The organism is Bifidobacterium avesanii, from assembly GCF_009299475.1.
Lineage (GTDB): Bacteria > Actinomycetota > Actinomycetes > Actinomycetales > Bifidobacteriaceae > Bifidobacterium > Bifidobacterium avesanii.
This window is the reverse complement of sequence record NZ_WBSN01000010.1, coordinates 1-56,826: the sequence shown is the minus strand read 5'-3', so window position 1 is coordinate 56,826 and position 56,826 is coordinate 1. Positions and strand designations below refer to the sequence as shown.

51 protein-coding genes, 1 tRNA gene and 1 riboswitch (1 of these 53 only partly in view) are annotated in these 56,826 nt (G+C 66.8%); of the genes, 19 read left to right on the top strand and 33 right to left on the bottom strand.

What is annotated here, in order from left to right:
* Window positions 1–566: the 3' portion of a sugar O-acetyltransferase gene (locus DSM100685_RS06605; RefSeq protein WP_152350563.1), read on the top strand. The gene continues 112 nt to the left of window position 1, outside the view; the window shows 566 of its 678 coding nt (coding positions 113–678); its start codon lies beyond the left edge, outside the window; its stop codon occupies window positions 564–566.
* 236 nt (window positions 567–802) lie between these two features.
* On the opposite strand, the gene prmC is transcribed toward DSM100685_RS06605, so the two are convergent.
* The 4 genes from prmC to DSM100685_RS10745 form a co-directional block, all read right to left on the bottom strand.
* Window positions 803–1,732 carry a peptide chain release factor N(5)-glutamine methyltransferase gene (gene prmC / locus DSM100685_RS06600; RefSeq protein WP_152350562.1) on the bottom strand — a complete coding sequence of 310 codons (930 nt, stop codon included), beginning with the start codon at window positions 1,730–1,732 and terminating at the stop codon, window positions 803–805.
* A 14-nt stretch (window positions 1,733–1,746) separates the two neighbouring features.
* The gene (gene prfA / locus DSM100685_RS06595) at window positions 1,747–2,835 is read right to left on the bottom strand and encodes a peptide chain release factor 1 (RefSeq protein WP_152350561.1); all 1,089 of its coding nucleotides are present in this window, start codon (window positions 2,833–2,835) and stop codon (window positions 1,747–1,749) included.
* Between the two features lie 164 nt (window positions 2,836–2,999).
* Window positions 3,000–3,212, bottom strand: a complete 213-nt coding sequence (gene rpmE, locus DSM100685_RS06590; protein ID WP_152350560.1) for a 50S ribosomal protein L31 — start codon at window positions 3,210–3,212, stop codon at window positions 3,000–3,002.
* A gap of 140 nt (window positions 3,213–3,352) precedes the next feature.
* On the bottom strand, window positions 3,353–4,195 hold the full coding sequence (locus tag DSM100685_RS10745; RefSeq protein WP_163201001.1) for a hypothetical protein: 843 nt from the start codon (window positions 4,193–4,195) through the stop codon (window positions 3,353–3,355).
* A 297-nt stretch (window positions 4,196–4,492) separates the two neighbouring features.
* Here DSM100685_RS10745 and DSM100685_RS06580 point away from each other — a divergent pair.
* Window positions 4,493–4,566 (top strand) — tRNA-Ile (locus DSM100685_RS06580).
* A gap of 103 nt (window positions 4,567–4,669) precedes the next feature.
* Here the strand turns inward: DSM100685_RS06580 and DSM100685_RS06575 are convergent.
* Window positions 4,670–5,299 carry an ECF transporter S component gene (locus tag DSM100685_RS06575; RefSeq protein ID WP_152350559.1) on the bottom strand — a complete coding sequence of 210 codons (630 nt, stop codon included), beginning with the start codon at window positions 5,297–5,299 and terminating at the stop codon, window positions 4,670–4,672.
* Window positions 5,300–5,522: 223 nt separating this feature from the next.
* On the opposite strand from DSM100685_RS06575, the gene hdhA reads away from it, so the two are divergent.
* Window positions 5,523–6,344 carry a 7alpha-hydroxysteroid dehydrogenase gene (hdhA, locus tag DSM100685_RS06570; protein WP_152350558.1) on the top strand — a complete coding sequence of 274 codons (822 nt, stop codon included), beginning with the start codon at window positions 5,523–5,525 and terminating at the stop codon, window positions 6,342–6,344.
* Window positions 6,345–6,434: 90 nt separating this feature from the next.
* Here hdhA and DSM100685_RS06565 read toward each other — a convergent pair whose 3' ends face one another.
* From DSM100685_RS06565 to DSM100685_RS06555, 3 genes are all read right to left on the bottom strand, one after another.
* Window positions 6,435–7,739 (bottom strand): class I SAM-dependent methyltransferase, encoded by a 1,305-nt coding sequence (locus DSM100685_RS06565; RefSeq protein ID WP_152350557.1) that lies wholly within the window; start codon window positions 7,737–7,739, stop codon window positions 6,435–6,437.
* A gap of 165 nt (window positions 7,740–7,904) precedes the next feature.
* A complete protein-coding gene (locus DSM100685_RS06560; RefSeq protein WP_239512682.1) occupies window positions 7,905–8,954 on the bottom strand; it encodes a 4-hydroxy-3-methylbut-2-enyl diphosphate reductase in 1,050 nt (349 codons plus the stop codon).
* Between the two features lie 120 nt (window positions 8,955–9,074).
* The gene (locus DSM100685_RS06555; protein WP_152350556.1) at window positions 9,075–9,374 is read right to left on the bottom strand and encodes a hypothetical protein; all 300 of its coding nucleotides are present in this window, start codon (window positions 9,372–9,374) and stop codon (window positions 9,075–9,077) included.
* Window positions 9,375–9,584: 210 nt separating this feature from the next.
* Between DSM100685_RS06555 and DSM100685_RS06550 the strand changes: the two genes are divergently transcribed.
* Both DSM100685_RS06550 and DSM100685_RS11205 read left to right on the top strand, forming a co-directional pair.
* Window positions 9,585–10,532, top strand: coding sequence for an aldose 1-epimerase family protein (locus DSM100685_RS06550; protein WP_152350555.1), 948 nt, complete (start codon window positions 9,585–9,587; stop codon window positions 10,530–10,532).
* A gap of 67 nt (window positions 10,533–10,599) precedes the next feature.
* Entirely contained in the window at window positions 10,600–10,674 is a 75-nt protein-coding gene (locus DSM100685_RS11205) for a 50S ribosomal protein bL37 (RefSeq protein ID WP_003817083.1), read from the top strand.
* Between the two features lie 91 nt (window positions 10,675–10,765).
* Here the strand turns inward: DSM100685_RS11205 and DSM100685_RS06545 are convergent, their stop codons facing one another.
* The gene (locus tag DSM100685_RS06545; protein ID WP_239512681.1) at window positions 10,766–11,098 is read right to left on the bottom strand and encodes a hypothetical protein; all 333 of its coding nucleotides are present in this window, start codon (window positions 11,096–11,098) and stop codon (window positions 10,766–10,768) included.
* Window positions 11,095–11,751, bottom strand: a complete 657-nt coding sequence (locus tag DSM100685_RS06540) for a sigma-70 family RNA polymerase sigma factor (RefSeq protein ID WP_152350588.1) — start codon at window positions 11,749–11,751, stop codon at window positions 11,095–11,097. The genes DSM100685_RS06545 and DSM100685_RS06540 overlap by 4 nt, the downstream gene beginning before the upstream one ends.
* Window positions 11,752–11,800: 49 nt before the next feature.
* Between DSM100685_RS06540 and DSM100685_RS06535 the strand changes: the two genes are divergently transcribed.
* The 3 genes from DSM100685_RS06535 (at window position 11,801) to DSM100685_RS06525 (ending at window position 15,267) form a co-directional block, all read left to right on the top strand.
* The gene (locus tag DSM100685_RS06535; protein ID WP_152350554.1) at window positions 11,801–12,565 is read left to right on the top strand and encodes an exonuclease domain-containing protein; all 765 of its coding nucleotides are present in this window, start codon (window positions 11,801–11,803) and stop codon (window positions 12,563–12,565) included.
* A gap of 115 nt (window positions 12,566–12,680) precedes the next feature.
* Window positions 12,681–14,249: a UDP-N-acetylmuramoyl-L-alanyl-D-glutamate--2,6-diaminopimelate ligase gene (locus DSM100685_RS06530; RefSeq protein WP_152350553.1), complete on the top strand. Its 1,569-nt coding sequence runs from the start codon at window positions 12,681–12,683 to the stop codon at window positions 14,247–14,249.
* 22 nt (window positions 14,250–14,271) lie between these two features.
* On the top strand, window positions 14,272–15,267 hold the full coding sequence (locus DSM100685_RS06525; RefSeq protein ID WP_152350552.1) for a lipid II:glycine glycyltransferase FemX: 996 nt from the start codon (window positions 14,272–14,274) through the stop codon (window positions 15,265–15,267).
* 309 nt (window positions 15,268–15,576) lie between these two features.
* Here the strand turns inward: DSM100685_RS06525 and DSM100685_RS06520 are convergent, their stop codons facing one another.
* Window positions 15,577–16,797: a DegT/DnrJ/EryC1/StrS family aminotransferase gene (locus DSM100685_RS06520; RefSeq protein ID WP_152350551.1), complete on the bottom strand. Its 1,221-nt coding sequence runs from the start codon at window positions 16,795–16,797 to the stop codon at window positions 15,577–15,579.
* A gap of 193 nt (window positions 16,798–16,990) precedes the next feature.
* Here DSM100685_RS06520 and DSM100685_RS06515 point away from each other — a divergent pair, with 193 nt between their 5' ends.
* Window positions 16,991–18,241 (top strand): carboxylate--amine ligase, encoded by a 1,251-nt coding sequence (locus DSM100685_RS06515; protein WP_152350550.1) that lies wholly within the window; start codon window positions 16,991–16,993, stop codon window positions 18,239–18,241.
* A gap of 420 nt (window positions 18,242–18,661) precedes the next feature.
* Here the strand turns inward: DSM100685_RS06515 and DSM100685_RS06510 are convergent, their stop codons facing one another.
* From DSM100685_RS06510 to DSM100685_RS06465, 10 genes are all read right to left on the bottom strand, one after another.
* On the bottom strand, window positions 18,662–22,582 hold the full coding sequence (locus DSM100685_RS06510) for an AAA family ATPase (RefSeq protein ID WP_152350549.1): 3,921 nt from the start codon (window positions 22,580–22,582) through the stop codon (window positions 18,662–18,664).
* 19 nt (window positions 22,583–22,601) lie between these two features.
* Complete coding sequence (locus DSM100685_RS06505; RefSeq protein WP_152350548.1) at window positions 22,602–24,119, bottom strand: bifunctional folylpolyglutamate synthase/dihydrofolate synthase; 1,518 nt, start codon at window positions 24,117–24,119, stop codon at window positions 22,602–22,604.
* Between the two features lie 56 nt (window positions 24,120–24,175).
* A complete protein-coding gene (locus DSM100685_RS06500; protein WP_152350547.1) occupies window positions 24,176–25,105 on the bottom strand; it encodes an RluA family pseudouridine synthase in 930 nt (309 codons plus the stop codon).
* Window positions 25,102–25,668: a signal peptidase II gene (locus DSM100685_RS06495; RefSeq protein ID WP_152350546.1), complete on the bottom strand. Its 567-nt coding sequence runs from the start codon at window positions 25,666–25,668 to the stop codon at window positions 25,102–25,104. The genes DSM100685_RS06500 and DSM100685_RS06495 overlap by 4 nt, the downstream gene beginning before the upstream one ends.
* Before the next feature lie 3 nt (window positions 25,669–25,671).
* Window positions 25,672–26,982 carry a DivIVA domain-containing protein gene (locus tag DSM100685_RS06490; protein ID WP_152350545.1) on the bottom strand — a complete coding sequence of 437 codons (1,311 nt, stop codon included), beginning with the start codon at window positions 26,980–26,982 and terminating at the stop codon, window positions 25,672–25,674.
* Between the two features lie 106 nt (window positions 26,983–27,088).
* Window positions 27,089–27,370, bottom strand: coding sequence for a YggT family protein (locus DSM100685_RS06485; RefSeq protein ID WP_152350544.1), 282 nt, complete (start codon window positions 27,368–27,370; stop codon window positions 27,089–27,091).
* Window positions 27,371–27,472: 102 nt separating this feature from the next.
* Window positions 27,473–27,943: a cell division protein SepF gene (locus DSM100685_RS06480; protein ID WP_152350543.1), complete on the bottom strand. Its 471-nt coding sequence runs from the start codon at window positions 27,941–27,943 to the stop codon at window positions 27,473–27,475.
* A gap of 29 nt (window positions 27,944–27,972) precedes the next feature.
* Window positions 27,973–29,193, bottom strand: coding sequence for a cell division protein FtsZ (gene ftsZ / locus DSM100685_RS06475; RefSeq protein ID WP_152350542.1), 1,221 nt, complete (start codon window positions 29,191–29,193; stop codon window positions 27,973–27,975).
* 171 nt (window positions 29,194–29,364) lie between these two features.
* The gene (dusB, locus tag DSM100685_RS06470) at window positions 29,365–30,636 is read right to left on the bottom strand and encodes a tRNA dihydrouridine synthase DusB (protein ID WP_152350541.1); all 1,272 of its coding nucleotides are present in this window, start codon (window positions 30,634–30,636) and stop codon (window positions 29,365–29,367) included.
* A gap of 194 nt (window positions 30,637–30,830) precedes the next feature.
* Window positions 30,831–32,306 carry a glycine--tRNA ligase gene (locus DSM100685_RS06465; RefSeq protein ID WP_152350540.1) on the bottom strand — a complete coding sequence of 492 codons (1,476 nt, stop codon included), beginning with the start codon at window positions 32,304–32,306 and terminating at the stop codon, window positions 30,831–30,833.
* Window positions 32,307–32,793: 487 nt separating this feature from the next.
* On the opposite strand from DSM100685_RS06465, the gene DSM100685_RS06460 reads away from it, so the two are divergent.
* Window positions 32,794–33,396, top strand: a complete 603-nt coding sequence (locus tag DSM100685_RS06460) for a uracil-DNA glycosylase family protein (RefSeq protein ID WP_152350539.1) — start codon at window positions 32,794–32,796, stop codon at window positions 33,394–33,396.
* A 279-nt stretch (window positions 33,397–33,675) separates the two neighbouring features.
* Here DSM100685_RS06460 and DSM100685_RS06455 read toward each other — a convergent pair whose 3' ends face one another.
* From DSM100685_RS06455 to DSM100685_RS06445, 3 genes are all read right to left on the bottom strand, one after another.
* Window positions 33,676–34,509 carry an alpha/beta hydrolase gene (locus DSM100685_RS06455; protein WP_163200999.1) on the bottom strand — a complete coding sequence of 278 codons (834 nt, stop codon included), beginning with the start codon at window positions 34,507–34,509 and terminating at the stop codon, window positions 33,676–33,678.
* 161 nt (window positions 34,510–34,670) lie between these two features.
* The gene (locus DSM100685_RS06450) at window positions 34,671–35,711 is read right to left on the bottom strand and encodes a glycoside hydrolase family 43 protein (protein WP_152350537.1); all 1,041 of its coding nucleotides are present in this window, start codon (window positions 35,709–35,711) and stop codon (window positions 34,671–34,673) included.
* Window positions 35,712–35,825: 114 nt separating this feature from the next.
* A complete protein-coding gene (locus tag DSM100685_RS06445; protein WP_152350536.1) occupies window positions 35,826–37,139 on the bottom strand; it encodes an ABC transporter substrate-binding protein in 1,314 nt (437 codons plus the stop codon).
* Window positions 37,140–37,419: 280 nt separating this feature from the next.
* Here DSM100685_RS06445 and DSM100685_RS06440 point away from each other — a divergent pair, with 280 nt between their 5' ends.
* The 3 genes from DSM100685_RS06440 to thiC all read left to right on the top strand — a co-directional run bounded on the left by DSM100685_RS06440 (window position 37,420) and on the right by thiC (window position 42,347).
* On the top strand, window positions 37,420–38,436 hold the full coding sequence (locus tag DSM100685_RS06440; protein WP_163200997.1) for a LacI family DNA-binding transcriptional regulator: 1,017 nt from the start codon (window positions 37,420–37,422) through the stop codon (window positions 38,434–38,436).
* Window positions 38,437–38,496: 60 nt separating this feature from the next.
* A riboswitch (TPP riboswitch) is annotated at window positions 38,497–38,606 on the top strand.
* Window positions 38,607–38,635: 29 nt separating this feature from the next.
* The gene (locus tag DSM100685_RS06435) at window positions 38,636–39,583 is read left to right on the top strand and encodes a hydroxyethylthiazole kinase (RefSeq protein ID WP_420837379.1); all 948 of its coding nucleotides are present in this window, start codon (window positions 38,636–38,638) and stop codon (window positions 39,581–39,583) included.
* Between the two features lie 151 nt (window positions 39,584–39,734).
* Window positions 39,735–42,347 carry a phosphomethylpyrimidine synthase ThiC gene (gene thiC, locus DSM100685_RS06430; protein WP_204314317.1) on the top strand — a complete coding sequence of 871 codons (2,613 nt, stop codon included), beginning with the start codon at window positions 39,735–39,737 and terminating at the stop codon, window positions 42,345–42,347.
* Between the two features lie 189 nt (window positions 42,348–42,536).
* On the opposite strand, the gene DSM100685_RS06425 is transcribed toward thiC, so the two are convergent.
* The 3 genes from DSM100685_RS06425 to DSM100685_RS06415 all read right to left on the bottom strand — a co-directional run bounded on the left by DSM100685_RS06425 (window position 42,537) and on the right by DSM100685_RS06415 (window position 45,332).
* Entirely contained in the window at window positions 42,537–42,986 is a 450-nt protein-coding gene (locus DSM100685_RS06425) for a hypothetical protein (protein ID WP_152350532.1), read from the bottom strand.
* A 434-nt stretch (window positions 42,987–43,420) separates the two neighbouring features.
* Window positions 43,421–44,680 (bottom strand): sensor histidine kinase, encoded by a 1,260-nt coding sequence (locus DSM100685_RS06420; protein WP_152350531.1) that lies wholly within the window; start codon window positions 44,678–44,680, stop codon window positions 43,421–43,423.
* A gap of 4 nt (window positions 44,681–44,684) precedes the next feature.
* A complete protein-coding gene (locus DSM100685_RS06415; RefSeq protein ID WP_163200995.1) occupies window positions 44,685–45,332 on the bottom strand; it encodes a response regulator transcription factor in 648 nt (215 codons plus the stop codon).
* Between the two features lie 351 nt (window positions 45,333–45,683).
* Between DSM100685_RS06415 and thiD the strand changes: the two genes are divergently transcribed.
* The 3 genes from thiD (at window position 45,684) to DSM100685_RS06400 (ending at window position 48,078) form a co-directional block, all read left to right on the top strand.
* Window positions 45,684–46,499, top strand: a complete 816-nt coding sequence (gene thiD, locus DSM100685_RS06410) for a bifunctional hydroxymethylpyrimidine kinase/phosphomethylpyrimidine kinase (RefSeq protein WP_152350529.1) — start codon at window positions 45,684–45,686, stop codon at window positions 46,497–46,499.
* A gap of 75 nt (window positions 46,500–46,574) precedes the next feature.
* The gene (locus DSM100685_RS06405; RefSeq protein ID WP_152350528.1) at window positions 46,575–46,961 is read left to right on the top strand and encodes a thiamine-binding protein; all 387 of its coding nucleotides are present in this window, start codon (window positions 46,575–46,577) and stop codon (window positions 46,959–46,961) included.
* A 73-nt stretch (window positions 46,962–47,034) separates the two neighbouring features.
* Window positions 47,035–48,078, top strand: a complete 1,044-nt coding sequence (locus DSM100685_RS06400) for a LacI family DNA-binding transcriptional regulator (protein WP_152350527.1) — start codon at window positions 47,035–47,037, stop codon at window positions 48,076–48,078.
* 135 nt (window positions 48,079–48,213) lie between these two features.
* Here the strand turns inward: DSM100685_RS06400 and DSM100685_RS06395 are convergent, their stop codons facing one another.
* From DSM100685_RS06395 to DSM100685_RS06375, 5 genes are read right to left on the bottom strand one after another with little or no spacing between them, the layout of a single operon-like run.
* Complete coding sequence (locus DSM100685_RS06395) at window positions 48,214–49,509, bottom strand: O-acetylhomoserine aminocarboxypropyltransferase/cysteine synthase family protein (protein WP_152350526.1); 1,296 nt, start codon at window positions 49,507–49,509, stop codon at window positions 48,214–48,216.
* A gap of 19 nt (window positions 49,510–49,528) precedes the next feature.
* Window positions 49,529–50,248 (bottom strand): GNAT family N-acetyltransferase, encoded by a 720-nt coding sequence (locus DSM100685_RS06390; protein ID WP_152350525.1) that lies wholly within the window; start codon window positions 50,246–50,248, stop codon window positions 49,529–49,531.
* A 60-nt stretch (window positions 50,249–50,308) separates the two neighbouring features.
* A complete protein-coding gene (locus DSM100685_RS06385; protein WP_152350524.1) occupies window positions 50,309–51,046 on the bottom strand; it encodes an amino acid ABC transporter ATP-binding protein in 738 nt (245 codons plus the stop codon).
* On the bottom strand, window positions 51,009–51,845 hold the full coding sequence (locus DSM100685_RS06380) for an amino acid ABC transporter permease (RefSeq protein WP_152350523.1): 837 nt from the start codon (window positions 51,843–51,845) through the stop codon (window positions 51,009–51,011). The genes DSM100685_RS06385 and DSM100685_RS06380 overlap by 38 nt, the downstream gene beginning before the upstream one ends.
* 51 nt (window positions 51,846–51,896) lie before the next feature.
* Window positions 51,897–52,799, bottom strand: coding sequence for a transporter substrate-binding domain-containing protein (locus DSM100685_RS06375; protein ID WP_163200993.1), 903 nt, complete (start codon window positions 52,797–52,799; stop codon window positions 51,897–51,899).
* A gap of 451 nt (window positions 52,800–53,250) precedes the next feature.
* Here DSM100685_RS06375 and DSM100685_RS06370 point away from each other — a divergent pair, with 451 nt between their 5' ends.
* The 3 genes from DSM100685_RS06370 (at window position 53,251) to DSM100685_RS06360 (ending at window position 55,671) form a co-directional block, all read left to right on the top strand.
* Window positions 53,251–54,210, top strand: a complete 960-nt coding sequence (locus DSM100685_RS06370) for a DUF1684 domain-containing protein (protein ID WP_152350521.1) — start codon at window positions 53,251–53,253, stop codon at window positions 54,208–54,210.
* A gap of 60 nt (window positions 54,211–54,270) precedes the next feature.
* Window positions 54,271–55,221, top strand: coding sequence for a DUF1684 domain-containing protein (locus tag DSM100685_RS06365; protein WP_152350520.1), 951 nt, complete (start codon window positions 54,271–54,273; stop codon window positions 55,219–55,221).
* Window positions 55,222–55,416: 195 nt separating this feature from the next.
* Window positions 55,417–55,671, top strand: coding sequence for a helix-turn-helix transcriptional regulator (locus DSM100685_RS06360; RefSeq protein WP_152350519.1), 255 nt, complete (start codon window positions 55,417–55,419; stop codon window positions 55,669–55,671).
* A 488-nt stretch (window positions 55,672–56,159) separates the two neighbouring features.
* Here DSM100685_RS06360 and DSM100685_RS06355 read toward each other — a convergent pair whose 3' ends face one another.
* A complete protein-coding gene (locus DSM100685_RS06355) occupies window positions 56,160–56,339 on the bottom strand; it encodes a hypothetical protein (RefSeq protein ID WP_152350518.1) in 180 nt (59 codons plus the stop codon).
* Between the last annotated feature and the right edge of the window lie 487 nt (window positions 56,340–56,826).

Here is a 56,826-nt window from a genome sequence, read left to right as displayed (position 1 = left end):
CCGAACTCGTGACCCTGCGGGAGCGGGCCGGAGACCTGTGCGCGCGATTCAACGCGCTGTCCCGCACCGACCACGCCGGCCGCATGGCCGTGCTGGACGAGCTGCTGCCCGGCCACGGCGAGGATCTGGACGTGATGGGACCGGTGTTCTTCGACTACGGGTGCCACACCACGATCGGCGACCGCGTGTTCGCGAACTTCAACTTCACCGTGCTCGACTGCGCGCCCGTCACCATCGGCGACGACGTGCTCTTCGGGCCGAACGTGTCTTTGCTGCCGCCCATGCACCCGCTGCGCTGGCAGGACCGCAACGTGCGCCGCCGCGCCGACGGGTCCGCCTACGACTACGAGTACGGCCGTCCGATCGTCATCGGCTCGAACTGCTGGTTCGGCGGCAACGTGACCGTGCTCGGCGGCGTGACGATCGGCGAGGGCTGCGTGATCGGCGCCGGGGCCGTGGTCACGCACGACATTCCGCCGCACACCGTGGCCGTGGGCAACCCCGCCCACGTGCTGCGCGGGATCACCGACGCCGACGCCTCCGCGCTGCAGGAGTACGCGCGGTAACGCGTCAAACGGCGCATGGACGTCTGCGCCCTGTCCGCAACCGGCATCCCGCTTTCGGACAGGGCGCGGGCACTCCCCGTCCAGTCACAGGCAAACCCTTGGAATAAAGCCGTTTCTCAGGAGCTTGGACTGGGAGCGGGCGCTCCCGGTCCGATTACCCGCGCCCGGTCCGGGCATGTGCGCTGGGTCGCGGCGCCAAGCCGGCCGGAAGGCGGGTTCGTCCGCGAATCCGCCGGCTAGGCTTTCTCTGCCACCAAGTAGCGCGGCCGGCCGGTGTAGTCGAGCTTCGTGACGGCATGCGCGAACCCGGCCGCCTGCGCGTAGGCGGCGAGCCGGTCGCCCTGCGAGACGTCGTGCTCCATGACGAACAGGCCGCCGCTCCGGAGCAGCGCGAACGCGCGCCGGACGATCCGCTCGGGGATGAGCAGCCCGTCCGCGGAACCGCCGTAGAGCGCCAGCGCCGGGTCGTGGTCGCGCACCTCGGGCTGGTCCGGCACCTCGGACTCCGGCACGTAGGGCGGGTTGGACAGCACCAGATCGACCGTGCCGTCGAGCGGGGCGAGCGTGGACCGGCTGGTGGCGTCGCCGAGTTCGAGATGGTAGTTGTAGCCCACCTGCGGGTTCATGCGCGCCGCATGTTCGAGGTTGCGGCGGGTCCATGCCGCGGTGCGCTCGGACAGTTCCACGGCCCAGACCTCGGCGCCGGGCACCTCGCTCGCCACCGCGAGACCGATCGCGCCGGAACCCGCGCACAAATCCACCACGCGCGGCGAGTAGAGACGCCCCTGCCGGTTGATCCAGTCGATGCCCTCCTGCACCACCAGCTCGGTCTCCGGCCTCGGGATGAACACGCCGGGGCCGACTTCGAGGTCGAGGTAGCGGAAGGGCGCGTGCCCGGTGATGTGCTGCAGCGGCTCGCGGTTCGCGCGGCGGGAGACCATCGCGTCGAATTCCGGCGGCACTGAGACCGCGTCCCCCATGAGCATGGCCTTGTCCACGTCCCGCAGTTCAAGTCCGAGCGCGTGGGCGAGCAGCAGCTTGGCGTCGTGCACCGGGGTGTCCACGCCGGCGTCCGCAAGACGGGCGGCGGCGGCGCGGATCACGTCGGGGACGGGAACCGCCGCCTCGGGCGCATCATCGGGCGCGCCGGTCGCGGGTCGGTTCACTTCGGCCCGCCCGCTCACTGCTGGTTGGCGAGGCGGTCGGCCTCGTCGGCCTGGATGTCCGAGTCGATGACGGCCTGCAGGTCGCCGTCGAGCACGGCGTCGAGGTTGTACGCCTTGTAGTTGGTGCGGTGGTCGACGATGCGGTTCTCCGGGAAGTTGTACGTGCGGATGCGCTCGGAGCGGTCGAGCGAACGGACCTGCGAGTGGCGCATGTCCGCGGCCTCGGCGGCCTCCTGCTCGTGCTTCATGGCGAGCAGGCGGGACTTGAGCACGCGCAGGGCGGCGGCGCGGTTCTGGATCTGCGACTTCTCGTCCTGCATGTTCACGGTGATGCCGGTGGGGATGTGCGTCATGCGCACGGCGGAGTACGTGGTGTTCACGGACTGGCCGCCGGGTCCGGAGCTCATGAAGATGTCGATCTTGAGGTCCTTCGGATCGATTTCGATCTCGTCGTCGTCCTCGTCGGCCTCGGGGAACACGATCACGCCGGCCGCGGACGTCTGGATGCGGCCCTGCGACTCGGTGACGGGGATGCGCTGCACGCGGTGCACGCCGCCCTCGTACTTGAGCGACGCCCACACGCCGTCCTCCGGCGCGGGCGTGCCCTTGGCGCGGATGGCCATCTGCACGTCCTTGATGCCGCCGAGCTCGGTGGTGTTCTCCGACTGCACGGTGACGGTCCAGCCGCGCTTCTCGGCGTAACGGGTGTACATGCGCATGAGGTCGCCGGCGAACAGCGCGGCCTCCTCGCCGCCGGTGCCGGCCTTGATCTCCATGATCGTGTCGCGCGCGTCGTCCGGGTCGCGCGGGATGAGCGCGGTCCTGAGCTTTTCGGTCACGGCCGGCAGCTCGGCTTCGAGCCGCTTGGCCTCCTCGGCGAACTCCGGGTCCTCGCCGGCCATCTCGCGGGCGGCCTCGAGGTCGTCGCGCACGGTCAGGTACGACTGGTACGCGCCCACGATCGCGCCCAGCTCGGCGTGGCGGCGGCCCAGCTTGCGCAGCTTGTCCGGATTGGACACGATCTCCGGGTCGGCCATCTGCTGCTCGATGGACCGGTACTCCTCCAGCGCGGTCCGTGCCGCGGGGAACTGTTCGTCTGCCATGTGCGCCTTGGTTTCCTTACACGCGTTTGAAATGAGCCATGAATGTGAGCCATGGGGTTTGCGATGAGCCATGGACCGGACCGCGCGATTGGACCGCGCGATCCGCCTTTGGATATGAAAACGCCAGCCGGCGCAGGGTATGCGGGGGCTGGCGCTGAAGTATGCTACTTGGTCTTCTTGCCGTAGCGCTTCTCGAAACGAGCCACGCGACCACCGGTGTCGAGGATCTTCTGCTTGCCGGTGTAGAACGGATGGCACTGGGAGCACACGTCAACGAACATGTGGTCTTCCTTGCCGGCCGTGCGGGTCACGAAAGTGTTGCCGCAAGAGCAAGTCACCTCAACGGGGTGGTAATCGGGATGGATACCCTGCTTCATGTTGTCTCCTATGGAATTCGGGCGACCCGGGTCGTTCGCCCCTGTGGCGGACGTGAACCGGAACCTATGGGATTATACGCCGATGCGCGGATCGACGCGACACGCCGGACATGGCGGGCATGGCGTGCCTCCGGCACCGGCTACTGGAACTTCAGGAAGTCCACGAAGGCGAGCGGCCATTCGGTGCCCAGCGTCACGTTGCCGAAGCCGAAGACCGCGTCCGCCGGCAGCCCCTTGGCCGTCCACGTCCCGGACTTGCCTAGGTCGAGGCCGACGGCCCTGTGCTCGGCGGAGGGGACGAGGTCGTCCGCGTACACCACGGCGTCGCCGAACGCGTTGATTTGCTCGTCGCTCAGCGCCGCGGACAGGTCGTTGACGGCGTTGCGCTGCAGCAGCTCGGCGAACATGTCGCGGGAGGCGGCGAGCGCGTTGATCTCGCCGGCCGCCATGCGCGCGGACAGCTTGGCGGAATCGTCGAGGTACGAGTTGCCGAGCAGCGAGGAGCTGCCCACGCCGGTCATGTCGCCGGAACCACCGGCATCGGCGGAACCGTCCGGGGACGAGGCCGACGCGGACGGGGATGCCGAAACCGATTCGTCCGCGTTCACCCGGGACGTGATGGTGAACGGGTCGACGGCGAAGACGCGCTCGTCCTCGTCGGCGTGGGCCGCGGCGAAGTCCCGGCGCAGATCCTCGAGCTGGTCGCTGTACTCCGACAGGCCGAAAGTCGCCACGGTGAGCTTGGCCGACGGCGGGCGGGTCGCGTAGAACACCACGAGCGAGATCACCAGGGCGACCACAGCCACGATCGCGATCGTGGCGATGAGGAAGTGCTGCACGAAGAACGGCAGCTTCTCGTTGTTCGGCAGTTCCCGCAGCGTCTTCCATTTCGACTGCTTCGCGTACTCATTGGTGCGCGCCAGATCGGCGACCGCCGCCCGCTGCTCGTCCGACAGCCCGCTTTCGATGCTCTTGTTGTCCATTCACGCTCCTCGTTCGCCCTGTTTCCGGTCGCAAACCACGTAGTACATCACCTAAGTACGTGCGGCGGACCACATACGCCGACTTACTGGGCGTACCTTACCACCCGCATCTGCGGGCATGCCGATTTCTGACCTCGTCGAACGGGAAACAATGGCATTCCGGTCCGCCGACCTGACGTGATTCCGCCGTTTCGCCCGGCCGCACGCACGCCGCCACCCGGCCTGTTGGGTCAGAAATCGGCCGCGGCGTCCACGGCTTTGCTAGACTGGACCAGTTGGCCGTGTCTTCGGCCGCATGGGGCGGTAGCTCAGTCGGTTAGAGCATGCGACTCATAATCGCCCGGTCCAGGGTTCAAGCCCCTGCCGCCCCACCGAAAAGCCCTTGGAACCGCAGTGATTCCAAGGGCTTTCGCGTATGTTCGGGTCGGCTCTCCCGGCCAGGCCACCGATCCGGCCTGCGGTCCGGCCAGTCGATCAGTCCACGTGGCCGCGCACGGAGCGCCCGGAGGCGAAGCGGTCCAGCGCGCCCGTCGCGGCGATGGCGCGGAACAGGTACCAGCTGAAGACGCCGGCGATCACCACGCCGCCGATGACTTCGCAGATCATGTGGATGGTGCCGCGCGGGCTGAACAGCGAGACGGCCTGATAGCGGAAGAACAGCAGGTAGAAGCCGTATTCGAGGGCCACGAGCGCGCCGGCGAGCATGGTGAGCGGCAGGTTGAACCTGCGGTAGCGCGTGACCATGAACGGCAGTTCGGCGAACAGGCCCTGCAGCGCGGCGGAGACGAACACGAAGCCGAACGAGAACTGGTTGCCGATGAGCATCTGCACGGCCACGCCCACGATGTTCACGTAGATCGCGGCGGCGGGCTTGCGGATCACCACCACGCCCAGCGTGCCGGAGAAGTACCACACCGCGTGGGTGAGGCTGATCAGGCCGGGCAGAATGGCGGCCATGAGCGGGGACAGCCATGCGTACATGAAGTCGAAGCCCCATTGGATGATGCCGCATCCGGCGCCCAGAGCGGCCCCGACGGCGATGTCCGCGGTGTCCCAGCGCAGCGACGGACGAATGGATGATGATGCGGATGTGGTTGTTGACATGGAAGCTCCTTGCAATCCCCCAAAGCCGCGCACGGTGATGACGCCGCACGGCGATCGAAGCGCCGCGCAACGGACGCCCCTTGACCTGCGCGGCACGGGCGGGAGCGCCACGAGCCATGGTAGCAGCATCCGGTTATGCCACTATGTGGCACGGCGGGGCGCGAATGCGGGATCCGGATAGACTGGGACGCGATTCGGTCCGCACGAATGTCAAAGGAGCATCATGACCGGAAGACTCAACGACAAGGTCGTCATCGTCACCGCCGCCACGCGGGGCATCGGACTCGCCGTCACGGCCGCCGCCGCCAGGGAGGGCGCCACCGTGTATCTGGGCGCGCGCAACATGGAGCGCGCCGAGGCCCGCGCCGCGGAGATCAACGCCGACGAAACCGTCAAGGCGAACGGCGGCGTGGTCAAAACCGTGTACAACGACGCCACGAAGGACGAGACCTACACGGAGATGGTCGAGGCGGTGGCCGCGACGGAGGGACGCATCGACGGGCTCGTCAACAACTTCGGCACGTCCGACCCGCGCAAGGACCTCGACATCGAGCACACGTCGGTGGACACGTTCGTCGACACCGTGACCATCAACCTCAAGAGCGTGTTCATCACCTCGCAGGCGGCCATCCGCCACATGCCGCAGACAGGCGGCAGCATCGTGAACATCTCGTCGATCGGCGGCGAGGTGCCGGACATCTCGCAGATCGCGTACGGCACGTCCAAGGCGGCGATCGAGCATCTCACGAAGGACATCGCCGTGCAGGTGGCGCGCAGGAACATCCGCTGCAACGCCGTGCTGCCGGGCATGACCGCCACCGACGCCGTGCGGGACGCGCTCAACGACACGTTCCGCGACATGTTCCTGAAGAGCACGCCGATCCGCCGCATGGCCCTGCCGGAGGAGATCGCCGCCGCCGTGGTGTACTTCCTCGCGGACGAGTCGGCGTTCACGACCGGCCAGTGCCTCGCGGTCGCCGGCGGCTTCGGGCTCGCTACCCCGGTGTTCGGCGACCTTCAGGCCCTCGCCACGGCCCGCGGCTGATCGGGGTTCTTGCGAAACGGCGTCTCCGGGAGAGGCCATCGCCCTTCCCGAAGACGCCGTTCGCGGATGCGCCGGCGCGGCGCTACGAGTTCACGCCCTCCACCACGGGCGCAGCGGATACCACTTGCCGTCGGGATGCCCCACGCGGTCGGGCTTGACGGCGAGGAACTGGTGGATCTGGATGCCGTCGAGTTCGAAGTTCAGCGCGCAGGCGGCCATGTACAGGCCCCACACCTTGGCGCGCTCGAAGCCGACCTGACGCACCGCGTCGGCCCAGTGCGCGTCGAGGTTCTCGCACCAGTGGTGCAGGGTGAGCGCGTAGTGCTGGCGCAGGTTCTCCTGATGCACCACGTTGAAGCCGGCGTCGTGGATGCACGACTCGATGAAGCCGGGCGCGCCCAGATCGCCGTCGGGGAAGATGTAGCGGTCGAGGAACTCGTCCTGACCGGGACGGCCGTCCGGCTTGTCGTGGCTGATGGTGATCTGGTGGTTGAGCAGGCGTCCCATGGGCTTCAGGAGCCGGAACATCTCCTCGAAGTAGCTCTGGTAGTTCTTCACGCCCACGTGCTCCATCATGCCGATCGAGCAGATGCCGTCGAAGTCGTGCTCGGGCACTTCGCGGTAGTCCTGCACGCGCACCTCGGCGAGGTCCTGCAGCCCCTCGCGGCGGATCCACTCGTTGGCCCACTCGGCCTGCTCCTTCGAGAGGGTCACGCCGAGGGCGCGGATGCCGCGGCGGGCGGCGGTGACGACCATGGAACCCCAGCCGCAGCCGATGTCGAGCAGGCGCTCGCCGGGCTTGAGGCCCAGCTTGTCGAGGATGAGACGCAGCTTGTTCGCCTGCGCGTCCTCGAGGCTCATGGACTCGTCCTCGAACACCGCGCAGGTGTACGTCATGGAGGGGCCGAGGAAATCGGCGTAGAACTCGTTGGACATGTCGTAGTGGAAGCTCACGGTTTCCGAGTCGGCCCTCTCGCTGTGCGGCAGCAGGCCTCGCTTGATGCGCGCGAACTTGCTCGGGCCCTCGGTCTGCGGCACGTCCGGGGTGCGCCAGCCGTGGCTCAGCACCGCGGCGACGAGCCGGGCCGCGTCCACCGCGGACGGGCGGCGCACGTAGCGGGCCAGCGAGAACAGGCCGCGCAGCACGGGATACGGATTGGCGTAGCTGATGCCGTCCACGTCGATGTCGCCGAGCACGTACGCGCGCACGACGCCGATCTCGTTGGGGTGGGCGAGCAGCTGGTAGATGGCGCGCGAGCTGGTGACCCGCACATGCAGGCGCGCGGTTTGCGGGCCGAAGTGCGACCCGTCGAATGCGTCGACGCGCAGAGGCGTGTCGGGAGCGAGGAACAGGGCGACCATTTCGCCCACGGTCATCGACTTGCCATTGGCCATGGCAGACCCCCTTATCAGAGACGTTCATCAAAAATGTGATCGTTCCGCAAAGGCAGTTTACTCCTGTGCCGACGCGTGTCGCGCGACACCTCCGCCGCGCGATGTCGGCGGCCGAGCCGCCAAACGGGAAGCGAACGAGCTTCCCGCAGGCGAGGGGAGCGCCCCTTACCGGGCGCGACGATTGCCAGTCGCACGAAGTTCGGCAGGCAATACGAAATGCATGTTCTCCTTGATGGTCTCCACGGCGTGCATGCCGGTGTACCCCATGTGCTGCAGCGCCTCGACCACGCCGCCCACCAGTTCGTCCGGCACCGAGGCCCCGGAGGAAACGCCCACCGCCCGGACGCCGTCGAACCACGCCGGGTCGAGGTCGCCGGCGTCATCCACGCGGTGCGCCCTGCCGCGGCCGCCGAGTCCCTCCTGCGCCACCTCGACGAGCCGCACGGAATTCGACGAGTTCGCCGAGCCCACGATCACCACGCAGTCGGACTGTTCGGCCACGAGCTTGACGGCGGCCTGGCGGTTCGACGTGGCGTAGCAGATGTCCGAGCTCGGCGGCATGGCCATCCACGGGAACTTGGCCTTGAGCGCGGCGATCGTGTCCGCCGTCTCGTCCACGCTCAGCGTGGTCTGGCTCAGCAGCACGAGCTTGACGTCCGGGGAGAATTCGAGGCCGTCCACGTCCGACGCGTGCTCGATCAGATGCACGTGCTCGGGCGACTCCCCCACCACGCCGACCGCCTCGTCGTGCCCGCGGTGGCCGATGTAGATGATCTCGTAGCCTTCCTTCACGAAGCGCAGCACCTCGCGGTGCACCTTGCTCACCAGCGGGCACGTGGCGTCCACGATGTGCATGCCGCGCGCCGCGGCCTCGGCCTTGACCGTCGGCGACACACCGTGCGCGGAGAACACCACCGGGATGCCCGCGGCCACGGCCTCGTCGGGGATCTCGTCCAGCTCCTGCACGAACACCGCGCCCTGACGCGAGAGGTCCTCCACCACATGCTTGTTGTGCACGATCTGCCGGCGCACGTACACCGGCGGCAGGTCCGTCGGGCGGGCCACGGCGCGGTCCGCGGCGCTATGCCCCGCGGCCTTGAGGATCGTCTGCACGGTGAGGATGGCCCGGTCCACGCCGGCGCAGAACCCCCTCGGGTCCGCCAATACGATGCGCTTGCCGCCCGCGCTCATGCCATCCGTGGCCGTGTCCGTCATGCCGCCGCCTTTCCCGCGTCGTCCCATACCTCCGTATGGAATCCCTGTTCGGATTCCCAGTATGGCACGACGGCATGGCAGGGCGCCGGCGAACGCTTTCGGCCGGAGGAACGAGCCCCGTCAGGCCCGCGGCGGCTGCAACGGCTGCTGCGGACCCGGCTGCGGCTGCTGGGCGGGCTCGTCGTCCGCGCCCTCCTCGATCTTCCTGCGGTTGTACAGGTACTGCCCCACCCACGTCGCGATGAGGATCAGGCCGAACACGATGCCCGGCACCACGCTGCCGTACTCGTTGGCCGTGTAGAAGGGCGCGACGATGCACAGGATGATGCAGATCGGCAGCATCACCCATGTGCGGCGCTGCTTGCCCCTGTAGTTCATCGACCAATAGATCAGTGACTTGTCCTTTTTCCTGCCGGCCATATCGCCCATCCCCTTTGTCTGATGCGGACCGCCTGCGCCTTCAGTCTACCGCCGGGCGCGCATCGCCGGCAATCCCCCGCCGCGCCGTCCGCCCGGTCGACGCCGCCGACGCAGGACGGGCTGCGCGGCGGGACCGAAGGCCGCGGTAAGGTAGTGAGCGGTAACAATCGCATCTAGCAATCGCATCGTTGCACCATGGGAGTGATCAGCATGACGACTCAGCGCGCCGCCCGCTACGGCAAGCAATTCACCATCACCCACGGCGACTACTCCGCCGTGATCTGCGAGCTCGGGGCCACGTTCCGCAAGGTCCAGTACCAAGGCAAGGACATCGTGGTGCCCTTCGACGAGAACATGCAGCAGTCGAACACCTGCCAGGGCTTCGTGCTCGTGCCGTACCCGAACCGCATCAAGGGCGGCGAGTACGACTTCGAGGGCGCGCACTACGAGCTGCCGATCGACGAGCACGCCCGCAACACCGCGCTGCACGGCTTCGGCTACCGCTACTACTGGACGCTGGAGGAGCTCACCGAGTCGAGCGTCACCCTGTCCTGGCGCGTGCCGAACATCAACAGCTACCCGTTCGACCTGACCGTGACCGTCACCTACACCCTCACCGACGCCGGTCTGGAGATCAGGGTCAACGCCGCCAACAACGGCGACGTGGACGCCCCGTGGGGCTTCGGCATCCACCCGTACATCGCCAACGGCGGCCACGCGTACGGCGCCGCGGTGACGGCGGACAACGACCGCTGCCGCCTGCACCTCAAGGCCCGCACGCACCTGACCGTGGACGAGAACCTCGTGCCCACCGGCGAGGAGCCGGCCACCGGCGTGTACGACCTGACGGACAACCCGCTGCTCAAGGGCCGCAACTTCGACGACGGCTGGACCGACGTGGAGCGCGAGGCCGACGGCAGCGCCGTGGCCACGTTCACCCGCATCGACGGCATGAAGGTGGCGGTGACCGGCGACGAGACGATCAACGGCTGGCAGATCTTCACCGCCGACGTGATGCCCGACGACCAGCATCCGGCCGGCGTGGCGATCGAGCCGATGACCTGCAACGCCAACGCCTTCAACACGGGCAAGCACCTCATTGTGATCAAGCCCGGCGAATCCGCCTCCACCGCCGTGCGCATCGGCGTGGTCGACTGATTTGCCCAAATCCACCCCATGTGAGATAATCCCGTAGGCTTATTCATACTTAGCAAAGGAGTCCATCATGGGCATGCGCGGACGCAAGCGCAAGGATCGTCGCAAGAAGGCCGCCAACCACGGCAAGAGGCCGAACGCCTGATCCTTGGCCGTATCCACGGCAGGAAAGCGAAAACCCGCATCGATCGCAAGAGATCGGATGCGGGTTTTTCTTTACCTGCGCCCGGCGCGGCCTACTCGCGGCAGCACCGGTCGAGCACGGCGCTGAGCTTGTCCATGAGGCATTCGGGCGCCTGATCGGGTCTGAGGTAGGCCCGCAGCGCGGCGATCATCGCCTTCTCCCCCTTGTCGCAGCTCGATTCCACGTCAAAGCAGTCGCATCCGCAGTCCGCGGCGGCCGCGTTCGCATCCGCGTCCCGCGCGACGGAACCGCGCACCTCGGTCATGCGGATTTCCGTGCGCGTCACGCCGTCGCCGCTGACGGACGTGGTGCGCGTCACGGACACGTGCGTGCGGCAACAGCCGGACGGCGCGTCGGACGACATGGTCCCATGCTCCTCGCTCATGCCTGCTCCTTTCCCTTGCGCTTCCCATTATCGCCGTTTCCGCGCGGTTCGGCGGATTCACCCTTGGGCGTATTTCCCTTCGCATCCCCGTCGGGCAGATACCCGCGTGCGGCCGCGTAGGAGGCGAGCTCCCGCTTGAGCTGCGTGCGCGCGCGGTTGAGCCGGCTCATCACCGTGCCGATCTTCACGTGCTGCTCGTCCGCCACCTGCTGGTACGACTTGCCGTCGATCGCCGCGTCGATGAACACCTGCCGGCGCTCGGGGCTGAGCTTGTTGAGCGCGGCGAGGATCTCCTCGGGCGCGAACGCGTCCAGATACTCGTCCTCCGCGGAGCGCAGGCCCTCCGGCGAGTGCTCGGCCGCGTCGTAGATGTCCCAGTCGTCGTATTCGCCGGTCTCGTCGTTGGCGCGCTGCGGGCGGCGCTTCGCCTTGGCGTACTGGTTGAAGTAGGCGTTGCGCTCGATCGTGGTCATCCACGCCTCGAAGTTGCTGCCCTCCTTGAACGTGTCGAAGGCCTTGAAGGCGCGCTCGAACGTGTCCTGCACCAAGTCCTGCGCGTCGTCGGGATCGTTGGTCAGCCGCATGGCCTGACGGTAGAGCGCGTCCACGGCCGGCATGGCGAGGGCCTCGAACCGGCGTCGTTTGTCTTCCATGCTTTCAGTCACAGCACGTATTCTAGCCGACTGGCTATGGTGGGGGCTTATGAACGACGAGCTTCTTTCCGCCATCGAGTCGGTTGGCGAACAGCATCCGGACACCACGCTGGCGGATTCCTGGCTTTTGGGATTCGACACCGAGACGACCGGCATCGCCGCCGGGCGCGACGCGATCGTGTCGGCCACGCTGGTGCTGCGCGACCCCGCCAAGGGGCACGCCGGCGACGTGATCGCCTCGTGGATCGTCAACCCGCACCGGCCCATGAACCCGCGGGCGAGCGAGGTCAACGGCTTCACCGACGAGTTTCTGGCGGAGCACGGCGAGGAGCCGACCGTGGCCGTGGAGGCGATCGCCGCGCTCATCGCGGCCGCGCAGGCCCGCCGCATCCCGCTGCTGGCCTACAACGCGCCGTTCGACGTGCACATGCTCGAAGGCGACCTGAAGCGCTGGAAGCTCGATTCGCTGGACGAGCGGCAGGCCGCCGCCGGCGTGGCCCCGCAGCAGCTGCTCGTGGTGGACCCGCTGGTGATCGACCGCAAGGTGTCCCGCCGCAAGGGCAAGCGCACGCTCACGGACACCACGTTCTACTACGGCGTGGAGCCGCACGGCGACTTCCACGACGCCACGGCGGACACCATCGCCGCGGTGGACCTCATCGCGCCCATGGCCACGCTCTACCCGCAGGTGGGGCATCTGGCGCTGGGCGACCTCATGGCGTGGCAGCACGCCGCCTACGCCGACTGGCGGGACTCGTTCAACGAGTGGCTCTCCTCCCGCGGCCGCACCCCGGTGCGCGGCGACTGGCTGTGACGGGCGCGCCGGCCACGGCGGGCGCGGGGCGGACGGCCAGCCCGCGGCGGCTTACGGCTTACCATTGAATCTGGAACGCATGCGGCGCGCGGCAGGCGCGCAGGAAAGGACGAACATGGCACTGACTCTGGCTTCGGCGGCCGCGCTGCTGGGCAAGCACCATCTGCTGCGGGAGATCATCCGCGGGGACGTGTGGACGCTGGACCCCAACCGTCTCGGGGACGCGGCCGACGCCCCGGTGACGGACGTCACGTACGACACCCGCACGGTGTCCGAGGGCTCGCTGCTGTTCTGCAAGGGCAATTTCAAGGCGGAATACCTCGACGGCGTGGACGAGAAGGGTCTGGCCGTCTACGTGGCCGAAACCGACTTCTCCTCCGCCACGAAGGCCCCCGGGCTCATCGTGGACGACGTGCGCCGCGCCATGAGCCTGCTGTCCGCCGAGTTCTTCGGCCGCCCGCAGGACGAGCTGACCGTGGTGGGCATCACCGGCACCAAGGGCAAGACGACCACCGCCTACTTCACGCAGGCCATCCTCAACGCCGCGTCCGACGGCAAAGCCGCGCTGTTCTCCTCGGTGGACAACTGCCTCGACGGGCGCACCTACGCCGAATCCGACCTCACCACGCCGGAGTCGCTCGACGCGTTCCGCATGATGCGCACGGCCGCGGACAACGGCATGAAGTACCTCGTCATGGAGGTCTCCTCGCAGGCGTACAAGGTGGACCGCGTGTACGGCCTCACGTTCGACGTGGGCGCGTTCCTCAACATCTCCCCCGACCACATCAGCCCGATCGAGCACCCCTCGTTCGAGGACTACCTCGACTGCAAGCGCCAGATCACGTACAACAGCCGCAAGCTCGTGCTGGGCGCCGACTGCGCGCACGCCGACCTGATCCGCGAGGACGCCGCCGCCGCGGGCGTGCCGGTCGCCACGTTCGCGCTGCACAACGACGGGCGCGGCGTCGGCACCCCGGCCGACACGGTCGCCTGGCCCGCCGACGCCGCGCACGCCCAGTACCGCCTCGCCTCGGACGGTGTGGAACTGGGCGACTTCCGCCTGTCCATGGACGGCGACTTCAACTACGCCAACGCGGCGGCCGCCGTCACCATCGCGCATGCCGCCGGCGTGGAACTGGACGACGCGAAGGCCCTGCACGCGCTGGAGGCGGTCACCGTCGCCGGACGCATGGAGCGCTTCGAGGACCCGCAGTCGAACACCGTCGCCATCGTCGACTACGCGCACAACTTCGCGTCCGTCACCGCGCTCATCGACTTCGTCTACGAGCGCTACGGGGACAGGGACCCGCGCATCACGCTGGTCACCGGATCCGCCGGCGACAAGGCCTTCGACCGCCGCAAGGAGATCGTCGAGGCGGCCGAGCACCGCATCGCGAACTTCGTGTTCACCGCCGAGGACACGAACACCGAGCCGTTCATCGACATCTGCATGGAGATGCAGGGCTACATCACGGACCCGAACGTGGCGTCCACGGTCATCTCCGACCGCTCCACCGCCATCACCAACGCCGTGTACGACGCCCGCGCGCACGCCGACCACTTCAACGTGCTGCTGCTCATCGGCAAGGGCAACGAGCGCTGGATCAAGGACCGCAACCGCCACGTGCCGTACGAGGGCGACGACCGCGTCGTCGAGCGCCTGTTCGGGCTGAACCAGAAGTGAAAGTGACAAAGGAACCAATCGCATGATCACCATCGCATCCATCGAACTGCCCGACCTCGAGCGAGAGGCGGCCGAGCTCGGCCTGACCCTGCCGATCGAGCAGACCAAGATCTGGGCCGACTTCCAGTCCGAAGTCCCCGGCCGCACCCCGTGGGGCGCCCTGCGCGCGCAGCGTGACGGCAAGACCGTGGCGCTGCTCTCCCTGATCGACATGGACACGCACGGCTACCACTACCTGCGTTCCATGCACGGCCCGGTGTGGGTGGACAAGCCCTCCGACGCCGCCGCCGAGCGCGAAGTGATCGACGCGATCGCCGACGCCGTCAGGGAGCGCGACCGCAACGTGGCGTTCCTGCGCCTCGACACGTGGTTCGCCGACGGCTACGAGAAGGCACTGTCCACCGTGCCGTACGACCGCACCGTGGTGATCGACATCACCGGCGGCGACGACGCGATCCTCTCCCGCATGAAGCGCCGCGGCCGCCGCGACGTGCGCAAGGCGCTGCGCGAATGCCCGGCCGAGTGCGCCGACGAGACCGACAAGGCCATCGCCGACTTCACCGAGTATTACGACGTGATGGTGGAGACCGGCAAGCGCGACGGCTTCACGCCCGCCCCCATCACCGACTACTCCGACATGATCGCCGCGCTCGGCGCGAAGCACTGCCGCGTGTTCGCCGCCCGCATCGAGGGCCGAGTGGTCGCCTGGTCGATCGTGACCGTGAACGGCCCGCTCGCCGTACGCTACTACGCCGGCATGCGCAACGACGTGATGCGCCTGCACGTGACCGACAAGCTGCTCTACTCCGAGTGCTGCCTGCTGGGCGCGCAGGGGCTCACGGCGTACGACCTCATGGGCATCGGCTCCGACTTCGCGCCGAGCCTCATGGGCCTCAACGAATTCAAGACCAAGTTCACCGAGGAGGTCACCGAGGTGGCCGCCGGGCACGACATCCCGCTCAAGAAGGTGTTCTACAAGTCCCTGCAGGTCGCCAAGGCCGTGAAGGACCGTCTCTGATCCTTTGTTGTCCGGGCTCTTGTTCGAGCAGCCCGGGCACTAGGTCGGAATGCAAGGCCCGCCTGCGCCTCGATCCGCCGCCAATTTCAGCAACGGATGCGAATTGAGACGCGGCTATGCGTTCCTGTGTCTCGATCCACTGCCAATTCCGACAATGGATGCGATCCGAGACACAACGATGCCCTTCCGTGTCTCGGATCGCTGCCATTTTCCACAATGGATGCGATCCGAGACACAGCGGACGTCGCCGATGCCACGAAACGGCCACCGAAGTCCGGCCCGAGGCCGACCAGCCGTCCGCTCATGCCCTCACAGGCATCCGAGCACCGCGTCGCAGATGGCCCGGGCGCGCGTGCGGGCCCGTTCGTCGTCCCCCAGTTCGGTGGGCAGGCAGACCGCGCCGGCGACCAGACCTTCGGTGACCGGCAGACGGCCGTGCACCTCGTCGGTCACCCCGTAGGCCGCCGGATCGCTCACGCCGGGGAACAGTTCGGGCCGGTACCAGCGTTCCGCGTAGCCGCCGGCCGCGCGCACGGCCTTGAGCACGCGCTCCGCGTCCTCGGTGGACTTGAGGAACAGCGGGAAGCGCAGCAGCGGCTGCGGGCGCCCGGTCATCACGCCGGAGGGAATGCCGAGCTCGTCGGCGGCGTGTCCCAGGAGGTCGCGGTAGATCGCCACCACGCGCTTGCGCCCCTCCTCGTTGGCGTGCAGCGCGCCGATGGCGTCGGCCGCGCGGTCCTCGATCCACGGCGTCGGCTTCATGGGGGCGTACGACAGCTTGCCGGCCCGCTCGGAGTCGGCTATCGGCGGCTCGTACAGGCCCGCGCGGGTCAGCGCGCCGCGCAGGGTGCCGCCGAGGCCGCCCAGACGCGACAGCACGCGGTTTTCGTTGACGTACACGCGCGTGACGAAATCAAGCCGCGCACCCGGCCGGGGCAGCGCGTCCAGCCGCCCGCGCAGTTCGGCGTCCAGCACCGGGTCGGACTGGGCCAGACGCGGATTGATCCAGATCGCCCCGCCGAAGCGTGTGGGCAGGATCTTCTCCACGCCGAAGGAGTGCACGGACACGTCCGCCAGCGGGCCGCCGTCGTCGCCGCGGGCCATGCGGCACGCGCAGTGGGCGCAGTCCTCCACGAGCAGCGTGCGCGGCATGGACCGGACGGCTTCGGACAGGTCGAGATCGGCGGCGTTGTCGATGATGCCGAACGTGTGCTGCAGCATGACGGCGTGCACGGGCCGCGTCTCCCCGACGACGCTGTCGGCCAGCGCCTTGGCGTCGATCGACAGCGTGCCGGCGTCCACCTCCTCGTACCGCGGCGTCAGCCCGGCATCGACGATCGGGTCCACCGCCGTGCAGCAGGTGAACAGCTGGGTGAGCACCGTGCCCTCGCCGCGTACGTCATGCAGCGCCGAGAACGCCGCGAACATGCCGTAACGGGCCTTGAACACGGGATACCAGTCCTGCGGGCGGGTGCCGGTGCGGTTGGCGAGCGCCTCGCGCAGACGTGCGGTCGAAGTTGCCTCGGTCATGTGTCCTCCCGTGCGTGCGGTACGAAATATGCGGTCGAAATGCATTGCATGCCCACTGTATCGCGCGGGGTCCGAACACGGACGAATCGACCTCGGGCACGGCTTGAATTGCACGGCCATGAATTGCACGGCCCCGCGTATAGTGGGTGGGGTTGGGTGCACATCAGGGTGCGCAAGCAAGGAGACGAACGACATGGCGGCTTTTCAACCGGTGATTCTCGGCGGCGATCTGGGCGCGTACGCGTTGGCGCGCGAGCTCAACGAGGCGTATGACGTCAAGCCGATCATGGTGACGGCGTACGATCCGTCCGCGATCCGCGATTCCGCGATCCTCACCCGCCACGGCTTCGCCGACGCCAGCGAGGAGGGGCCGCTGGTGGACGAGCTGCTCAGGCTCGGCAAGGAACTCAAGGCCCGCAACCCCCGCCGCCGCCTGCTGCTGCTCGCCAACACCGACTGGCGCATCCACGTGTTCGCCACGCACCGCGCCGAGTTGGAGCAGTACTACGTGGTGCCGATTCCACCGCTGGACGTGATCGAGCGCGTGAGCGACAAGCAGGAATTCGAGCGCCTCGCCACCGCGCAGGGCATGCCGGTGCCGAAGTCGTTCTACGAGGACTTCTCGGGCGCCGGCGAGCCCGGCTGGACGCCGCAGCCCGTGCCCGCGGACCTGCGCTTCCCCGTGGTGGCCAAGCCCGCCGACAGCTCGCAGTACGAGAACCTGCTGTTCGAGGGCCGCCAGAAGGTGTACCGCATCGATACGCCGGAGCAACTGGACGCCCTGTGGTCCACGCTCGCCAAGGCGGGCTTCCGCGGCACGTTCGTGGCGCAGGAGCTCGTGGAGGGTGACGACACGCAGATGTACTCGGTGACCGCCTACGTGGACACCACCGGCACCGTCTCGCTGCTGTGCTCCGCGCACGTGCTGCTCGAGGAACACCATCCAGCCACGCTGGGCAACCCGTGCGCCATGATCACCGAGGCGATCCCGGAGATCCTCGAGCCGGCCCGCCGGTTCCTCGAATCCATGCCGTACCGCGGCTTCGCGAACTTCGACGTCAAGCGCGACCCGCACACCGGCAAGTTCTATTTCCTCGAAGTCAACCCGCGCATCGGCCGCAACAGCTTCTACGTGCTCGGCGCCGGCATCAACCCCATGGAGGTGCTCGTCTCCGATGTGATCGAGGGGCATCCGATGGCGCCGCGCGTGGCCGATGACGAGGTGCTCTACTCGATCATTCCCAACGGCCTGCTCCGCCGCTACGTGGTGGATCCGGACTTGAAGGCGCAGGTGGTTCGTCTGCAGAAGGCCGGGCGCATCAGCCCGCAGCGCAATCCGAAGGATATGTCCTTCAAGCGCTGGTTCCATCTCATGGAGTCCGAGCTCAACCAGTACCGCAAGTTCGGCAAGTACTACCCCAAGCCCACCAACACCGGGTTCTAGGGCGGGCATCTGGACCGGGAGCGCCCACTCCTTGTCCGGATATGACCGGAATGGCAGAATCTCAACGTTTTTGTGGGCCATGGACGGGGAGTGGGCGCTCCCTGTCCGGTTCTCCGCTCCCTGTCCGGTTCTCCGCTCCCTGTCCGGTCATTCGCTCCCGGTCCGGCCATTCGTCTCATACTCACCCACGCCGGTGCGACGGAGAACGCAACGGAGACCGTGGCAGAGTCCGGATTGTGACAATGTAGGCGACAAGGACCAGGCGGCCATGGTCACGCATGCTGCACAGTGGCGTCGTTCTAAGCTTTTCCACAGCCAAGCGAAAGACCGTGTCGGTCACTGTCACGGTCACCGTCACGGTCACGAGGACTGATCATCACGGCCCGGCCACGGCTCCGTTGCTCTGCCGTTTCCACTGCCCTACCGCTCCAGCCGCTGGCTGACCACGGCCGTCACGCCGTCGGCGCGCATGGTGACGCCGTACAACGCATCCGCGATCGACATGGTGCGCTGCTGGTGGGTGATGATGATGAGCTGGGCGTGCTCGCGCAGGTCGTTGAACGCGTTGATGAGGCGGGTGAGATTCACGTCGTCGAGGGCGGCCTCCACCTCGTCCATCACGTAGAACGGGCTGGGACGCGCGGTGAAGATGGCGAACAGCAGGGCCAGCGCGGTGAGCGACCGTTCGCCGCCGGACAGCAGGCTCAGCTGCTTGACGCGCTTGCCGGCCGGGCTGGCCTCCACGAGCACGCCCGTGGTGAGCAGGTCGTCCGGGTTTTCGAGCCGGAGCCGTCCGCGGCCGCCGGGGAACAGCATGCCGAACATGCGCTCAAACGCCTTGGCCGTGTCGTCGAAGGCCGAGCGGAACACCTCGACCATGGTGGAATCGAGGTCCTTGATGAGCCCCATGAGGTCGTCGCGCGACTGGACCACGTCGTTGCGCTGGTCGTTGAGGTACTGGTTGCGGGTCTGCAGCGCGTCGTATTCCTCGGTGGCGAGCGGGTTGACCTTGCCGAGCGCGGCCAGATCGCGGCGGGCCTTGTCGAGACGTTTGCGCTGCTCGGCGCGATCGTATGGCACGGTCTGATAGGCGGTTTCGGGTGATTCGCCCGGGTTGGCCGGTTCAGTCGGACCGTTGTGAACCGTCCCGGCGGCGTCGTTCCGGCTGTCCGCCGTCTTTGATGATCCCGTCTGACCGTCGTGTTCGCCCGATTGGGTCGTCCCGGTGGCTTCGCCCGCCGAATCCGCACCCTGATCCGCCGCGGCCACCACCGGCACCGGCCGTCCCTGCTCGTCGAGCACCGGCACCGGCTGGTCCGGCCCGTACTGCGCGATGAGCCCGTCCACGTCCATGCCCAGATCGTCGGCGATTTTCTGCGTGATCTGGCCGCACTGCCCGGCCACGCGTTCGCGGTCCACGTCCAGCGCATGCTCGCGCGCGGTCAGTTCGCCAACCTTGGGCTCGATGCGGTCGCGCTCGCCCCTCAAGGCCTTCAGCTCGTCGTCATGGCTGGACGCCTCGGCCTGCAGCGCGTCCCGCCGCGCGGTCGCGTCGGCGATGTACCGGCCGATCAGTTCCGCGATTTCGGTTGCGTCGTCGGCGACCGACCGCGCGTGGGCGGCCTGCTCACGACGCTTGGCGTTCAGCGCTTCGACGCGGGCACGGCGGTCCACGGCCTCCTTGGCCTGATCATGCAGCAACCCGGCCTGGCGTTCCAGCGAATCGACCTTGCGCTTAGCTTCGTTCCACGCGATTTTGGCGGTGACTTCCTGCTCGCGGGTCGCGGCGAGCGCATGCTCCAGCGCGGTTTCACGCGCGGCCAGCTCGTCGGAGTCCGCGCCGTCGCCATCGGATTCCCGGGCCACCTCCAATGCGAGCCGCAGATCGTCGAGCTTGAGCCGGTGGGTTTCGCCGTCCTCTCGCACCGCGGCGATCTTGCCGTCCATCGCCTTCACCTGACGCTCGCATCCGGCGACGCGATCCGCCGCGGCCCTGAGCGATTTGGCCGCCTGCTGCGCCTTGAGCCGCATTTCGGTGCGGCGACTGGATTCGCGGTCCACCGCCAACCGGGCCTCGTCGCGCTCCGACTTGGCCTGTTCCACACGAACATCAAGGGCACCAAGCTCGTCCTCCAGCGCATGCATCTGGGCGAGCGCCCGGTCGCGCCGGGCGGCCAGCGAAAGATCCGACTGGGACAGGGACGATCCGCCCGCGGCCGCCACGGCGTTCACGATCTCGCCGTCGCGCGTGGCGGCGGTCCGCCATCCGGCGGACAGCGCGGATTGGGCCTCGTCCAGCGACTCCACGGCGGCCACGTCGGCAAGCAGCAGACGCACCGCGGCCACCACGCCGGACGCCGCATCCGTGGCGTCCGATGCCGCATCCGGCGTCGCGGCATGACCGGCCACGGCCGAGCCGGAACCGGCCCCCTCACCGGAATCGGGCGAATCGCCTCCGTCTTCCGCGCCCGCCGTAGCCTCCGCAACCACAGCGCCGGAACCGTGCACCAGCTCCCCCAGCGACCGGAATCCCCCGCCGTCCCGGCCATGCGCACGATCATCATGCGCACGATCGTCATGCGCAGCGCGTCCCGCCTGCCCGGCACTGGCGAGCCCGGCGCCATCAGCGACGAGCCCGCCGTCCGCCGCCAGCACCACGGCCCTGCCGAGCTTGTCCTCTCGCGCCCGTCGCAGGGCGTGCAGCATATTCGCCGTCCCCGGCACCACCAGCGCCCCGGCGAACGCGTCGAGCGCGTGCGCGACGGCCTCCTCCCAGCCGTCCTCCACGCGGATGAAGTCGGCGAGCCTGCCCAGCGCACCCACGGCCGCGTCACGTTCCAGCTCGCCGGACGCGTTGCGGCTGTCCAACGTGTCGTTGAGCGCGTCCGCCTTGGCCTTGAGCGAGATGATCCGCCCGTTCAGCGTGCGTTGCTCGTCCAACAGCCCGTCCAGTGTCTCCTGCCGTGCGGCGAGCGCGGTGCGGGCGTCGTCCAGCGCCTTGCCTTCGTCGGCTTCGGTCGTTGCCTCGGCCTCATGCGACAACGCCGCATGCTGCGCGCGGGCGTCGTCCAATTGGCCGCCCAGCGCCGCACGCTGCGCGTCGAAGTCCTTCGCGCGCGTTTCGGCGAGCTCCACCGCCGCCTCCTCGCGGGCGATGAGCGTGTTGAGCTGCGCGATCCTGGACTCGCGCTGCCGGGCGCTTTTGCGCAGTTCGGTGAGCGTCTGGCGCACGGACGCCAGTTTGCGCTCGTCGTCGGCCCGGCTTTCGGTCGCGCGGTCCAATGCGAGCCGCGCATCCGCGACCGCGTCCCGCTGCGTACGCGCCTGACCGTCCAGTTCCGCGGCCCGGCGCTCCAGCAGGTCCGGATCGTCGCCAAGGTGGTCGATCACCTGCCCGAGCAGCGAGCGGGCGCGTTCCCCCGCCACTTGGGCGAGCGAACGGTACCGCTCCTGCAATTGCGCGTAGCGGTGCCAGATCTCGTTCACGCGCGCGATGGCCGGGCTGGCCTCGCTGGCCAGCGCCTCCACCTGCTCGATGCGCACCTTCACGCCGGCCAGCTCGCGTTGCGCGGAGGCGAGATGGGAACGCACGTCGGCGAGTTCGCCGCGCAGCTCGTCGCGCTGCTTCAACGCGAGCACCGCGTCCTCGGCGTACAGGCGGGATTGGGCGTCGCGCACGGTCACCTGAATCGCCTCCGCGCGCCGGGAGATGCGCGCCTGACGGCCGAGCGGCCCCAGTTGGCGGTGGATTTCGCCGAGCAGATCGTCCAGACGGGCGAGGTTGCGTTCGGTGTTGGCGAGCTTGCGCAGCGCGCGCTCCTTGCGCTTGCGGTGCTTGAGAATGCCGGCGGCCTCCTCGATGAACGCGCGGTGGCCGGACGGGTCGGCCTTGAGGATCGCGTCAAGCCGGCCCTGCCCCACGATCACGTGCATCTGCTGGCCCAGGCCGGTGTCGGAGAGCAGCTCCTGAATGTCCAGCAGACGGCACGCGGACCCGTTAATCGCGTATTCGGAGCCGCCGTTGCGGAAGATCGTGCGGCTGATCGTCACTTCGGTGTAGTCGATGTCGAGCGCATGGTCGGTGTTGTCGATCGTCAGGGTCACCTGGGCGCGGCCCAGCGGCGGGCGCGACGACGTTCCGGCGAAGATCACGTCCTCCATCTGCGCGCCGCGCAGCGCCTTCGCGCCCTGCTCGCCCATCACCCAGGCGAGCGCGTCCACGATGTTCGACTTGCCGGACCCGTTGGGCCCCACCACGGCCGTGATGCCCGGCTCGAAGCGCAGCGTGGTCGCGGAGGCGAAGGATTTGAAGCCCCGGAGGGTCAGCTCCTTCAGGTACATGCGTCCGGCTCCCCGCGCGTCACTCGCCCAGGTTGGGCTCGATGCGCTCCCCGTCGTCGGGCTCGCCGCCGTCGAAGGCGTCACCATCGGAGGCGTCACCATCGGAGGCGTCGCCGCCCGCCACGCGTTCGGCCTTGGGCTTGGCGAGCTCCGGGTTCATGCGCTCCTTGAGCAGCGTGCGCGCGTCGCCGGCGGTCACGAAGCTGCCGCAGATGAGCACGCCGCGCCCATAGCCCACGCCGGTCTCGTCGGCCGCGTCCACCAGATCCACGGCGGTCTGGATGGCGTCGGGCAGGTCGTCGCGGCGGATCACGCGGTCCGGGCCGAACACCTTCACGGCCACCTTCTCCAGCTCCTCGGCCGGCATCACGCGGTCGCGCCACGAATTCTCCGTCACCACGATCTGGCTCAGGACCGGTTCGAGCACGCCCAGATACTGCTCGACCTGCTTGTCGTGCATCATGGCCACCACGCCCACGAGCTGTTCGAAGTCGTAGTTCTCCTCGATGGCCGCGCGCAGCGACTCGGCCGCGTTCACGTTGTGCCCGCCGTCGACGATGATGGTCGGCGAAGTGCGGATCTGCTCGATGCGCCCGGGGATCTTCACGCCGCTCAGCGCCTCGGCCACCGCGTCGCCATCGAGCGGGCCGTTGACCGGGATCACCACTTCGGCGGCGGCCAGCGCGGCGAGCGCGTTGTGCGCTTGATGCTCGCCGAACTTGGCGATCGGCACTTCCGTGTACGTGCCGTTCGGGGTGCGCAGCGTGGCGACCTGCCCGCCCACGGCCGGCATGCGGGAGACGACCTCCATCTCGTAGCCGTCGCGCAGCAGGCGGGCGTGGCACGCGCGGACCTTGTCCTCGATGATCGGCATGACCTCGTCCTCGTGCGGCTGCGGGCCGACGACCGCCGTGCAGTCGGGCTTGATGATGCCGGCCTTGTGCTCGGCGATGTCCTCGATCTCGGAGCCCAGCCACTGCATGTGGTCCATGTCCACCGGGCCGATGACCGCGGCGTCGGCGTCGAGCACGTTGGTCGCGTCGTCGCGCCCGCCCATGCCGACCTCCACCACGGCCACATCCACGGGCGCGTCGGCGAACTTCCAGATCGCCATGGAGGTGAGCACCTCGAAGAAGCTCATCTTCGGCTTGCCCTGCTCGGCCATCTTCACGTCGACCATGTCCACCAGATCCTTGATCTGGTCCCACGCGTCGGCGAAGTCGTCGTCGGAGAGCTCCTGCCCGTCGATGGCGATGCGCTCGTTGATGCGCTCCAGATGCGGCGAGGTGTACAGGCCGGTGCGCAGGCCGTACGCGCGGCAGATGGCCTCGGCCATGCGCGCGGTGGAGCCCTTGCCGTTGGTGCCGGTCACGTGGATCACGCGGAACGACTGCTCGGGGTGGCCCAGCAGGTCCAGCATGAGGGTCATGCGGTCCAAATCGAGGTTGGTGTGGTTGTGCTCCGGCGGGCGCTTCATGATCTCACGCTCCACCTCGCGGATGGTCTCGCCGTTCCTGTTCGGATGCTCGAATGACATGCCTGTCTGCCTTCTTCGTTCTCTAGCGTTCTTCTTCGTTCGTGGACCGCGGTGTTTCAGTCCCGCCGCGCCTCGGCCCGTTCGCGCATCGCGTCCAGCGCATGGCTCAGGTCGGCCGGGTAATGGCTTTCCACGGTGGTCCACACGCGCGTGCGGGGGTGGCGGAACTCCAGCCGCATGGCGTGCAGCCACTGCCGGTCGAGCCCCACCGCGGCGGACAGCTTCGGGTTGGCCCCGTACATCGGGTCGCCCACGAGGGGGTGGCCGATCGAGGAGAAGTGCACGCGGATCTGGTGCGTGCGCCCGGTCTCCAGATTCACGGAGACCAGCGTCGCCTCGCCGAAGCGCTCCATCACGTCCCAATGCGTGATGGCCTCCTTGCCGGCGGGCGTGACGGTGAAGCGGAAGTCGGACACCTTGGCGCGGCCGATGGGCGCCTCGATGGTCGCGCGGTCCTCCTTGAGGTTGCCCTGCACGAGCGCGTGGTAGGTCTTCTTCACCTCGTGCTCGGCGAACTGCCGGCGCATCTCCTTGTACGCAAGCTCGGACTTGCACACGAGCATGAGTCCGGACGTGCCCACGTCGAGCCGGGAGACGATGCCCTGCCGGCCGGGGGCGCCGTACGAGGTGATGCGCACGCCGCGGTCGAGCAGGCTGCCGAGCACGGTGGGCCCGGTCCAGCCGACGGACGCGTGCGCGGCCACCCCCACGGGCTTGTCCACCACCACCACGTCGTCGTCCTCGTACGCGATCGCCATGTCGTCGGCGATCGGCTCGGGTTCGGGCGCCTCGTCCTTCAGGTCGAACTCCAGCGTTTCGCCGGACATGAGCGTGGAGGACTTGGCGATGTCCCGGGCCAGGGAGCGCACCTGCCCGGAGGCGATGAGCTCGCTCGCCTTGGCGCGCGAAATGCCCAGCATCTTGGCCACGGCCACGTCGAGCCGCTTGCCGATCAGGGCGTCGGGTGCGGGTAGGAGACGGCTCATCGGGCGGTCGGCTCCTGCGCGTTCGCGTCGCCGCCGGTCTCCTTGGCCGCGCGCTCGTCCAGCTCCTTTTGGCTGAACGGTTCGCCGACGAAGATCAGCGCCACGATGCCGATGCCGGCGAGCATGAGGAAGATGTCCGCCACGTTGCCGATCGACCAGCCGTAGTCGAGGAAGTCCACGACCCTGCCGTTCAAAAACCCGTCGGCGTAGGCGATGCGGTCGATGAGGTTGCCGACCGCGCCGGCGAATGCAAGGGCCAGCATGCCCTCCCACTTCATGGAGACCGTGCGCACGGCCATCCACACGATCGCCACGCACGCCGCGATGGCGATGAGCGAGATGAGCCACGTGGCCGACGAGCCGAACCCCAGCGAGGCGCCGGGGTTGTGCACGAGCCTCAGGGACAGCAGCCCCGGGATGATGCGGATGGATTCGGTTTCGCTCAGATGCGTGAGGGCGAGGGCCTTGGTGACCTGATCGGCCGCCAGCGCCACCGCCGCCACGCATGCGAAGACGGCCACACGCTTGCGCGCGGCCGTCTTGCCGTCAGACTGATGGACCATGGATCAGTGCTTGCCGGGGTAGTTGGCCTCGACGTTCTGGAACGCGTTCGTGTCCGACACCTGGTTGACCAGCTGGCCGAGGAACTCGGTGAGGCGGCTGCGGTATTCGGCTTCGAACTGCTTGAGGCCCTGGATGTTACCCTCGATGACCTTGGACTGCGTGATGAGCTTGTCCTTGACGTCGGCCGCGTACTTGTCGGCACCGTCGCGGGTCTGCTTGTCGTACTCCTGGGCGCGCTTCTGGACTTCCTGCTCGTAGGTCTCCAGTTCGTTGTGCTTGTTCTTGGAGTAGGTGTCCGCGTCCTGACGGGTCTTGACGGAGTAGCCGTCCGCCTCGGAGCGCACGCGCTCGGAGTAGGAGTCGGCGTCGTTGTGGACGCGCTTGGAGTAGTCGTCGGCCTCGGTGCGGGTGCGGGTCGAGTAGTCGTTGGCCTTGGAGACGGCCTCGTCGTGCTTGGCCTGGCCGTCGGCGATGAGCTCGGCGCCCTTGGCCTTGCCCTTGTCGACGTACTGGTCGTGCAGCTGCATGGCGAGGGTGAGCATCGCGGTGGCGCGCTCCGGCTCGCTGGTGGCGTCCGCGCCGGCGCCGGCGATCTTCTTGAGGCTGCCGGTCTCGGTGGACGGCTCGATCTTGGCGACCTGCTCGCGCAGGGACTCCTCGCGCTGCTTGGACTCCTCGAGCTGCTTGTTGAGGGACTCGATCTGGGCGTTGGCCTGACCGGTGACCTGCTGGATCTGCGCCTTGGCCTGCTCGACCTGCGCGGAGGCGGCGGCGGTCTGGCTCTTGGCCTCGGCGAGCTCGTTGGTGAGCTGCTCGGCGCGCTTGAGGGCCTCGGTGCGCTCGTTCTGCACGGCGGAAAGCTGGTCGGCGAGGGCCTTGGCGTTGTCGCCGCCCTGCGCAGCCTGCGCGGTGAGCTGGTCAATCTGCTTGTTGAGCTGGTCGACCTGGCCCTTGAGCTGCTCGTTCTGGGAGGCGAGGGCCTTGGCGTTCTCCTCGGCCTCGGCGATCTTGCCCGCGGCGGCGGCGCCGGCGGCGGTCTGCGCGCTGGCGGCGCCGGACTTCAGCTGGGCGTTCTCGGCCTTGAGAGCGTCGAGCTGGGCGCTGAGCTCGGAGATCTTGGCGTTCAGCGGGGCCACGTCCGGTCCCAGCGACTGCGTGGCGGCACCGGCGGCGACGGCCTGCTTGGTCAGGGCCTCAACGGTCTCGGTCACCTGATCCAGGAAGTCGTCGACCTCGTCGACATCGTAGCCTTCCTTGAAACGAACGGTCTGGAAGGTATGCTCCCTGATATCTTTGGGCGTCAACAGAGCCATATTCAATCCCACCTCACTTTGGGGCTATGCCTTACTATGCCTAAACAGTGGCTTCAAGCTTCGATGCTATCACGATGCAAACCCTTATGGTCCCCCAACCCGCGATTCAGATAAGGATTCTCAGCACGACCAGCGCGAACCACAGCACCATGAAGCTCACGTCGAGGTACATCATGCCCATGGGGATGGGTTTGATGTAGCGGCGCAGCCACCGCAGCGGCGGCTCGGTGACGGTGTAGACCGCGGAGACGAGCGTGGCCGCGACGCCGCGCGGGTACCAGCGCGGGGACAGCACGCTGACCCAATCGAGGATCATGCGGATGAACAGGACGAGCATGTAGGCGTCGATCGCCAGATCGATCGCGTATCGCAACAGGACAAGCAACATGCCGACCACCCTACCATCGGGTCGCGGACGCCTCCTGAAAGCAAACTGGGCGTCCGCTGAATGCGAACGCCCGTGGAAGAAAACCCGGAAAACCCGGAAACGTCAGTCGGCGAACAGGTCGTGCGCCGGGGAGGCCGCCTGCGGCTCCTCGACTTTGATGTTCACCTGCGCGGGGCTCAGCAGGAACACGCGCGGGGTGACGCGCTCGATGGAGCCGCGCACGCCGAACACCACGCCGGCGGAGAAGTCGACGATGCGGTAGGCCACGGCCTCGGCCACGCCCGTGAGGTTGAGCACCACCGGCACGCCGTCGCGGATCGCGCGGCCCACCAGCTGGGCGTCCTCGTAGGTCTTCGGATGGATGGTGGTGATGCGGTTGATGCGGCCCTGCGGGAACGCGGTCGCGGTCTCGCGCGGCTTGGCGGCCGCGGCGGCCGTGGGTTGCGGCGTCACCGAGTGGTCGGAGTCGAACGAGGTCGCGGCCTGATCGGGGGCGTCGGCGACGTCGTCGTCATCGTCCACCACGTCGGCCATGCCGAGGTAGGACATAGCGTTCTTCATGAATCCAGCCATTTGAGCTCCTTAAAGCTTGTCTTTCCGCCTCAGCGCAGGAAGTCCGGGATGTCCAGGTCGCCGATCGGATCGTTCTGCGGCAGGGGCGCGGCGGCGGGGCGCACCACGCGGTGCTCGCTGGTCTCGTCGAAGCCGGGCTGGGCCTGCGGGACGACCGGCTGCGCGGCGGGGGCGGGCTGCTGCACCGGCTGGGCGGCCGGAGCCGCGGCGGGGGCCTGCTGCGCGGCGGGCTTGTAGTCGGTCAGCGGCTTGACCTCGCTGGTCTCGTCCGCCTTGGCCTCATCCTTCTTGCCGGTCGGGTCGAAGCCCGCGGCGATGACGGTGACGCGCACCTCGTCGCCGTAGGAGTCGTCGAGCGCGAGGCCCCAGATGATCTGCGCCTCGGGATGGATGGCGTCCTGCACGAGCTGGGCGGCCGCGTAGGCCTCCTGCATGCTCAGGTCGGTCGGGCCGGCCACGTTGATGAGCGCGCCGTGGGCGCCCTCGATGCTCTCCTCCAGCAGCGGCGAGCTGATGGCGATCTCCGCGGCCTGCGTGGCGCGGTCCTCGCCCCGGGCGGCGCCGATGCCGAACAGCGCGGTGCCGGAGTCCTTGAGGATGGCCGTGACGTCGGAGAAGTCCACGTGGATGTAGGAGTTCATGGTGATCAGGTCCGTGATGCCCTGAACGCCGGCGAGCAGTGCGGTGTCCGCGGTCTTGAACGCGTCCATGACGGAGACCGTGCGGTCGGACAGGTCGAGCAGGCGGTCGTTGGGGATGACGATGAGCGCGTCCACTTCCTTGCGCAGGTTCTCGATGCCGGAGTCGGCGGAGGCGGAGCGGCGGGGGCCTTCGAAGGAGAACGGGCGGGTGACGACGGCGATGGTGAGGGCGCCCTGCTGGCGGGCCGCGCGGGCGACGATCGGGCTGGCGCCGGTGCCTGTGCCGCCGCCCTCGCCGCAGGTCACGAAGACCATGTCGGAGCCCTTGAGGGCCTCCTCGATGTCGGACTGGTGGTCCTGGGCCGCCTTGGCGCCCTTCTCGGGGTCGGCGCCGGCGCCCAGACCGCGGCTGGTCTTGTCGGACAGGGAGATCTTCACATCCGCGTCGGAGCGCAGCAGATCCTTCGCGTCGGTGTTGATGGCGACGAATTCGACGTTCTGCAGGCCCTCGGCGATCATGCGGTTGACCGCATTGCCGCCGGCGCCGCCTACGCCCACGACCTTGATGTTGGTGCGGTCATTGAATTCTTCCTGGGCAATCTCGCTCACGGTTTGGCTCCTGTCACTCACGGTTATGTCCCACTTTATCGCAGTGTCTCAACCAGATAATGAATTATTCTATGGCGTGTATCGCCGGTTTCGCCAACGACTTCACCAAAGGCCCCACAAAGGCGACACGCCGGCGTTTCCCGTCGTTTGGGGCGGTCCGCGGCCTGGTCCTCAGTAGCTCGCGTCCATCGGGTCGTCGCCGAACAGCGTCTCGCGCTCCTCGTGCGTGGTGGTGCGCGAATCGAGCCAGCCGTACGGCAGGTGCACCTTCTTGGCGAAGCGCACGCGCCCGCGGGGCTTGTCCACCACGCGCGGCGGGTATTCGACCGTCGGGTCGAGCCGGCCGATCTCGCGGCGCACGTCGTCGATCGACTCGCACTCCATGAACGCCCTGCGCGTGGAGCCGCCCACCGGGAAGCCCTTCAAATACCACGCGATGTGCTTGCGCAGGTCGTGCACGGCCATGCGCTCGTCGCCGTCGTAGAACTCGGTGAGCAGCTCGGCGTGGCGCTCGATCACGCGGCACACCTCGCCCAGATTCGGGTTCACGCGCGCCGGATCCCCGGCGAAGGCGTTGCGGATGTTGGCGAACAGCCACGGGCGTCCCTGGCATCCGCGGCCCACGGCCACGCCGTCGCATCCGGTTTCGCGGATCATCTCGAGCGCGTCCTCGGCGCCCCAGACGTCGCCGTTGCCGAACACCGGGATGCTCAGCGCGGCCTTGAGCTCGCCGATGCGGCTCCAGTCGGAATGCCCGCCGTAGTACTCGGCGGTGGTGCGGGCGTGCAGCGTGACGGCCTTGCAGCCCTCCTCCTGCGCGATACGCCCGGCCTCGAGGAACGTCTCGTGCGCGTGGTCGATGCCGACGCGGATCTTCGCGGTGACCGGGATGTTCGCCGGCTCGCACACCCTGACCACGCGCTGGATGAGCTCGGTGAAAATGTCGGTCTTCCACGGCAGGGCGGATCCCCCGCCGCGGCGCGTGACCTTGGGCACCGGGCAGCCGAAGTTCAGGTCCACGTGGTCGGCCATGTTGTTGTCCACCACGATTTTGGCGGCCTGCTCGGTGATCGACGGGTTGACGCCGTACAGCTGCAGGGAGCGCACGCGCTCGCTCGGCGCGAAACGGCACAGCCGCAGGGCCTTGGGGTTGCGCGCCACCAGCGCGCGGGCGGTGATCATCTCCGCCACGTACAGGCCCTCGGGGCCGTATTCCTCGCACAGCACGCGGAACGGCCAGTTGGTCACGCCGGCCATGGGCGACAGCACCACGGGGGCGGGCACGTCGACCGGGCCGAGCTTCACCGGCGCGATGCGCACGGGGGCCTCATGCCCCCGCAGCGTCGCCCGCTCCGCCGACGCCGCCGTCTCGCCGCGCGGGTCGAGTCGGTCGGTCTCGTGCGGCGCGCTGATGACGGTCTCGTCCATGTTCCTCGCGTTCATTCCTCGTGATGCTCCTGATGTTGGTTGGTCGCCCGGTCGGGCGCACGGTGGCCGAACATACGATGGCCGAACGTACGATGGCCGGGCGCAAAACGAGCCGAAGGCCCGGACCATCGGCCCGAATCCCCCGGCTCGCCATGTTTGCTCGATGTTCGATCCTCGATCGGCGCTCAATCGGCGCGGCGCCGAAGCGGTCAGTACAGGCCGCCGGCCTCCTGGATCTTCACCTCGTCGCCGAAGGGCTCGCCGCCCAGCTCGACCGGCTTCATGGGCACGCGGGTGCGGTGCTCGCCGATGCGGGCGTCCACGTACTCGGCCACCTTGTTCAGGGCCACGCGCTCCTGGTTCATGGTGTCGCGGTCGCGGATGGTGACGGCCTGATCGTCGAGGGTGTCGAAGTCCACGGTGATGCACAGCGGGGTGCCGATCTCGTCCTCGCGGCGGTAGCGGCGGCCGATGGCGCCGGACTCGTCGTAGTCGATCATCCACTCGTTCTGGCGCAGGTCGGCGGCGAGGTTCTGGGCCACGGACTGCAGCTCGGGCTTCTTGCTCAACGGCAGCACGGCGGCCTTGACCGGGGCCAGGCGCGGGTCGAGGCGCAGAACGGTGCGCTTGTCCACGCCGCCCTTGGTGTTCGGGGCCTCGTCCACGTCATAGGCGTCCACGAGGAAGCACATGAGCGAGCGGGTCAGGCCGGCGGCCGGCTCGATCACGTACGGGATGTACTTCTCGCCGGTGGCCTGGTTGAAGTAGCTCAGGTCCTCGCCGGAGTGCTTGGAGTGCGCGGACAGGTCGAAGTCGGTGCGGTTCGCCACGCCCTCGAGCTCGCCCCAGTCGGAGCCCTGGAAGCCGAACTTGTACTCGATGTCCACCGTGCGCTTGGAGTAGTGCGCGAGCTTCTCCTTCGGATGCTCGTAGTGGCGCAGGTTCTCCGGCTTGACGCCCAGATCCAGATACCACTGGGTGCGGGCGTTGATCCAGTACTGGTGCCATTCCTCGTCCGTGCCGGGCTCGACGAAGAACTCCATCTCCATCTGCTCGAACTCGCGGGTGCGGAAGATGAAGTTGCCGGGCGTGATCTCGTTGCGGAAGGACTTGCCCATGTTCGCGATGCCGAACGGCGGCTTGGAGCGCGAGGAGGTCATGACGTTCTTGAAGTCCACGAAGATGCCCTGGGCGGTCTCCGGGCGCAGGTAGTGCAGGCTGTTCTCGTCCTCCACCGGGCCGAGGTGGGTGCGCAGCATCATGTTGAAGTCGCGCGGCTCGGTCCACTGGCCGCGGGCGCCGCAGTCGGGGCAGACGATGTCCTTCATGCCGTTCTCCGGCAGCTTGTCGCCGTGCTTCTCGGCGTAGGACTCCTCGAGCTTGTCCGCGCGGTTGCGCTTGTGGCAGTTGAGGCACTCGACCAGCGGGTCGTTGAACACCGCCACGTGGCCGGAGGCGACCCACACCGGGGTCGGCAGGATGATGGAGGTATCCACGCCCACGATGTCCGGACGGGTGACGACCATGGAGCGCCACCACTCGCGCTTGATGTTGTCCTTGAGGGCCACGCCGAGCGGGCCGTAGTCCCAGGCGGAACGGGTGCCGCCGTAGATTTCGCCGGCGGGGAACACGAAGCCGCGACGCTTCGCGAGGGACACTACTTCATCAAGTTTGGACTGAGCCACAATGCACCTTCTGGTTTGAACGGTTTGGGGACTTTTGTTTAGCCGCTTCAGCTTATCCTCACGCGGTGACAGGGGCGGAAAACCCGGATTCCGGGCAAGGTCGGACGTGGCCGCGCACCTGATTCGGCATGCACGGGCGCGCGGGCCGCTTTGCCACGGTACGGGGCTTTGCGACGCGACGTGGGGTGTTGCAACGATCACTGGAACCCGCCGAGCCCGCCAAATCCGCCGAACCCGCCGAACCCGCCGACTGTGCGCGGTTATGCGGAGGCACAACTTTACGGGCCGAAAACGACGAAATCGGCGGTTCACAGCGTCAAACGGACGCGAATGCGTCCCTTTCGCGCTTGGAATTCCGGTTTTCGTCGTTTTGGGCCCGTTATTTGGAGACCATCGGAGACATTTGGAGGGCATTCGTGGTCATCCGCGGCGCACGCGGCGTTCCGGCACCGCTCCGACGCCGATTTTCGCGGCTACTGTGGGACGCATGACCCTGACGCATGTGGAACATGGATTCGGTCCGGTGTGGGACGCCGGCTCGCGTGTGCTGGTGCTCGGTTCCATGCCGAGCCCGAAGTCGCGCGACGCCGGCTTCTACTACATGCATCGCTTCAACCGGTTCTGGCCGGTCATGGCCGCGATCTTCGACGACGACTCTTGCCTGCCGCCGGAGGGCGGGCGGTGGCCATCGACGCCAGTGGAAATCGCGGCGCTGACGGACGCACGCCGAACGTTCGCGCTGGAGCATCATGTCGCGTTGTGGGACGTGATCGCCTCCTGCGACATCGCCGGCGCCAGCGACGCGACCATTCGCAATGCCGCGCCGAACGACATCCCGTCCATAGTGCGCGGTTCCGCCATCGCGCGCGTCTTCACCACCGGAGCCAAGGCCGCGCAACTCTACCGCCGTCTCTGCCAGCCGCTCATGGATGCGGCCGGCTTGGGCGACATACCGGTCACGCCGCTGCCGTCCACCAGCTCGGCCAACGCCGGCATGTCACTGGAACGGCTCATTGAGGCGTACCAGCCCATCGCGCAGGCCGCAGGAGCGGACGGGGCCAACAAAGTCAATGAGTCAATGAGTCAATGAATAACGGCAAATAATATGGAAGGTCACCCGCCACGCCCCGGACCTGATCCCCGGCCCCGGTCGTTGTCGCTCCCCGCTCCGCTTCCCGCCCACTCTCCGGAGACCTTTTCACGGACAAATATTCGTTCCCGTTCTCCAGCCGCCTCCCGCAAATACGGGAAAGCCCGGAAAATACGGTCGAATATTTGCCGCACAACCGGTCCCATTCGAAGAGAGGGCGAGCCCCCGCCGACTTTTCCCGGCCGCCCCGCCGTCAGACCTCCGGCGGAACCGGCCGAATCACACGAACCGCGCGAGGAACCCGATATACAGCGTGATGGCCAGCGGAGACTGGAACACCTCGTCCGAGCCGTGCCCGCCGTATGCGGGATACCAGGAAACCACCTTGCCGTCGCCGATCGCGCACCGCACCGCACGTTCCATCACCGGCGTCATATCCCAGTTCACCAGTCCGTCGTTCTGCGCGTGCGCGAGCAGCATCGGCGCCGCGGAACCATCCACATGAGCGATCGGACTCGCATCCCACGCCTGTTCGCGCGTGTATCCGGCGCCGAGGAATCCGACCATGAAGTCGTGGTCGTTCATTTTGCGCCATGCGGTCAGATCGCTGATGCCGTAGCTCGAGATCACCGCGCTGACGCGGCTCGATGCCCCAGCGCATCCCATGGAGGGATCCTCATATCGCGCGTCCCCGTCGGTCACGCCCAGAAACTGGCACAAATGCCCGCCCGAGGACGATCCGTACACCGCGATGCGGTCGGGATTGACGTCCCATTCCCCCGCATGCGCGCGCAAATATCGGATCGCGGCCTTGCAGTCGAGGATCTGCGCCGGCCATTGCGCCTCGCCCGTCAGCCTGTAGTTCACGAATGCGAGCGCATAGCCCGCCGACAGCATGGCCGGGAAGATCGGACGCGCCATGACGTCCATCTCCTCGCCGCGCCGGAAATTCCCCTGCTCCCAGCCGCCGCCGTGGATGTACACGACCAGCGGCCATCCGCCCCGGGGCGCGGGCCCCGCCACGGTCTCGGCCGGCGTGACCACGTACAGCAAACGCGAATCCAGCCCGTCGCCATCCACATATTGACGCTGATTGTGCACTATATAACCCATGTTCCGCTCCATTCCGCGCCTTCGCGAGGCCCGCTGCGATTTCTGACCTAACGGGCCGCGAAGAACCACCAACGCCGCCGCCCGCAATGGCGGAATGACGCCGCATCCAGCTCGGTCCAATCCCATCCTATCCGAGCCGCGAGGTCAGAAATCGCATGCGGCTACGATTCCGGGCCATACGCGGCCGTTACCGCCTCATATTCGTCTTCGGTGATCGGCAGGATCGAGCCGTGCCGCTTGAGCATCGCGCCCAGATCCACGTCGTCGAGCACATGCCAGTCCGAGGGGTCGGAACTACCCGGATCGGCGCTGCAGAAGAGCCGGCACCCCTGATCGGGGGCGAGCCCGTCCACCATAAATCCGTATGGCATGGCCCGTCCGTTCACGACGGGCGCATCACCCTCATTGAGCAGGAAAAACTCCGGGCCCTCGCAACGCACCGGACATGGCCCCAGTTCGCCGATAGCGCCTACGTATGCCCATTCATCCGGACCGGCATCGCGGTCGAACGGTTTGGACGCTACGGCATACGGATTGCGCGTCTTTTCGATTCGCCCGTCAGCATACGCCCGGTACCACCAGTCGCCCAGCCGAATCATCGTGGCATCGATGGCGAGGGAGCCGCGGTCGATCCACTTCACCGGTTCGCTGAACGACAGAAAATCCTTCGTCGTGGAGTAATAGATGTTGTACGGGCTGTCCGGATGAACTGAATCACGTTCAGTGTACGTGGTCCAATACACCATGAATTCCTGGCGTTCCTCCACCCATGCGGCCTCCGGAGCCCATGCCGAGGCGCCGCCCGGGATCGAACCGGCAACGTCGACCCATCGGGGCTCCGACCAATGCGTCAGGTCACGGCCTTCATACACCATGATGTGCGTGCTGCACCCCTTCTCCGCGACCTCCTGCCCGCAATGGGCGGTGTCTCGCGTATAGGTGCATAGGTCGGATGCGACCATGATCACCGCATGACCGCTCGGATCCCTTGGATCACGCAATAAATACGGATCGCGCATGCCTCGGTCGCCTACCCGCGACGTGAAGATGGGATGTCCCTGCCGGCGCAGGTCATGCCACGTTCGGGCGTCCCGACTGACCGCGAAATAGATCTGTTCATTGGCGGCGCTGCGATCCGCCGCCGTGGTCTCCACACCCGTGAAATGCGCGAACAGGTATGCGGAATATGGTTCGTTGTTCATGATGGTTCAATCCGATTCCATGGTTGAATGATGGTGCAATGAATGACTGACGCCACGCATTTGCGGGCGCGACGGCATCACGGCCGTCATGCCCGCAAACGCACGTTCAATGGCTCACGATGCTGAAGCGATACTGTTCGTCAAATCGTCGATATAGCTTTGCGCCGCCTGCTCGGGAGTCTTGGACCCGAAGGCGATATCCTGCGCGCAGCGCATGATGTAATTATCGGAATCGGAGACTCCATTGGGAGTGTCCGGAGGCGCGATGCCGGACGCCTTTTCGGTCTTATCGACGAAGTCCATGACCTTCTTCTCGATGTCCGACGCGTTCTGTTTGGCAACCTCGCGCACCTTGGGATTCGCCGGGATGCCTCGCTCCGTACCCAAAATCTTTGCCGCATCGAGATCATTGATCATGAAGTCGAGCAGTTCCGCAGCCTCCTTGGGATGCTTGGATTGTGCGGAAACCGCCCAACTCATGCTCATGCGGTTGTACATGAACTTCGTCTGCGGCGTATCCGTGGGCACCATGACCAATGACCAATCTTCGGTGCCTGACGCGGCGCTGAACGCCGAAAGCTGAGTGGCATGCGTGAACAGCATGGCCTGCTTGCCTGTGCCGGCATCGGAAATTTCGGTATTGGCATTCTGATTTTCCGCCCAACGATCCGCCGTACCGATCAATTGCTCGTCAACGGCCTTTTTGAATTCCTCAAAGTACGACGTGGCTACTTTCTTGGAAACACTCACCTTGCCGTCTTTGAACAATTCCTCTCCGTGCTGACGAGCCCACAACTGGAGACCATACGTGCCCAGAGGCGTGCCGGCCGCCGTGATCTCCCCATTGGATTTCTCGACGATCTGACGTTCAAAGGCCTCGAACTCATCCCACGTCCATGAATCCGCATCCGCCGGCAGAGTAAGACCAAGGTCCTTAAGCACGGTGTTGTTCACCGCGATGCCCAGCGAGGTCAACGATACAGGCGCGGCATATTGCACACCGCCAAACTGTCCGGTCGCACGCACGGCATCGGTCATTTGCGTCAGGTCAAGCGCATCGCTCACTTGGGAGAGGTCCATGAGCGATCCCTGAGAGCCATAAACGGGAATATGATCCGTGCCGATCTGGAACACATCCGGCGCGGTGCCACCGGCTATCGAGATATTGAGTTTGTCAAAATACCCACCGTAATCCGAATTCTCCATATTGACCTTGATGTTCGGATGCTTCTGCTCGAACAGTTCCACCGCCTGCTGGGTGAGCTTGAGGCGTTTCTCCGAGCCCCACCACGACAGTGTGATCTGCACCTTGCCGTCGGCGGTCTTGCCGTCGCTGGCGTCCGCGGCGCCGCATGCCGCCATGCCGAAGGTCATTCCCAATGCGGCCGCCGAGGCGACCAGCCGCGTGAACATCGTCGTTCGCTTCATTGCAACTCCAATCCTTTATATGATCACACCGCGGCGGTACCACCGGCGACTCGACATCTAGCCTCCGAGGGTGTCAACGCCACGATTGTCTTGCTTTTCGACCATCAGTGGTTAATCGATAAAGCTAAATTGATTATACGATTAACCTATTCGCCATGTCAACCATCTTGCAACACGCCGCGAATTACACCGTTCCTTGCGCCACTTTGAATTAATCGATTAGTCTTACTTGATGCACAGGCCATTTCAATGCGCGTGCGGGAGGAACACCATGGTCACCATGAAGGATGTGGCACGGGAGGCGAACGTCACCACGGCAACCGTCTCCTACGTGCTCAACGGAACGGGTTCGGTGGGAGCCGGCACCCGCGCCCGCGTGCTCGACGCGGCCAAACGGCTCAACTACACCAAAAACCTCGCGGCCATGAAGCTCCGTTCCGGCAAGAACGGCATCATCGGGCTGGCGCTCTACGACGTCGGCATGCCCTATGCGGCCGAGCTGTCCAAAACCGCCTCGATCGAAGCCCTGCGGCATGGCCTGCAGCTGCTGGTGCAGCAGACCTCCTCGTCCAAGGCCGAGGAGCGATCCATCATCGAGACCATCACCAACCAGTTCTGCGACGGCATGATCATGATGGCCGGCGCACTGCCCAGCGAGGAGATCCACACGCTGAGCCGCGGCAAGCCCGTCGTGCTCATCGACGACCATTCGCCTGACAGCCCGCTCGACTCGATCTTCACCCCGTGCCGCGAGGGCGCCAAAACCGCGATCTCCCGTCTCATCGCCGAGGGACGACGCAATATCGTCATGCTGGGCGTCCACGCCACGACCTTCCCGCTGGACGAACAAAGCACACGGGCGACCGTCCGATACACGCTCGGATACCGCGACGCCATGGAGGAGGCGGGATTAACCGTCGCCCCCGATAACTTCGTCATCTGCGGCTGGACTTCCCGCGAAGCCTACGAGGCCACCGCCCGCCTGCTGGAAACCGGCCGCCGCTTCGACGGTGTGTTCTGCATGTCCGACTCCATGGCCATCGGGGCGCTGAGCGCGCTCAACGACCACGGCGTGCGCGTGCCCGAGGAGGTGTCGCTCATCGGCTTCGACGGCATCGACGAGGGCAACTACACCACGCCGAAGCTCACCACGGTGGCCACGGACACCCGGCAGCTGGCGGGCACGGCGGTGACCATGCTGCTCGACCGCATCGAGCGACCGGATTCCGGCAAGCCGCCGCAGCGCGTCACGATCGGGCATCGGCTCATCGAGCGCGGCACCACGCTGCCCGTCTGAAGCGGCCCCGGCCACATACCACCAAAACACCCGTCTGTCCAGTGTTTTTTCTACGTTGGTAGGCAAGTGCAGGGGAACTCGCATCCACTCGGCGAGTTGAGATAGGCATCCGGCCTGACCCTTTGAACCTGTTGGTTAAGACCAGCGTAGGGAGCAGTGATTGATGAGCGATAGTTCTCGACCCATATCTTCGGATCCTGTGGATGATTCCGCCGCGGGCGATCCCACCGCGGAGAATTCCGCCGAAGGCGGCCTGCCCGCAGCCGATCCAATCCGCGAACGCATCGCCCAGGCGGTTCGCGACGTGCGCGAACAGGCGCCGCTCGCCCAGTCGTTCACCAACTTCGTGACCATCAATCTTGTGGCGAACGCGCAGCTGGCGGCCGGCGGCGTGGCGGCGATGAGCTTCCTGCCGGACGACGTGATCGGCTCCATGTCCATCTCCCGCGCCGACTACGTGAACGTCGGCACGCTGCAGCCGTTCTACCGCGAGGCGCTCCCCCGCATCGCCCGCGCGTACCACGACGCCGCGCATCCGTGGGTGCTCGACCCCGTGGCCGCCGGCATCGGCGAGACCCGCACCGCGATCCTCGCCGCCTTCCGCGAGACGCCGCCCACCATCGTGCGCGGCAACGCCTCGGAGATCATCGCGCTGGCGGACATGTGGGGCCTGAACGCGGCCGACACCGACGGCAACGCAACAGACGCCGCGCCCGCCACCTCCCGCCACCGCCCGGCCGGCGTGGAATCCGTGGACGATGTGGACGCCGCCGCCCCGGCCGCCGAAGCCCTCGCCCGGTTCCTCGCGGCCAACGCCCCGGAGTCCCGACGCCGCGCCGCCGTCGCCGTGTCCGGCCCGGTCGATCTGGTGACCGACGGAGAGCGCACGTTCCGCCTGCCCGGCGGCAGCGCGCTCATGACCAAGATCACCGGCGCCGGCTGCTCGCTCGGCGGCGTGATGGCGACCTATCTGGCCGTCGCCGACCCGCTGATCGCGGCCCTCGCGGCGAGTGCCCTGTACAACCGCGCAGGCGAGACCGCCCAGCGCCGCGCGCACGGCCCGGGCTCGTTCCAGGTGGAGCTGCTCGACGCCCTGTGGAACCTCACCGCCGACGAAGTGGCGGCGAGCCCGATCCTCCCCGTGTAGCCGCGCACAGTCATAGCCCCGCACGGCCCGACCGGCCGACCAGTCAGCAGACCTTCCACATCCAGTTATCCCAATCATCCCGGTTATCCAGTTTTCCCAAGCTTCATCACAACCAAAAGGAGCACCGATGAACAACTATCCATTCGCCTCGATGCGCGACAGCTTCGACCTGTCCGCGTACTTCGTGGTCGGCCCGCAGGACACCAAGGGCAGGCCCGTGACCGACGTGGTCGAGGAGGCCCTTCGCGGCGGCGCGACCTTCATCCAGCTGCGCGCCAAGGACGCGGACGCCAAGGAGATCACCTCGCTCGCCCAGGACGTGGCGCAGATCATCGAGGACAACGACAAGTCCGATTCGGTGGCCTTCGTGATCGACGACCGCGTGGACGTGGTCTGGCAGTGCCGCAACAAGGGCATCAAGGTCGACGGCGTGCACATCGGACAGACCGACATGGAGCCGCGCGAAGCCCGCGCCCTGCTGGGCGACGACGCGATCGTGGGCCTGTCCGCCGAGACCGAAAGCCTCGTCAAGCTCATCAACGAGCTGCCTGACGGCTGCATCGACTACATCGGCGCCGGCCCGCTGCATCATTCCTCCACCAAGCCGGAGGCCGCGGTGGGCAACGACGGCTCCGGCCGCACGCTCGACGAGGCGCAGATCAACACCATCTGCTCGGCCTGCGACTTCCCGGTCGTGGTCGGCGGCGGCGTGACCGCGGCGGACGTGCCGATGCTGGCGGGCACCAAGGCCGCCGGCTGGTTCGTGGTCTCCGCGATCGCCGGCGCGGACGACCCGCAGGCCGCCACCCGCGAGCTCGTGGACGCGTGGAAGGCCGTGCGCGGCGACGCGAAGCACGGGTACGCCAAGCGCGTGGCCGCCGAGCCGGCCGCCGAGGCCCCGCAGACCGCTCCCACGGAGAAGAAGTTCACCAACGCCAAGGAGGCCAAGGAGGCCCAGCGCCTCGCCAAGCAGCAGGCGGTGGACATCGCGGCCCGCGGCTCCAAGCAGCGCGACAAGGCCCACATCCGCAAGACCAAGTCCGTGCACTTCGAGAACCAGTTCGGCTCCTACGACCTCGAGGTGCCGTACACGGAGATCAAGCTGTCCGACACCCCCGGCGTGGGCCCGAACCCGCCGTTCATCGACTACAACACCGAGGGTCCCAAGTGCGATCCGAAGGAGGGCCTGAAGCCCCTGCGCCTCGACTGGATCAAGGACCGCGGCGACGTGGTGGAGTACGAGGGCCGCCGGCGCAACCTCGCGGACGACGGCAAGCGCGCGATCAAGCGCGGCAAGGCCACCAAGGAGTGGCGCGGCCGCAAGCACGAGCCGATGAAGGCCAAGGACCACCCGGTCACGCAGATGTGGTACGCCCGCCACAACATCATCACCCCGGAGATGAAGTACGTGGCCGAGCGCGAGAACTGCGACGTGGAGCTGGTGCGCTCCGAGCTCGCCGCAGGCCGCGCGGTCATGCCTTGCAACATCAACCATCCGGAGGCCGAGCCGATGATCATCGGCTCGAAATTCCTCACCAAGCTCAACGCCAACATGGGCAACTCGGCGGTCACCAGCTCCATCGACGAGGAGGTGGAGAAGCTCACGTGGGCCACCAAGTGGGGCGCGGACACCGTCATGGACCTGTCGACCGGCAACGACATCCACACCACGCGCGAGTGGATCCTGCGCAACTCCCCCGTCCCGATCGGCACCGTGCCGATGTACCAGGCGCTGGAGAAGGTCGAGGACGACGCCTCGAAGCTCAGCTGGGAGCTGTTCCGCGACACGGTGATCGAGCAGTGCGAGCAGGGCGTGGACTACATGACCATCCACGCGGGCGTGCTGCTGCGCTTCGTGCCGCTCACCGCGAACCGCGTCACGGGCATCGTCTCGCGCGGCGGCTCGATCATGGCCGAGTGGTGCCTGCAGCACCATCAGGAGAGCTTCCTGTACACGCACTTCGACGAGCTGTGCGACATCTTCGCCAAGTACGACGTGGCGTTCTCGCTGGGCGACGGCCTGCGCCCGGGCTCGCTGGCGGACGCCAACGACGCGGCGCAGATCGCCGAGCTCATGACCCTGGGCGAGCTCACCAAGCGCGCGTGGGCCAAGGACGTGCAGGTGATGATCGAGGGCCCGGGCCACATCCCGTTCGACACCGTGCGCATGAACATCGAGATGGAGAAGGCCATCTGCCAGGACGCCCCGTTCTACACGCTCGGCCCGCTCACCACGGACACGGCCCCCGGCTACGACCACATCACGTCCGCGATCGGCGGCGTGGAGATCGCCCGCTACGGCACCGCCATGCTGTGCTACGTGACCCCGAAGGAGCATCTGGGCCTGCCGAACAAGGACGACGTGAAGCAGGGCGTGATCGCCTACAAGATCGCCTGCCACGCGGCGGACATCGCCAAGCACCACCCGCACGCGCAGGACCGCGACCTCGCGATCTCCAAGGCGCGCTTTGAGTTCCGCTGGCTCGACCAGTTCAACCTCTCCTACGACCCGGACACCGCCATCGCCTTCCACGACGAGACGCTGCCCGCCGAGCCGGCCAAGATGGCGCACTTCTGCTCCATGTGCGGCCCGAAGTTCTGCTCGATGGCCATCTCGCAGAACATCCGCAAGCAGTTCGGCGACGCGGCCCAGCAGGAGCGCGTCGTGGCCGACTCCGAGGCGGAGATCGCGTCGAAGGGCATGGCCGCGATGAGCGAGAAGTTCCGCGAGAACGGCGGCAAGCTCTACACCGCCGCGCAGTAGCCCGCCCATTCATGGCACGCGCGGAACGTGCGTAACGCCTACACACTGGATCCGCTCATTGTGCGCTTCGATTGGCGCGGAATGAGCGGATCCAGTGTTTTACGGCCCGTTTTGGGGCTCCACGGCACTGGATTCGCTCATTGTGCGCGCGGACCGGTATGCGCATACTGCGCAACGCGGGCATGTGCGTCAGAAACGCGGCATGTACCCCTGCGAAACCGCGTAGTCATGCACTTCGCGGGCGATGCCCACATACAACAGCGCCAGCAGCAGCATCCACACCGCGGCCGCGATCAGGGGCAACAACATGACCGGACCGGCTCCCAGCTGCAGAACCAGTTCCACGCCGCCGACCGCCGTCACGATCAGCTCCACGATGCAGCAGACGATCACCGCGCGGCATTTGGCTCGGCTGTCCGCCATGCGGTATGAGGCGATCGCCCACACCACGTTGAAGACGAGTCCCACCGCCGTCGGCACCATCCACAGCGCAAACAACGCAGGCCGCACGGCCGCGCCGCCTCCCGAACGCAGCGCCTCATGCCACAGGTCCCACGCGCCCTGCGCCAAACCGATGACGCCAAGAATCATACCGGGCCAATACACCCCGCCATTCGCCTTGACCTCCAGCATCGCCATCGCCTCCGATTTTTCGATGTTCGCCGATTCGCCGTCGAATCCGCCGTTATTTCAAGCCTATGGCCCCGCCGCGCGCCCGCGAAATCCCTGTGGCATTTTCGCCCGATCCCGCATGCTCCCGCCAGCTCCCGCAAGCGAACGTCCGCCGCGCCGCTATCCGCATAGTGTGCAGCAGATTTGACGGTTCGCGGACACCCATTCGCATAGTGTGCGGCACTCAATTCCCGAGATGACGAGCGGAGCGGACCGAGACAGGCCAAAAGCCGCGCATTTGGGGTGGAAAAGCCCATCGAAGCGATGGCAAACGCATAATGGAGTGCTGCACAGAACGCGGATAGATGTCAGCGCAACCCGAAACCTGCCGCACACTATGCGGATGGCCGTGGTTCCGCACCCGTGGCGGTTGCGCGGCACGCCGATCGTGACGCATGCGTCTAATACAGATTCGGATGCAACGGGATCACGGCATGCAGCTCCCATTGCCCGTCCCGCGGCCCGCATTCGAGCGTGCCACCGCAATGCTCAAGCAGCTGCCGATGCAACGCCAGCCCGTGACCCGCCGCAAGCCAGCCGCTCCCACGCCGTTCCCCGACCATATGCGCATTCGCCACGGCATTCATCCCGTTGGTTTGCGTCACCGTGACACTCCGCTCGCCGATCACCACATGCAGCGCGTACCGCCGGCCCACCCCACGTGCGTGGCGCAGCACGTTCGACCGGCATTGACGTATGAGGCTCAGCGTCTCCACGGCGCTCGACGCGTCGATCGCATGGCATTCCCCGCTCACCGCCGATTCCCCCACCATGCCCGCCGCAGCAAGGGACGACTGGAAGTCCGCGCATTCCCGCCGCAGCGCAGTCATGAACCCCGCGGCGTTGCCGGCGAGCGCGGACCCGTCGTCCTCGTCGGCGCGCAGCCGATCCAGCAGGCCGCGCAGCGCCGTCCAGCCGGCACGGGACCGATCGCGGACGATGGCCCAATACCGCGCTTCGTCACCGGGCACAGCCGTTTCCCGCGAAGTCCCGTCGAGGCAGACGTCCGCCGTCATGGCGATCACGGACAGGTCGTTCATCACCGTGTCGTGCAGGATGCGGGCGAATTCGGAGTTCCGGCGCATCAGGCGAAGCCGCTCCCCATCCCGCAGCCCATCGCGCTCCGCGTCGGCGCGGGCCGCAAGCGCGGTGCCGACCGATGCCAGCACGCCGGCCGCCACCGCAAGCGCGCAACCGGCCATGTGCGTCAGCCTCGCGGCATTCCCCAGCGCGGCGACGCCATACGGTCCGCAGTCCGCGATCGCGCATGCGCCGGCCACCGGCACGGCAATCGCCACGGCACGGCGCCATGGCACGCGGGAGCACAGCAGGAACGCCGCCAGCCACATGCCGGTCACCGGCAGCACGGCATACTGCACGCCATTCAAATCCAGCCAGCCAACGACCGCGGCGTACAGCACCAGCCCGCAGCATCCGACGCGCGGCCACAGTGCGGCGATCCCCGCCGCGGTCAGGTAGATCGACACCGTGTCGAGCATGCCTTCCATCGGCAAACCCATGCGCACGCACAGCGTGACGTCCGTCAGCGCCGCCAGCAGCAGACCGAACGCCGCGGCGGGATGCATCCGCACGCCGAACGCCGTGCACGTCCGGCACCACCGCAGCGCCCGGTCCAGGCGGTCCGGCATCGTTCCGTTCACCGTCTCACCCCATCCGTTCGCGCAGCCACATGGTCACGAGTTCGAGGCGATTGCCGGCGCCGGACTTGCGCACCGCGCGCTCCAGATGCGTGTTGACCGTGGAGACGCCGCGCCCGGTCTCCCGCGCGATGCGGTCCGACGTGTAGCCCCGTGCGCACAGGTCCACCAGTCGGCGTTCGGTGTCGTTGAGCGCGGCGACGCCGGTCGGCCTTTCGCCCTGTATGCGCAGATAGGCGTCATGAGCCGTGTCGAAACGCGCCGATGCGTCTTCGCCGGCGCCGTCATCCGACCATCTGCCGCCGCCTGCCACGCCTCGGATCGCCTCGGCAAGACGCACGGTGTCGTGCTTGGCGACGATGCCCTGGGCCCCGGCCCGCGCCGCGTCCGCCGCATACCGTCCGATCGAGAACGCCGTCATGGCGAGGATCGCCGGCTTCTCGCCGCGCAGCCGGACTTCGCGGCACAGGGCCGGCCCGCTCATCGATTCCATGGACATATCCACCAGCAACACGTCAGGACGCCGTCCGTCCACCTTCCAGCGCACCAGCACGTCCTCGCCGCGCGCGGCCGTCCACAGAACCGTCCACCCCGGCAGCAGCTGTCTGAGCCTTATCCCCAGCAATTGCAGCACCAGCGGGTCGTTGTCCACCATGGCGAGGGTTCCATTTCCCATTTGTCCACCTCCGGATCCACGTCGGTGCACACGCCCCTGTGTACAACGCGCAATGTTCGTCTTCCAGCGTATCCCAGCGGACCGGCCCCGCCAACATACTGTGGCAGTTCGACCTACGGCATTCGGCCGGACCGGGAGCGACTTCCCGGACAGGGAGCGCCCGCTCCCCGTCCATCGTTCCCACAAACCTTGAAATGAAGCCATTTTCAGCACCTCCGGACAGGGAGCGCCCGCTCCCCGTCCATCCAGCTCCCGCCCGCAATCCATTCACGGCCCGATCGCCACCCGCCAGCCACCGCGCTGGGATCCCCCGCCGGTAGAGTGGAGGTCATGAATCATGGGGTGAAAAGCGCAAACGTCATGCCCGCCGTGCTGTCGATCGCGGGCTCGGATTCGTCGGGCGGGGCCGGCATCCAGGCGGACCTGAAGACCATGCTGGCGTGCGGCGTGTACGGCATGACGGCCATCACGTCGCTCACCGCGCAGAACACCACGGGGGTGCGCATGGTGGAGGACGTGACCCCCGAAATGCTCGCCGCGCAGATCGACGCCGTGTTCGAGGACATCCGCCCCGCCGCCGTGAAGATCGGCATGGTCTCCTCGATCGCGCTTATTGAAGTCATCGAGGACCGGCTCAGGCACTGGAACGCCGGCAACGTGGTGCTGGACCCGGTGATGATCGCCACGTCCGGGGCCAAGCTCATCGGCGACGACGCGGTGGATGCGCTCACCGGGCGCCTGTTCCCGCTCGCCACGCTGGTCACGCCGAACATTCCGGAGGCGGAGACGCTCACCGTGGCGCACATCGCGAACGCGGAGGACATGGAGGCCGCCGCGTCCCGCCTGTCGGAGCGGTTCGGCTGCGCGACGCTCGTCAAGGGAGGCCACAATGTGACCGGCGAGGCCGACGACGTGCTCGTGGACGCCGACGGGGCAATCACCTGGTTCCCCGGCACGCGCCTCGACAACCCGAACACGCACGGCACCGGCTGCACGCTGAGCTCCGCCATCGCCGCGGGCCTCGCCAAGGGCGATCCGCTGCCCAAGGCCGTCAAGCGCGCCAAGAAGTACCTCACCGGCGCGATCAAGGCGGGGCTTGATCTGGGCCACGGTTCCGGCCCGCTCAACCACGCGTGGAAATTCTAAAACCCGCCGCCGAACAACCTCAGCCACATCCAACTACATCCAGCCACATCCAACTACATCCAAGGAGCGCAACACATGGCCATCGACCGCTATGCGGAAAAGCAGGAAGTCCCCGTCAACCCCGAAACCGGCAAGCCGTACCTCAACACCGTGGCGGCCCTCGCCATCGCCCCGAACGGCGTGGGCGCGGAGCTGAGCGACTACGTGTCGCAGGCCATCGAGGTGATCCGCGAGTCCGGCCTGCCCAACGAGACGAACGCCATGTTCACCAACATGGAGGGCGACCTGGACGACGTGGTGCGCGTGGCAGTGGCCGCCGCCAAGAAGCTCGCCGAGCAGGGCTACCGCACCGGCGTGACCCTGAAGCTCGACATCCGCCCCGGCTTCGAGGGCCAGCTCAAGGAGAAGCCCGCACTGGTCGACCGCATTCTCGCTGACGACGCGGAAGGCAAGCGGGAGTAAGCCGAAACCGATTTCCCTCTCCGTGAGGCCAAGCCCCGGTCGCCACGAAGGTCGTGCGGTACACTATTGCCTCATGACCACGATGAAGGAGATTGCTGAGAGAACGGGGGTCTCGGTTTCCAGCGTATCGCTCGTTCTCAACGGGCGTGATGCGGGAAGGGTGAAGCCCAGCATCGCCAAGAAGGTAAGGGACGTGGCGGATGCGTTGGGATACAAGCCGAATCCGCTGGCCCGCTCGCTGCGCACCAGCCGCACGCGCATCCTCGGGTTCGTGAGCGAGGAGATCGCCACCACGCCGTTTGCGGGCGGCATCATCCTCGGCGCGCAGGACGCCGCAAGCGCGGCCGGGTACATGATGATCACGGTGAACGTGGACGGCCTCACGGACGAGCCGGAGGAGATCGCCGCGCTGAAGCGCTACGGCGTGGACGGGTTCCTGTACGCCAAGATGTCGAACCGCATCACCGACGTACCCGAGGGGCTCGCCGAGTACCCGACCGTGCTCGTGGACGCCACCGACCGTGCGGGCCGCGTGCCGAGCGTGACGCCGGACGAGGTGGGCATCGGCTACGACGCCACCAAGCGGCTCATCGACGCCGGATGCACGCGCATCGCGTACGTGGGCTGCTCAGAGCCGATGGTCGCGCAGCGCCTGCGGTTCGAGGGGTACCGCCGCGCGCTTGAGGAGTCCGGCCTGCCGTTCGACGACCGTCTGACGACCAACGTGATGTTCCACCGTCCCGCGCAGGACGCGGTGGACCGACTCATCGGCGAACAGCGCCCGGACGGCGTGTTCTGCTGGAACGACGCCCGCGCGCTCTACGTCTATCAGGCCGCCATGAAACTTGATCTGACGGTCGGCGAGGACCTGTCCGTGGTGGGCGTGGACAACCACCGCCTCATCGCGGAGACGCTTGTGCCGGAGCTCACCACGGTGGAGCTGCCGCATTACGAGATGGGCTACTGGGCCACGCGCAAGGTGATCTCGATGATCGAGGACCGCGTGCCCTCCGCCGACGAACTGCCGCATACCACCGCTCCCCTGCCGCCGCTGGACGGCCCGGTGGAGACGCGCGTCCGCTGCACGCTCATCGACAAGGATTCCGTGGCGCGCTGAGGCACAGCACGCTGAGGCACAGCGCTGAGGCTCGGCCCGCCGAGGGCCCGCAAATGCCATCCGAACAATAGAGACGAACGGGGGCGAGTCGAACCATCTCGACCCGCCCCCGTTCGTTCAAACCCGCGGCAGCGCTCAGTACGCCCCGGCGATGGCCTGCTCGAGATCCGCGATGAGGTCCCCCGCGTCCTCCAGACCGATCGACAGGCGGATGAGGTTGTCGGTCACGCCGGCGGCCTCGCGGTACGCGCGCGGCACCTCGCGGTGGGTGATGCGCGCGGGGTCCACGATGAGCGACCGGGAGTCGCCGATGTTCGGCACGTAGCTGAACACCTTCGTGCCGTTGAGGATGCGTCGCACGTTGTCCTCGTCGCCGTCCACGAGGAACGACAGGATCGTGCCGACGCCGTTCGGGTAGTACTTGGCCACCAGATCGTTCTGGCCGGTGGTGCCGATGCCCGCGTAGTTCACGGCCTTCACATGCGGCAGCTCCGTGAGCCGGCACGCGACGGCCGTGGCGGTGGCCACCTCGCGGCTCACGCGCGGGCCGATCGTCTCCAGACCGACCAGCGACAGGTACGCGTTGAACGGGCTCGCCACGGCGCCGAACGTGCGCAGGTACTTGATGCGCACGCGGCGGATGTACGCCTCCGCGCCGAACGCGTCCACGAAGCTCTTCCACTCGTTGTGGCGCTCGTCGCTGATGACCTGCTCCACGGTGGTGAACTGCGGGAACCGACCGTTCGCCCAGTCGAAGCGCCCGCCGTCCACGATCGCGCCGCCGATCGCGTTGCCGTGGCCGGTAATGCCCTTGGTGGTGGAGTGCACCACCACGTCCGCACCGAATTCGATCGGGCGAAACAGGTAGGGCGTGGGCACGGTGTTGTCCACGATGAGCGGGATGCCGTGTTCGTGCGCAAGCGCCGCCAGCGGCTCGACGTCGGTGATCTCGGTGGACGGGTTGGCCACGGACTCGCAGAAGATCGCGCGCGTGTCCGGACCGATCTTAGAGGCGACCTCGTCCAGATCGTTGATGTCCTTCACGAAGTCGGTGTGCACGCCGAACTGCGGGAAGAAGCTCTCCATGGCGTCCACCGAGGCGCCGTACAGGTTGGTCGGCGAGATGATCCTGCCGCCGCCCTCCGCCGCGCACAGCAGCGCGAACGACACGGCCGCCATGCCGGAGGCGACGGCCACGGCGTTGTCTCCCCCTTCAAGGGCCGCGAGCCGCTTTTCGAGCACGTCCACGGTGGGGTTGGCCACGCGCGAGTACGAAAACCCGGTGGTCGTGCCGCCGGCGAGCGCGTCGCCGCGGATGGCGCTTTCCATGTCGAACGCGGCGCTGGCGTATATGGGCACGTTCACGGCGTCCCCGTTCGCCCGGCGGTCGTAGCCGGCGTGGATGGCCTGCGTGGCGAAATCAACGGTCATTGCTTTGCTGTTCCTCTCCTCATAGCGTGTGCCCATGGCGTTCCAGCGCCCGCGCGAAGGCGTCGTCGATCACCGATTCCGGTACGTCCGGCAGCTTCACGAGCGGCTTCGGCTCCGCGGGACGGGCCTGCAGGTGCTTCTGCATCCACAGCTTGTCATACCACGTGCCGAGTTTATAGCCTACGCCGAGTTCACGTCCGACGGGGAAATACCCCTTGGCCCTGTGGAACCGCGGGCTGGTGACGGGCAGGTGCGGGTCGTTCACGCGCGCCAGGGTGGCCTCCCGAGCCGCGGGGTCGGTCAGATCCGCCAGATCGTCGTGCTCGCTGACGGTGATGCAGGAGAACAGCTCCACGACGCCCTGATACGCGAGGATCGGTTCGAGCGCGTCGTACAGCAGCGTGCCGATGCGGTGGCCGCGGTAGTCGCGGTTCAGGTAGATGGAGGTGTCCGCTGACCACGTGTAGGCCGGGCGCGACCCCATGGGCGTGGCGAACACGTAGCCGACGATGTGCTCGCCGCCGAACGGGTCGTGCCTCACGGCCGTGATGAACGGGAACGTGCGCTGCACGCCCTCGATGCGTCGGGCGAATTCGGCGGCGTCGGGCGCGTCGTATTCGAAGTTGACCGCCGTGCCCGTGGCGTACGGGGCGTAGAACTCGGCGATCTCCCCCGCGTCCTGCGGGGTGGCGAGGCGAAGCGTGATGCGTTCGCCGTCCGCCGGCTGCTGTTGTGACATGTGTGCTGTCGTCCTTCTGGATGTTGCGCGGTGGCTGGTCTCGGGCCCTGCAGGCGCGTCCTACAGGCGCACGCGGGAGAGGAACTGCTTCGTGCGATCGTGCTCGGGGTGCCTGAACACGTCCTCGGCGGAGCCCTCCTCGACGATTTTGCCCTGGTCCATGAAAGCCACGTGGTCGGCCACCTGATACAGGAAGTTCATCTCATGCGAGGCGATGATCATGGACTGTCCCTCGTCCGCGAGCGCGCGGATCACGTCGAGGACCTCGCCCACGTTCTCCGGGTCGAGCGCGGAGGTCGGCTCGTCGAGCAGCATGACCTTCGGCCTCAGGACGGCCGCGCGGGCCAGGGCCACGCGCTGCTGCTGGCCGCCGGAGAGCTTGTCCGGGAAGCTGTTGCGCTTGTCGTACAGGCCCACGCGGTTGAGGAAGTCGAGCGCGGTTTCGCGCGCCTCGCGCTTCGGCACGCCCTGCACGTCCGTCAGGGCGAGCTCCACGTTCTCGGCCACGGTCTTGAGCTTGTACAGGTTGAAGCTCTGGAACACCATGGCGGTGAGCCTGCGCAGCGCGGCGATGTCCTTCTTGGAGGCGGTGGCGGCGTCCACGGTGAAGTCGTCGATCGAGAACCGGCCCTCGTCCGGCTTCTCGAGGAAGTTGACGCAGCGCAGCAGCGTGGACTTGCCGGCGCCGGAGGAGCCGATCAGGCCGACGACCTGTCCGTCGCCGACGGTCAAGTCCACGCCGCGCAGCACCTCGTTGTCGTCAAATCGCTTGTGCAGGTTGGAGATCCGCAAGACCATACCCGGGCTTCCTTTCGACTCGGTCGCCGGCGAGCGCGGCGAGGGACGGCACCTTGACGCGCGGCACCCACACGGCCGGCTCGGTGTCCACGATGACGCGCTCATTGCGCTTGAGGCGCTTCTCCAGCAGACGGAACAGCACGGAGAACAGGCCGGAGAGAATCCAGTACAGGGCGGCGAGCGCGATGTACATCTCAAGGTAGCGGTACGTGCGCGAGGCGGCGAGCTGGCCGGCGGAGGTCATGTCCACCACGGAGACGACGAACGCCAGCGACGTGCCCTTGAGCATGCTCACGAACTGGGCGCCGAGCGAGGGGACCGCGACCACGAGCGCCTGCGGCAGCACGATCTTGCGGTACGCGTTGAACTTGGACATGCCGGTGGACAGCGCGGCCTCCATCTGGCCCTTGTCCACGCCCTCGAGCGTGGCGCGGAACGACTCGGCGGAGTAGGCGGCCATGATGTTGGTGAACGCGACGAGCACGAAGAGCATTTTCGGGATGCCGTTGATGCTGATGCCGGTGCCCCAGTAGTAGTTCGTGTACTGCAGCACCACCGGGATGCCGTAGAACGCGAGGAACAGCTGCACGAGCTCCGGCGTGCCGCGCGTGAACGAGACGAACACGCCGCAGATCTGATAGAGCACGGGGATGCGGTGCATCTTGACGAGCGCGAGCAGCAGGCCGAACGCCCAGCCGACGATCGCGGCGAAGAGCACGATCTCCAGCGTCACGGGCAGGCCCCGGAGGATCGAGGGGATGTCCTCGATGATGTACGACGGGTTGAAAATGTCAGGCATGTCCAAGTCCTTTCATGGTGTGGACGACGCGGTGCAGGCGGCCCGGAGGCGTCACTGCCAGACGCTGTCGTCCCCGGTCAGGTCGTAGCCGAAGTACTGTTCGGACAGCTTCTGCATGGTGCCGTTTTCGTGGAGCGTCTTGAGCGCCTTGTCCACCTCGTCGGAGATCTTCTGCCCCTCGTCGGTCTTCGGGAACAGGTAGTAGGTCTCCTGACGCAGCGACTTGATGAGCTGCTTCTCCGCGTCGGTGGTGGCGAAGCTGTCGGGGATCGGCACGTAGTCCACCTGCACGCCGAGGTCCTGCGCGTACACCTTCTGGTGGAAGCGGCCGCCGTAGCCGTAGTCGAACTGGCCCTGGCTGATCTGGCGCAGGCGCGTGGCGTGGTCGGCCGGCGTGTACGTGATCTTGATGGGGTTGTTCGGGAACAGCTTGTTGTAGTCCTCCACGAACACCTGGAACGCGGAGCCGTTGGAGTCGGACGGCACGTTGTAGCCGCCCAGGTCGGCGAGCGAATGGAACGGGTGCTCCTGCGCGAAGCCGGGGCGCGTGAGCACGGCGGCCTGGTCGCGGTAGTGCGCGTACTTGGAGAAGACGAACTTCTGCGCGCGCTCGGGCGTGTAGTTGAAGAAGTTGGCGCCGATCTGGAACTTGCCGCTGTCGAGGCCGCCGGTAATGCCGGCGAAGTCGACCTGCTCGTACTTGAAGTCGTAGTCGTCGATGAGCTTGTCGGCCTCCTTGAGCAGGTCGATCTCGTAGCCGCCCACGGTGCCGTCCGCGTTCACCTGCGTCATGGGGGCGGGCGTGCCGGAGGTGGCGACGATGATGGTGCGCGCGCCGCCGTCGGCCGCATGGGCCTCGCCGGTGATGTCGCCCTTCTGGCCGCATGCGGACGTGAGCACCAGCAGGGCTGCGGTTGCCGCCGCGAACACGGCCTTGAATGTTGTGGACTTCACGATGTTCTCCCTCATGACGTTCGGCCGATCATTGCTTGATCGGAATTGGTTGCGAGTCTAGGGCAGATCGGGCGGCCAAATGCGCCCGGAACTATCGCCGCTGATTTGAGCCATGCATAAGCGGCCGTTATACGCGGGACATAACGCGTTATCAATCGGCGTCGTTCCGGCGCCGGCGGGCGGTCCGCGCGTTCCGCGGACGCGGGCGGCGGGCGATGGGCGGCGTTATACGTTCTGGTTATGGATGGCATGCAGGCGCATGATCCGGGCCGCATTGCGAACCGTCCATAACCAACGCATATACCAAAACGCGTGATTCGCCCGTCCGCATCGGTTACATTCGGAACCACCGCGGCGGCGAACGCACCTTCGCGGTTCCATCCACTCCATCCATCCATTACGCATATCACGCATCGCGTCAACCACGCCACACACCAAAGGGGAACCAGCCATGAGCAACGCACTGACCTACCAGGACGTCATCAACCAGACCGACGAGGAGTACGCCGCCGACTGGCAGCGCTGGCACGAGGCCCGTGAGGCTCAGCTCGACTCCGAATACGGCTGGCTGTCCCTGCGCAGCATCGACTGGCTGGCGGACGGCGAGACCATCACCATCCCCAACTTCCCCGGCACGTGGACGCAGCACGGCGACGTCGTCACCTACACGCCCGAGCCCGGCAAGACCGTGGTCAACCGCGGCGAGGCGATCACCGCCCCGAAGGACATCGAGGTGACCATCCACGCGGACGTCAATGTGGAGGACTTCGACTACGAGGGCGTGCGCGCCCAGCTCATCAAGCGCATCGGCGCGAGCCGCCAGTTCGCGGTCCGCCAGCGCGACCCCAACTCCGCCACCCGCCGCAGCTTCCAGGGCGTGCCCCACTTCCCGCTCGACCGCAGCTGGGTGCTGCCGGCCCACTACGAGCCGCTCGCCGAGTGGAAGAACTCCGAGACCGGCGCGGTGCTCGGCGACCTGTCCCACAACGAGACCATCATCGGCTACGTGACGTTCACCAAGGACGGCAAGGACTACCGTCTGGCCGTGTTCCAGGGCCACAACGACGACTCCGGCTGGACCAAGGTCGACCCCGAAACCGGCAAGACCGTCTACCTCGACAACCGCCAGAACACCGACGGCCACGGCTTCGCGCTCTTCCGCGACCAGACCTCCGGCAAGGAGACCTACGGCGGCGCCCGCGGCCTGTCGTTCGACGTCTCCGACCCGGCCACCATCACCTACGTGGACTTCAACCGCTCCACCAACCTGCCGTGCGCGTTCACGCTGTACTGCACGTGCCCGTTCGCCCCGGCCGAGAACTTCCTGCCGTTCGAGGTGCGCGTGGGCGAGACCACGCCGACCATCGTGCACGAGGACAACGCACTGCAGGACGACGCCCTCGCCGCCTGATCGCCTTTCCGAACCACGTCCGTCATTCCGCCGATTTTGCAATAAAGGAACCGCATCCCCATGGAACTGTTTTCCCGCGACCCCTCCATCACCTACGACGACCTCAAGAACCAGTCCCCCGAGCAATTCCGCGCCGAATGGCTCGAGTGGAAGGCCAAGCGCGACGCCTACATGCGCGAACCGTATGGCTGGCTGTCGCTGGTCAGCATCGACTGGCTGGAGAACGGCCGCGAAAAGACCTTCGCCAGCTTCCCCGGCACATGGCGTCAGGACGGGGACACCGTGATCTACACGCCGCCGGTCGATGGCCCCACGATCGTCAACCGCGGCGAGCCGATCACCGGGCCGTTCACGGTGAAGGTCCCGGACGTGGGCGACTTCAACCTCGAGGACTTCTACAACGGGGACGTGCGCGCGCAGCTCATCAAGCGCATCGGCGACGACCGTCAGTTCGCCGTGCGCGTGCGCGACCCGCATTCCGCCGGCATTTCCGGGTTCGAGGGCTCCCCCGCGTTCGAGCCGGACCAGCGGTGGGTCTTCCCCGCCAGCTTCGAGCCGGCCGACCATGAGGACGTGACCGTGGGCGCGGTGGACGGCGGCCTGTCGCACAACGAGACCTCCATCGGCACGCTGCACGTCGACTTCGACGGCACCCCGCGCGACCTCATCGTCTTCGAACAGCACAACGACGATTCCGGCGCACACACCATCGACCCGGAAACCGGCGAACGGGTGTATCTCAACAACCGCGCGAACATCACCAACGAGGGCAACCTGCTCTTCCGCGACCAGACCTCCGGCAAGGAAACCTACGGCGGCGCCCGCGTGCTCGGCTTCGACATCAGCGACCCAACCACGGTCACCTACGTGGACTTCAACCGCGCGATGAACCTGCCGTGCGCCTTCACGGTGTTCTGCACCTGCCCGTTCGCGCCGTTCCAGAACACCCTGCCGCTGGAGATCCGAGCGGGCGAGAAGACCCCGCCGGTGTTCGGCTCGCTGGAGGACTGACCGTTTCGGCGTTCTTCGACTCCCGATTCTCCATCTCGTTCTCCATCTCGGTGACAAGGAAAGCGCGGGATTTTCGGCATGAACATTGGCATTGCGCCAATCCGTCCGGGAATCCCGCGCTTTCCTTGTCACTTTGCGGATCCTCATCGTTCATCTCTGATCTTTTCCGTACGCCGCAGATGGTAAAAAACCAGTATGACCAAGGCATACAATTCGGGCGCCGATGCCCGCAACGACGTCTATCCCCAAATCGGCGAGGCTCTGGCCCGCGCACGCAGGGAATGCGGTCTGACGCAGGATCAGCTCGCCGACCGCTCCGGCGTCTCGCGCATCACGATCGGACGCATCGAGCAGGCCCACATCAACCCCTCGTTCCGCACCCTCGAGGCACTGGCCCACGGTATGGACCGCGAGCTCACCATCAGCTTCGAGGAACGGGTCGAGAGCTGAACGACAATTTCTTGGTCCCAGACAACGTGCGGAATAAATGGCCAGCACTGGAAACTGCCAAATCGACGGCTGCCGGGTGCCCCTATCCAATGAACAGCAGTCGTACATTTCTGATTTGTGCGTGGATTTCCATGGCACGGAATTGATGACGACGCCGAATAGCCCGAACACAGCGGGTGTTATGAATGTGCGGCTCGCAAAAGAGGCAACACTGGATAGTCATGGACGTGAAGCTCTCAGGATTTGCGGAAACTACACGGGGCAGGCCCGTTTCCGCTGCCGGATCGGGCCATGGTCGTTTTGCTTTTCCGATTTGTGCGGTCGATTTCATGCTTTTCCCGAGTAGCCGCGCCGCGATAACGCTGGAACGCCAACGTCGTTGTCCGCCGCCATCCGGGAAATCGACCGCACGAATCGAAAGTACGCGGAAGCGGACCACTACGTAGCCGCCTGCGGGATACCCCGAACCCGGAATCGAGGTCAAAAGCCTATCTCTTCTTGGCCGTGCGGTAATTCAGGCGACGCAATTCGCGCGAGGGATCATAGCGGGGATCAAGCGTCGGATCACCCGGTGCGGGCTCGTTCAACGTCTCCATCTCGGCGGCGATATCATATCCATACGCGGTTAGCGCCTCTCGCTCGGACTTGGGAAGATCTCCGAATTTCATTGCGATTTCTCCTTTTCCAGTGCTGTTTCCTGGCTGTCGGACGGCATCATCCAGTTTGCACCACATGCATGTCAGGCCCTGCAGAGCCGCTGAAAAAGGATATATACCATGTGCCTAAGCGCATAAGCACTGGGGCATAAAGCCATGCAGGAGGTGCGAACACCAGCACGGCGCGGCAGGGACAGCAGCCCATGCCGGCTTCCCAACGGGAAGCACCACCATTCTAAACCCCGCATACGCCGGTCAGCAAACACATGCATGGCGACGGAGTTGGTCTATGCGGATTCGGGAGGTGATAACGTCATGAACACCAAATCCCCAGCGGATTCGCGGAACCCCCGGAAGAGGATACGAAAAATGGCCCGGAGGGGGAATCCCTCCGGGCCAAACACGAATAATTTGCGGCGGCGTGCTACTCTCCCGCACCCTATCGAGTGCAGTACCATCACCGCGCCAGGCCTTAGCTACCGGGTTCGGAAAGTAAACC

Coding starts and splice junctions, on each gene's coding strand:
- DSM100685_RS06525 (WP_152350552.1), top strand. CDS start 14,272: ATGATCACCATCGCATCCATCGAACTGCCCGACCTCGAGCGAGAGGCG.
- DSM100685_RS06390 (WP_152350525.1), bottom strand. CDS start 50,248: ATGTCACAACAGCAGCCGGCGGACGGCGAACGCATCACGCTTCGCCTC.
- DSM100685_RS06355 (WP_152350518.1), bottom strand. CDS start 56,339: ATGAAATTCGGAGATCTTCCCAAGTCCGAGCGAGAGGCGCTAACCGCG.
- hdhA (WP_152350558.1), top strand. CDS start 5,523: ATGACCGGAAGACTCAACGACAAGGTCGTCATCGTCACCGCCGCCACG.
- DSM100685_RS06360 (WP_152350519.1), top strand. CDS start 55,417: ATGACCAAGGCATACAATTCGGGCGCCGATGCCCGCAACGACGTCTAT.
- DSM100685_RS06415 (WP_163200995.1), bottom strand. CDS start 45,332: ATGGTGGACAACGACCCGCTGGTGCTGCAATTGCTGGGGATAAGGCTC.
- dusB (WP_152350541.1), bottom strand. CDS start 30,636: ATGAACGCGAGGAACATGGACGAGACCGTCATCAGCGCGCCGCACGAG.
- DSM100685_RS06400 (WP_152350527.1), top strand. CDS start 47,035: ATGACCACGATGAAGGAGATTGCTGAGAGAACGGGGGTCTCGGTTTCC.
- thiC (WP_204314317.1), top strand. CDS start 39,735: ATGCGCGACAGCTTCGACCTGTCCGCGTACTTCGTGGTCGGCCCGCAG.
- DSM100685_RS06385 (WP_152350524.1), bottom strand. CDS start 51,046: ATGGTCTTGCGGATCTCCAACCTGCACAAGCGATTTGACGACAACGAG.
- DSM100685_RS06555 (WP_152350556.1), bottom strand. CDS start 9,374: ATGGCCGGCAGGAAAAAGGACAAGTCACTGATCTATTGGTCGATGAAC.
- DSM100685_RS06560 (WP_239512682.1), bottom strand. CDS start 8,954: ATGACGGACACGGCCACGGATGGCATGAGCGCGGGCGGCAAGCGCATC.
- DSM100685_RS06490 (WP_152350545.1), bottom strand. CDS start 26,982: ATGGCTCTGTTGACGCCCAAAGATATCAGGGAGCATACCTTCCAGACC.
- DSM100685_RS06575 (WP_152350559.1), bottom strand. CDS start 5,299: ATGTCAACAACCACATCCGCATCATCATCCATTCGTCCGTCGCTGCGC.
- DSM100685_RS06380 (WP_152350523.1), bottom strand. CDS start 51,845: ATGCCTGACATTTTCAACCCGTCGTACATCATCGAGGACATCCCCTCG.
- DSM100685_RS06505 (WP_152350548.1), bottom strand. CDS start 24,119: ATGTCATTCGAGCATCCGAACAGGAACGGCGAGACCATCCGCGAGGTG.
- DSM100685_RS06455 (WP_163200999.1), bottom strand. CDS start 34,509: ATGGGTTATATAGTGCACAATCAGCGTCAATATGTGGATGGCGACGGG.
- DSM100685_RS06565 (WP_152350557.1), bottom strand. CDS start 7,739: ATGGCCAATGGCAAGTCGATGACCGTGGGCGAAATGGTCGCCCTGTTC.
- DSM100685_RS06460 (WP_152350539.1), top strand. CDS start 32,794: ATGACCCTGACGCATGTGGAACATGGATTCGGTCCGGTGTGGGACGCC.
- DSM100685_RS06445 (WP_152350536.1), bottom strand. CDS start 37,139: ATGAAGCGAACGACGATGTTCACGCGGCTGGTCGCCTCGGCGGCCGCA.
- DSM100685_RS06395 (WP_152350526.1), bottom strand. CDS start 49,509: ATGACCGTTGATTTCGCCACGCAGGCCATCCACGCCGGCTACGACCGC.
- DSM100685_RS06515 (WP_152350550.1), top strand. CDS start 16,991: ATGGCGGCTTTTCAACCGGTGATTCTCGGCGGCGATCTGGGCGCGTAC.
- DSM100685_RS06450 (WP_152350537.1), bottom strand. CDS start 35,711: ATGAACAACGAACCATATTCCGCATACCTGTTCGCGCATTTCACGGGT.
- DSM100685_RS06440 (WP_163200997.1), top strand. CDS start 37,420: ATGAAGGATGTGGCACGGGAGGCGAACGTCACCACGGCAACCGTCTCC.
- rpmE (WP_152350560.1), bottom strand. CDS start 3,212: ATGAAGCAGGGTATCCATCCCGATTACCACCCCGTTGAGGTGACTTGC.
- DSM100685_RS06510 (WP_152350549.1), bottom strand. CDS start 22,582: ATGTACCTGAAGGAGCTGACCCTCCGGGGCTTCAAATCCTTCGCCTCC.
- DSM100685_RS06425 (WP_152350532.1), bottom strand. CDS start 42,986: ATGGCGATGCTGGAGGTCAAGGCGAATGGCGGGGTGTATTGGCCCGGT.
- DSM100685_RS06540 (WP_152350588.1), bottom strand. CDS start 11,751: ATGGAAGACAAACGACGCCGGTTCGAGGCCCTCGCCATGCCGGCCGTG.
- DSM100685_RS06480 (WP_152350543.1), bottom strand. CDS start 27,943: ATGGCTGGATTCATGAAGAACGCTATGTCCTACCTCGGCATGGCCGAC.
- thiD (WP_152350529.1), top strand. CDS start 45,684: ATGAATCATGGGGTGAAAAGCGCAAACGTCATGCCCGCCGTGCTGTCG.
- DSM100685_RS06545 (WP_239512681.1), bottom strand. CDS start 11,098: ATGAGCGAGGAGCATGGGACCATGTCGTCCGACGCGCCGTCCGGCTGT.
- DSM100685_RS06365 (WP_152350520.1), top strand. CDS start 54,271: ATGGAACTGTTTTCCCGCGACCCCTCCATCACCTACGACGACCTCAAG.
- DSM100685_RS06535 (WP_152350554.1), top strand. CDS start 11,801: ATGAACGACGAGCTTCTTTCCGCCATCGAGTCGGTTGGCGAACAGCAT.
- DSM100685_RS06495 (WP_152350546.1), bottom strand. CDS start 25,668: ATGGTCCATCAGTCTGACGGCAAGACGGCCGCGCGCAAGCGTGTGGCC.
- DSM100685_RS06370 (WP_152350521.1), top strand. CDS start 53,251: ATGAGCAACGCACTGACCTACCAGGACGTCATCAACCAGACCGACGAG.
- DSM100685_RS06485 (WP_152350544.1), bottom strand. CDS start 27,370: ATGTTGCTTGTCCTGTTGCGATACGCGATCGATCTGGCGATCGACGCC.
- DSM100685_RS06500 (WP_152350547.1), bottom strand. CDS start 25,105: ATGAGCCGTCTCCTACCCGCACCCGACGCCCTGATCGGCAAGCGGCTC.
- DSM100685_RS06405 (WP_152350528.1), top strand. CDS start 46,575: ATGGCCATCGACCGCTATGCGGAAAAGCAGGAAGTCCCCGTCAACCCC.
- prfA (WP_152350561.1), bottom strand. CDS start 2,835: ATGGCAGACGAACAGTTCCCCGCGGCACGGACCGCGCTGGAGGAGTAC.
- DSM100685_RS06520 (WP_152350551.1), bottom strand. CDS start 16,797: ATGACCGAGGCAACTTCGACCGCACGTCTGCGCGAGGCGCTCGCCAAC.
- DSM100685_RS06550 (WP_152350555.1), top strand. CDS start 9,585: ATGACGACTCAGCGCGCCGCCCGCTACGGCAAGCAATTCACCATCACC.
- DSM100685_RS06530 (WP_152350553.1), top strand. CDS start 12,681: ATGGCACTGACTCTGGCTTCGGCGGCCGCGCTGCTGGGCAAGCACCAT.
- DSM100685_RS10745 (WP_163201001.1), bottom strand. CDS start 4,195: ATGGACAACAAGAGCATCGAAAGCGGGCTGTCGGACGAGCAGCGGGCG.